This window comes from Burkholderia savannae (assembly GCF_001524445.2).
GTDB lineage: Bacteria > Pseudomonadota > Gammaproteobacteria > Burkholderiales > Burkholderiaceae > Burkholderia > Burkholderia savannae.
The window spans coordinates 2,235,253-2,292,923 of sequence record NZ_CP013417.1 but is presented as its reverse complement, the minus strand read 5'-3'; the positions used below and the strand labels follow the sequence as shown (position 1 = coordinate 2,292,923).

Sequence of the window (57,671 nt, the reverse complement as noted above, 5' to 3'; positions counted from 1 at the left end):
CGGCCTGTCTTCGACGGCGCGACGCGACGCGTCGCGCCCGCGCCGCTGATCGTCCGGATGTCGGAATATTCGAATTGCTCAATATACGAATTTCGGAAATTAATTCGTGATTCGAATTGATGTGCGAAATTTCGGCCTGCGAAAGTCAAGATTTAATATTTCGGTTTCCCTATCGATTGGGCGGGCGAAAATTTTGGTCTCGCCAAAATAGATGGTCTTTCGTGCGCACGGTATCTTTTGGTGATGCGAACCCGAATCGGCGGAATTCGATATTTCCCGTCGCATAAATCCAATTTCTCTTGTTTCGTTTCCGATCGTTCGATGACGCTTGCGTGCCGCGCCTAACGCGGCGCCGGTCGAGCCGATCGCGTTTCAAATGCGAGATTTGGCGCGCCAGAATGAATCTTTAAATATTGTCAAATTTACCTAAACTCGGATTATTCCGATGGTAACAATTACTCTAACCATTCATCATCCATTCAATTATATTTTCGATGGAATCGGGGCGCGGTTCCGAAATAACCGCAATCGAGTAGACCAATCGGATCGGCTTCAACCAATTAAAACCGAGCCGGCCGAATTCCAATCCGATCTTGCCTGCCGCGGCGGCGGCGCGCGATGCGCCGCCGTTGGTCCGCGCTCGTCCGAACGCATGGCGGCGCGAGCCGAGTGCCGGGCGGCGGCGCATGTATCGCGCGCAAGGCGACGGGGCCGCCGCGCGCGGCCGGCGCGCGGCGATTGGGCCATCGAAAAACAACGACGAAATCAACGGGCGATCGTGTGGAGAGCGAAATGCGCAAGCGTGTGGTGCAGACGATGGGCGGGGCGGCATTCATGCTGGCTTTCGCGACCGTCTCGGCCGGGCAACTGACCGGCGCGATGCAGGTGAATTTGCAGGTCAGTCGCGGATGCGAGGTCGCGGGCGTTGCCGGAAGCGCGGATTTGGGCCGGCTGGATTTCGGCGCGCACGGACCGCTCTGGTCCGACTACCTGGCGGCCGACGGCCGCGCGACGTCGAACGGCGCGGTGCGCGTCGTGTGCAGTCCGGACGTCGACGGCTTTCTGGTCTCGATCGACAGCGGCCGCAACGGGGACCAGTCGGCCCGCTATCTGGTGACGCGCGGCGCGCACGGGCGCGTCGTCGGCCGGATTCCGTACCACGTGTACCGCGACGCGGCGCGCAGCGTGCCATACGTGCCGCTCATGCCGCAGTCGTTTCTCGTCGATGGGCGGCAGGACGACGTGACGCTGCCGCTCTTCGGCGTCGTCAACGGCATGACGCGCGCGATGCCGTCCGGGGCCTACGAGGATTTGCTCGGGATCACGCTCGACTGGTGATCCGGAGCGGGTAAGCAGCAACAGTTCTTTTTCACCACACAGAAGGAAACAAGATGAAGGCTCACTGGAAAGTCTGGGCGGCCGTCGCCTGCGTGTCGGTTTGCGCAGGCGTGCAGGCGCAAACCAGCCCGCTCACGGGGACGGTCAACTCGCAGCTCGTGCTGACGACGGGCTGCGCGGTCGATACGGGCGGCGGTTCTGTCGGCGCGACGAACTTCGGCACGCTCGACTTCGGCACGCAGCCGAGCGGCTTCACGGGCCAGCTCTCGAGCGCGGCGAAGGGCGGCGGCTCGACGTCGACGCAAGTCACGTGCTCGCCGGACGTCACGTCGATCCAGGTGACGATCGACGGCGGCCAGAACGCGTCGAAGGGCGCGGCCGTCGGCACGGGCACGCGCGCGCTCGCGAACGGCGCGAGCTTCGTGCCGTACGAAGTCTATGCGGACGCGGGCCACTCGCAGCACTACGTCGCGGGCACGCCGCAATCGGTGTCGGTGCCGACGCCGGGCGCCGCATTCGAGCTGCCGCTTTACGGTGTCGTCAACAAGACGAGCTCGTCGGCGCTCGCCGCGGGCACGTACGTCGATGTGCTGAACGTCACGCTCGGCTGGTGAGCGAGCGCATCGACTCCGTTCAGTCCGGCCTCGCGGCGCGCATACGAGCAAGCCGCGAGGCGATCCCAGATTCCGATCGTCATGTCGACCTTTGAGCGAGTGGTTTTCCTGCTGTGCGCCGCGTTGCTGCCGGTTGTTCCGGCGATTGGCCGGGCCGACACGCTGTTGCCCAGAACCCAGGCCTTCACGGTCAGCGCGCAGATTGTCGCGGGCTGCGGCGTCGCGGGCGGCGGGCCGACGAGCGGCCTGAGCTTCGGCACGCTCGATTTCGGCGCGCATCCGGCCGTCGCGACGGGGCAGGCGAGCGCGGCGGTCGGCGGCGGCGCATTGCAGATCGAATGCTCGCCCGGCTCGACGCTGAAGATGACGATCGACGGCGGCGCGAACGCGAGCGCGGGCAACACGCAGCGCAATCTGGCGAGCGGCGGCGCGCGCGTCGCATATCAGCTGTATTCGGACGCCGGACACACGCAGGCGATCGCGATCGGGCAGGCGGTGTCGCTGCCCGTGTCCGGGACGATCACGCTGCCGATCTACGGCGCGCTGACGCTGCCGGGCGGCGGCGCGCCCGCCGGCACGTACACCGACACCGCGCAGGTCACGCTCAGTTATTAATCAATCAGGAATCCGTGATGAAAGTTTCGAGATCGCCCGGCATGCCGGCGCGAGCCGCACGCATGTTGCGCCGCGCGCTCGTCGGCGCGGCGGCCGCGGCGGCGTTGGTCGCGCCGCACGCGCATGCGGCGACGTCCGTGATGATCTGGCCGATCGATCCCGTGATCGACAGCGATCAGCGCGCGGCGGCGTTATGGCTCGAGAACCGCGATCGCCGGCCGGTGACGCTGCAGGTGCGCGTGCTCGGCTGGCGCGAAGCGAACGGCGAGGATGTCTACGACGAGAGCCAGCAGCGCATCGCGGGCAGCCCGCCGATGGCGACTGTGCCGCCCGGCAAGCGCCAGTTGATCCGGCTGACCCGCCTCGCGGACGCCGCGCCCGGCACCGAGGAGGCGTACCGTGTGCTGATCGACGAGATCCCGCAGCCGGACGACGACGCGCGGAACGCCGCGAACGAGACGGCGCTGGGCGTGAAGTTCCAGATGCATTACTCGGTGCCGCTCTTCGTGTACGGCGACGGCCTGTGGACGAAGGAGAACCCGGACGAGCGTCGCGACCCTGCGACGGCGGGGCGGCCCGCCCTCCGGTGGCGCATCGTGCACGACGGCGGCAAGCGCTGGCTCGTCGTGTCGAACCGCGGCCCCGTGCATGCGCGGATCACGCGCGCGGCGTTCGAATCGAACGGCTCGCGCGCCGATTTGGCGCGCGGCCTGCTCGGCTACGTGCTGCCCGGCGCGCAGATGCGCTGGGCGCTGCCCGAGAGCATGAAGCTCAATTCCAATTCCAAGCTGGTCGCCACCGTCAACGGCGTGGCCGATCTCGCGATCGACGTGGACGGCGCCGCTTCGAACCGGTAATCCGCATCACGACACAAGCGACGACGTCGCGACGGGGAAATGCCTTGAAGCGGTACAACGGGTACAACGAACACAGAACGAGAAGACTGCCGCGACGGCGCGCGGCGGCGTGGGCGGTGGGAATGGCGTTCGCGGCGGCGGGGGACGTGCACGCGAACGAGCCGATGACGCTCGCGGAGAGCTTCGGCCGCGCGCTGCCGCCCGCGGGCGGCGCGGCGACGCGCGGCACGTTGTACCTCGAGCTCGTCGTCAACGAGCTGTCGACCGGGCGGATCGTGCCGATCCGCTATCGGGACGGCGTCTACTACGCGCGCGCGGGCGATCTCGCGCAGGCGTCGGTGCGCACGCACGCCGAACCCGACGCGCTCGTCGATCTGTCGACGCTCGACGGCGTGCAAGTCGAATACGAGAGCGGCGAGCAGCGCCTGAAGCTGAGCGTGCCGCCCGACTGGCTGCCGCAGCAGGCGGTCGGCTCGCGGCGGCTGTACGACCGCACGCCCGCGGCCGTGAGCTTCGGGCTCCTGTTCAATTACGACGTGTACGCGAATTCGCCGACGCTCGGCACGAGCTACACGTCCGCATGGACCGAAGCGCGGCTGTTCGACAAGTGGGGCACCGTGACGAACACGGGTGTCTATCGGCGCGATTACGGCGGCAGCGGCGGCGTCGCGAGCAACCGCTATCTGCGCTACGACACGTCCTGGCGCTACTCGGATCAGGACCGCATGCTCACGTACACGGCGGGCGACGTGATTACGGGCGCGCTGTCGTGGTCGAGCGCGGTGCGTCTGGGCGGCGTGTCGATCGAGCGCGACTTCAAGGTGCGCCCCGACATCGTCACGTATCCGCTGCCGCAGTTCTCGGGCCAGGCCGCGGTGCCGACCGCCGTCGATCTCTTCATCAACGGCAGCAAGACGACGACGGGGCAGGTGAATCCGGGGCCGTTCACGCTGAACAACGTGCCGTTCATCAACGGCGCGGGCGAGGCGACCGTCGTGACGACCGACGCGCTCGGCCGCCGGGTCGCGACGACGATTCCGTTCTACGTCGCGAACACGCTGCTGCAGAAGGGGCTCTCGGACTATTCGCTGTCGGTCGGCGCGATGCGGCGCGACTATGGCATCCGCTCGTTCTCGTACGGCAAGTTCGCGGCGTCGGGCACCGCGCGCTACGGCCTCACCGATTACCTGACGATCGAAGGCCATGCGGAGGGCGGCGAACGCTTCGCGCTCGGCGGCCTCGGGTTCGACGTCGGCGTCGGCATGTTCGGCGTGCTCAACGTCGCGGCGACGCAGAGCCGTCTCGCCGGCGCGTCCGGCCGGCAGTACGCGTTCGGCTACAGCTATTCGTCGCAGCGCTTCAGCGTGGCGCTGCAACGGATTCAGCGCACCGACGGGTTTCGCGATCTGTCGGTCTACGACTTGCCTTCGGACGTCGCGTACCGGCTCGTGCGCAGCAGCACGCAGGCCACGGGCGCGCTCAATCTCGGCGCGATCGGCGGCACGCTCGGCGCCGGCTATTTCGACGTGCGCGGCGCCGACGGCGCGCGCACGCGGATCGCGAACCTGTCGTACACGCGTCCGATCTTGCGGCGCGCGACGCTCTACGCGTCGGTGAACAAGACGATCGGCGACCACGGCTTCGCCGCGCAAGTGCAACTGATCGTGCCGCTCGGCGACAAGGGCGTCGTGACGGGCTCGCTCGCGCGCGATCAGAACAACAGCGTCAGCGAGCGCGTGCAGTACAGCCGCAGCGTGCCGAGCGACGGCGGCTTCGGCTGGAACCTCGCGTACGCGGGGGGCGGTTCGCACTATCAGCAGGCGGACGCGACGTGGCGCAACCGCTACTTCCAGGTGCAGGGCGGCGCGTACGGCTACGGCGCGGGGCGCGGCTATGCGCGCTGGGGCGAGATGCAGGGCTCGGTCGTCGTGATGGACGGCGCGATGCTGCCCGCGAATCGCGTCGACGACGCGTTCGTGCTGATCGACACGCAAGGCCGCAAGGGCGTGCCCGTGCGCTACGAGAACCAGCTCGTCGGCAAGACGGACGGCGGCGGCCATCTGCTCGTGCCGTGGGCGCCGTCGTATTACGCGGGCAAGTACGAAATCGATCCGCTCGAGCTGCCGAGCAACGTGCGCGTGCCGGTCGTCGAGCAGCGCGTGGCCGTGCGCGACCGCGGCGGCGCGCTCGTCACGTTCCCGATCGAGAAGATCGTCTCCGCGCAAATCTCGCTCGTCGACGCCGCGGGCCGGCCGATCGGCATCGGCTCGCGCGTGCTGCACGAGGAGAGCGGCCAGACCGCGCTCGTCGGCTGGCAGGGCGAGACTTATTTCGAAGGCTTGTCCGCGGTCAATCATCTGCGCGTGACGACGCCGGACGGCCGCACGTGCCGAGCGACGTTCGATGCCGACGTCGACGCGGCTAGGATGAACCGCATCGGCCCGCTCGCGTGCGGCGAATAACGACAGGATTCATCGATGAAGCCATTCTGCCAATTCGTCGTGCGCGTCGCGGCGGCGCTCGCGCTCGGTCTTTTCGCGGCGATGCACGCGCACGCGACGTGCTCGGTCGTGAGCGCGGCCCCCGCGTCGTTCGGCACGGTCACGTCGTTCGTCGCCGCGAGCCAGCCGCAGTCGACGTCGACGACGAGCAGCGGCCTGTCGTGCTCGGGCGCGCTGCTCGGCCTGTTCGTGATCGGCGACCAGATCAACGCGACGATCACGTCGGCCAACGGCGGCAAGCTCGTCGGCCCGACGGGGGACGCGGTGCCGTACGCGGCGTTCGCCGACCAGAACTATTCGATCAAGCTCGACTACAGCACGACCTACAACTGGGCGAGCGGGCAGTTGCTGAACCTGCTCGGGATCTTCGGCGGCCCCGCGAAGACGCTGCCGCTGTATTTCCGCACGATCCAGGGCAGCAATGTCGCGGCGGGCACGTACGCCGACACGCTGACGATCGCGTGGAGCTGGGACTACTGCAGCGGGATCGGCATTCTCGGCCTCTGTCTCGGCCGCGACCGGGGCTCGGGCACGGCCGTCGTGCCGGTCACGCTCACCGTGACGAACGATTGCGTGATCGTCGCGCCCGACGTGAACTTCGGTTCCGCGCCGACGGTCGCGAGCTTCGCGCCGGTGACGGGCAGCGTGTCGCTCACCTGCACGAAGGGGATGGTCTACACGGTCGGCCTCACCAGCGGCGCGAATCCGCACGCGAGCGGGCGCCGGCAGATGGCGAACGGCGCGAACCGGCTGCAGTACGACATCTTCGGCTCGGGCGGCGGCGCGGTGTGGGGGCAGTCGACGAACCGCGCGGGCAGCGGCGCGGCGGCCGACGGCCGATCGGCGCAGCAGTTTCCGTACACCGCGCGGATCTACTCGGATCAGCAGACGCCCGCCGTCGGCACGTATACGGACAGTGTGGTGATCGACGTGCGCTATTAGCCGAAAATCGGCGTTTTCTGAAAATCGTTTCGGACATGCGAATCGAGTCGGACGGGGGGATATGGAGGTGAGCGGAAAAGCCGGAACAGTTTTTTTCGTTTTCGAACGAAGCGTAGATTTGACGATGTGCGAAGCCCGAAACGGCCAATTCGGGCGCGAGAATATCGCCCTGCGCATGCGTTGATCGCCGACTTTCGCGTGTCGGCCGTCCCATTTTCGTTCCGGGCCGGCCGCGGGCGGACGCCGCCGCTCTGCGCTGCGCGCCATCGAATCGAGGAATCGGAGAAAGCGCACGTGCGATGGGATAAACGACCCTACCCATAAATGGAACGGCGACAAGAAAAAGGAGGTGCGAGTTTTTTCCGGAAACGGAAGAGATGCGTATTCTGACGAGGTTCCATATGGGATAAAGGTATGAAAAGCGACGGCTTTTGCGGAGGCAAATTCTGTCGACGCATACTGGTGTGCATCTCCGCAGCAGCGCTCGCGTTCTTGACGCTGCCGCAGGCTTCCGCGCGGGTGCAGGACAGCATGCTGATCGCGGCGACGCCCTGCAAGTGGACGCATCTGTACCCGTTGCTTTGGGGAGGCAGCCACGTGCTCGTCGCGCTGCTGAGCTACGGATGGGCGCACCGCGATCTGAAGCGCCTGCAGGCGGCGCTGCGCGCGAGCCGGGGCTCGCTCGCGACCGCGAGCCACGAGCTGCGCGCGCCCGTCAACGGCATGCTCGCGCTCGTCGAGCTGCTGAAGAAGGGGCTGCTCGCGCCGGAGCAGCAACGGCTGCTGAGTCTCGTGCAGGACTCGGGGCAGTCGCTCGCGCGCGTGCTGAACGACATTCTCGATCACGCGAGCATCGAGGCGGGGCAGTTCGCGATCGAGAAGACGCGCGTGGACGTGCGCGAGCTCGTCGACAGCGTGACCGCGATGCTCGCGGTGCAGGCGCAGCGCAAAGGCTTGCGAATCAGGCTATACGTCGACGCTGACGTGCCGGCCGCCGTGCTGACGGACGGCAATCGGCTGCGGCAGATTCTCGTCAACCTGATCGGCAACGGCATCAAGTACACGGAGCGCGGCAGCGTGTCGGTGCGCGTGCGCGCGGCGCACGAGGCCGACGGCTCGGTCGAGATCGTCGCGACGATCGTCGATACGGGAATCGGCATCGCCGCCGACGAGCTGCGGCGGCTCTTCACGCCGTTCGTGCGCGCGGCGCGCGGCGCGCGGCGCACGGAATCGGGAACGGGGCTCGGGCTTGCGATCGCGCGCAAGCTCGCGAGATTGCTGGGAGGAGACGTGACGCTGTCAAGCGAGGAAGGCAGGGGAACGACGGCGACGGCGCGCATCCGCTGCGCGGTCGCGGCGCGCGGCTACGCGCCGGATGCGCTCGCCGGGCGCGTGGTGTCGATCGACGTCGGCGATCCGGCGGCCGCGGCGACGCTCGCCGCCTACGCGCGCGCCGCGGGCGTGCGGCTCGCCGCGCGCGGCGCGACGGACGTCGACGCGGTGGTGTGCGACGAGGCGCGCGTCGACGCGGCGCGGCCGCAGATCGGCTGGGTCGGCGTGACCGACGCGGCGCAGCCCGCCGGCTGGCTCGACGACGGCACGCACGTGCGGCTGAGCAGCAACCCGCTCGGCTGGCGCGCGTTCACCGAGAGCCTGCGCGCCGCGCTCGACGCGCGGGATGCGGCGTGCGCACGCGCGGCGACGGGAAGCGAGCCGCGCGCGTACCGCGTGCTCGTCGTCGACGATCAGGAAATGAACCGCGTCGTGATCGGCTACCAGCTCGACGCGCTCGGCCATCGCGCGCGCCTCTGCGGCGGCGGCGAAGAAGCGTTGCGCGCGCTCGAGGCGGGCGCGTTCGACGTCGTGCTCACCGACTGCCGGATGCCGGGCATGGACGGCGTCGCGCTGACGGCGGCGATCCGCGCGCATCCGGATGCGCGCGTGCGCGCGACGCCCGTCGTCGGCGTGACGGCGCTCGTGTCGGACGCCGAATACGCGCGCTGCGTCGCGGCCGGCATGACGTTGTGCATCGGCAAGCCGACGACGCTCGACGCGCTCGAGCGCGCGCTCGTCGATGCGATCGAGCCCGCGCCCGCGCTGCGCTTCGATCCGTCGCGCATCGACGCGACGCGCCTGCTCGCGGGATTCGGCGCGTCGTCCGCGCACGGCGCGGCGCGCGACGCGATCCTGCTTGCGTGCCGCCGCGCGCTCGAGCGCGACCGGGATGCGCTGACGCGCCATTTGCGCGACGGCCTGTCCGAGCGCGAGCTGCGCGCGTGGTGCCACACGGCGCGCGGCACGTACGGCCTGTTCGGCCAGGCGCACGTCGATGCGCTGCTCGACGAATTCCACCATCTGCTCGCGGCGGGCGACGCCCGCGCGATCCGCGGCGCGGTCCGGGACACGCTCGCGATGGTGAACCATCTGCTGCGCTGCGTTGCGCATCCGGCGCAATCGCGCGATCGCGGCGATCCAAAAGGAGGAAGGTAAATGAGCGTTCAAGTGTTGATCGCGGACGACCATCCGCTCGTGCTGTTGGGCGTGCGTCACATGCTGGCGGACATGGCCGACGTGTCGATCGTCGGCGAGGCGCACGATCCGGCGGGGCTGCTCGCGCGGCTCGCGGCCACGCCGTGCGACATCGTCATCACCGATTTCGCGATGCCCGACCAGCCGGCCGCGGACGGCCTCGCGATGCTGACCGCGATCCGCGACGGCCATCCTTCGGTGCGCGTGATCGTTCTGACGATGCTCGACAACCCGGTGCTGATGCGCACGATGCGCCAGGCGGGCGCGCTCGCGGTGCTGAGCAAGCGGGGCGACCTCGACGAGCTGCCGCGCGCGCTCGCCGCCGTGTGCCAGGGGCGGACATTCGTCGGCACGCACGCGGGCGCGGCGAGCGGGCTCGCGATGCGCGCGACGGACGCGCCGCCGCAGCTGAGCCCGCGCGAGATCGAGGTCGTGCGCCTCTGCGCGACCGGCATGACGATGACCGACATCGCGCACCGCTATGGCCGCAGCATCAAGACGGTCAGCACGCACAAGCACAATGCGATGGGCAAGCTCGGGCTGAAGTCCGACGTCGATCTGTTCATGTACGCGTCGGAGAACGGGCTCGTGTGACGGGCGCGCAGGGACGCAGGCATCGCATCGCGCGATGCCGATGCCGGGGGCGCCGGGCCTGGCGCCGTGCGAAGAGGCGGCTGCCCGATTCGCGAATCAGTCGATCAGATTCGCCATCCGCACGTTCGGGTCGACGTGCGCGTCGTAATCGACGCCGTCGATCTCGAAGCCGAACAGACGCAGGAATTCGGTCTTGTAGCCGGCGAAATCGGCGAGCGTGTACAGATTGTCGTCCGTCACCTGGTCCCACAGCTCGAGCACGCGCGCCTGCACGGCGGGATCGAGCTCGCGCCCGTCGGCGCGCAGCCGGCCTTCGGCGTCGACATGCGGATGCGCGCCGTAGAGACTGTCGCGGAACAGGCCGTCGACCTGCTCGATGCAGCCTTCGTGCGTGCCGCGCGCCTTCATCACCTTGAAGAGCAGCGACAGGTACAGCGGCATCATCGGAATCGCGGAGCTCGCCTGCGTGACGACGGCCTTCAGCACCGACACGCGCGCGTCGCCGCCGCGCGAGGCGAGCTTGTCGCGGATCGCGAGCACGGTGCGGTCGAGGTCCTTCTTCGCCTCGCCGATCGAGCCGTTCCAGTAGATGTCGTGCGTGACCTTCTCGCCGAGATACGTGAACGCGGTCGTCTTCGCGCCGTCGGCGAGCACGCCCGCCGCGTCGAGCGCGTCGATCCACATCCGCCAGTCCTCGCCGCCCATCACGGCGACCGTGCCGGCGATCTCGTCGGGCGTCGCCGGCTGAAGCAGCGTTTCCTTGATCGCCTCGTTGTCCGTATCGATCCCGCGCAGCCGCACCGCGCGGCCGATCGGCTTGAGCGTCGACTGGAACGTCTCGCCCGTCTTCGGATGCGTCCTGCGCGGCGCGGCGACGCTGTAGACGACCAGGTCGACCTGGCCGAGATCGCGCCTGATCGCGTCGATCGTCTTTTGCTTGATCTCGTCGGAGAACGCGTCGCCGTTGATGCTCGCCGCATACAGGCCGCGCGCGGCCGCTTCTTCATGGAAGGCGGCGCTGTTGTACCAGCCTGCGGTGCCGGGCTTCGCGTCGCCCGGCGCGCGCTCGAAGAACACGCCGAGCGTGGCGGCCGCCGATCCGAACGCGGCCGCGATGCGCGCGGCGAGCCCGTAGCCCGTCGACGCGCCGATCACGAGCACCTTCTTCGGCCCGTGCCCGATCGGGCCGCCGCGCTCGACGTAGGCGATCTGCTCGCGCACGCTCGCCGCACAGCCGGCCGGATGGGTGGTGACGCAGATGAAGCCGCGTACGCGCGGTTTGATGATCATGGCGGTCTCGCTTGGATGGCAGGGACGGTCGGAAAGGGAGCGTGCATTCTAAACGAGGCGCGCGGCGGGCCATGCGTTCGCGAGGGCGGACGGCGCGCGCGGCGGCGGCCGGAATGCGCGGCAGGCGGAGCGGATGGTGCGGGATCGGCGCCGGATCGGCGCGGATCGATGCAGATCGGCACCGGAGTGCCGCGGGAGTGCCGCACGCGATGAATCGGGCGGCGGACATCGCGGCGCGCGGCATCGCATGCGAGCGTCCCGTGCGCGCCCGGCCGCACGCGTGCGAATGCTTGCATCCGATCGGATGCGGCGCGCCGAGTGCGCCGCGCGCGGGCCGAAAAAAAGGGCGGCCGAAGCCGCCCAATGAAGCGATGTCGCGTCGTCGTGATCCGGTAGCGCGCTCAGTTGCCCGTCGACAGCGTGAGCGCGTTCGTCAGGTCGCCCATCGGCTTGAGGCCGTTCGCGACGAGCGCGTCGTCGCGCTGTTTGAGGCCCGCGAGCTTCGGCAGCGAGAAGCGGCGCGTGATGAAGCGCAGGATCGACGCGGTGTCGTATTGCGTATGGTCGACGAAGCCTTGCTTCGCGAACGGCGAGATGACGAACGCCGGAATGCGCGTGCCCGGGCCCCAGCGGTCGCCCTTCGGCGGCGCGACGTGATCCCAGAAGCCGCCGTTCTCGTCGTACGTGACGATCACGACCATGTTGTTCCACTGAGGGCTCTTCTGCAGGTGCGAGATCACGTCGGCGATGTGCTGGTCGCCCGACGCGACGTCGGTGTAGCCCGGGTGCTCGTTCAGGTTGCCCTGCGGCTTGTAGAACGTGACCTGCGGCAGCTTGCCCGCGTCGATCGCCTGGATGAGCGTGGTGCCGTTCGAGCCGGCGTCGAGCAGGTGCTGCGCGCGGCTCGCGCTGCCGGGCGCCTGGTTCGCGTAATAGTTGAACGGCTGGTGATGCGGCTGGAAGTTCGGCGAGGTCATGTTCGGCCCGTAGATCACGCCCGACGTGTTGCTTTGCGCGGCCTGCAGCGCCGCGCCCCACGCGCCGCCGTACCAGGCCCACGAGATGCCCGAGTTCGTCAGCAGGTCGCCGATGTTCTGCTGCGTCTGCGGCGGCAGCGTCGACGGGTTCGACGGATCGGCGAGGTTCGGATCGCCGCCCGATGCGGCCGCGTTGCCGCTCGGCTGATACGGCGGCTGCATCGTGTTGACCGCGTAGAAATCCGGCGTGAGGCCGCCCGATTTGACGAACTTCGGCGGGCCCGACAGCGCGGAAGCGGGCGAATTCGCGGCCGTCGTGAGCGTCACGCCGTCCGGGTTGACCACCGAGATCTGGCTCGCGGCCGGGCTCTTGTCGGCGTTCGGGTAATACGGCGCGCACGCGCAGATCAGGTACTGGTGATTCAGGAACGAGCCGCCGAACGCGCCCATGAAGAAGTTGTCGGCGAGCGTGTATTGCTGCGCGAGCTTCCAGAGCGGCAGCTTCGACGGATCGGCCGTGTAGTGGCCCATCACGAGGCCGCCCGCGTCGGACCACGCGGCGTACTTGTCGTTCTTGCCGCCGTCGATCTGCATCTGGTTCTCGTAGAAGCGGTGAACGAGGTCGCGCGTCGTCACGCTCATCGGCGTGTTGAAGCCGTTCGGATCGTCGATGGCGAACGGCGAGTTCGGCAGGTTCGCCGTCATCGCCTCCGTCACCGCGGGCGACACGCCCGCCGCCGTCAGGCCGTTCCAGATCTTCGGCAGCGTCGCGAGCGGCGTGCCGTCGCGGTCGGCCTGCTGCGCGCTCGCGGCCGTCGCGTTCTGCAGGCCGTTCGCGCCGGGGAAGTTGCCGTACAGGTTGTCGAAGCTGCGGTTTTCCGCATAGATCACGACGACGTTCTTCACTGCCGACAGGCCGGGCGACGTGACGTCGTCCCCGCCGCACGCGGTGAGGCCGAAGGCGGCCGCCAGCGCGATCGGCGTCACGCGAATCCAATGCTTGTTCATCCGTTATCTCTCTTGTCGCACGAGGGGTGTGGGTATCGAGGGGCCGGCCGGCGCGCGTCGCGCGAAGCGGCGTGCGGCATGAATGTGCTTTGACAGCCGGCTGCGCGGATTGTGTAAGGAGCGTTTGACAGCAACATGTTGTAATGCTTTCGTTCAGCTGTCGATTTATCGTCATCGATTTGTCATTCTCGTGACATACGCTCGCGCCTTTCCCACTCGACACCGCCGAATCGATGATGCGCCGCCCGCTGCGACACGCCACCCGGAATCGTTCGACCTTCGCCGCGCTGCGCACGCTCGCGGCGGCGACCGCGCTCGCGGCAAGCGTCGCCGCCTGCGATGCGAACGGCCCCGCCGAGACGCGCGCTTCGGCGCCCGCTGCGGTATCCGCTTCGGCGCCCGCCGCGCAGGCGGGTGCGCCCGCCGTCGTCGAGCGCCGGCCGCAGACGCGCGCGCAGGTGTACGAAGCGGTGACGCAGATGACGGCGCTCGGCCGGCAGCTGTTCTTCGATCCGTCGCTGTCGGGCAGCGGCAAGCTCGCGTGCGCGTCGTGTCACAGCCCGCAGCACGCGTTCGGGCCGCCGAACGCGCTGCCCGCGCAATTCGGCGGCGACGATCTGCGCCAGCAGGGCTTTCGCGCGGTGCCGACGCTCAAGTACCTGCAGAAGGTGCCCGCGTTCAGCGAGCACTATCACGAGTCGGACGACGAGGGCGACGAGAGCGTCGACGCCGGTCCGACGGGCGGCCTCACGTGGGACGGCCGCGTCGACAGCGGCGCGGAGCAGGCGCGCGTGCCGCTCACGTCGCCGTTCGAGATGAACGGCACGCCCGCGAAGGTCGCGCGCGCGGTGCGGGCCGCGCCGTACGCGGACGCGTTTCGCCGCGCGTTCGGCTCGCGCGTGCTCGACGACGACCGCGCGACGTTCGACGCGGTGCTGCAGGCGCTCGGCACGTTCGAGCAGACGCCCGACGTGTTCTATCCGTACACGAGCAAGTACGACGCCTATCTGGCGGGCCGCGCGCAGCTCACGAGCGCCGAGCTGCACGGGCTGCAGGTCTTCAACGACGAGAAGAAGGGCAACTGCGCGAGCTGCCACGTGAGCCGGCGCGGACTCGACGGCACGCCGCCGCAGTTCAGCGATTTCGGCCTGATCGCGCTCGGCGTGCCGCGCAATCGCGAGCTCGCCGTGAACCGGAATCCGGCGTTCCGCGATCTCGGCGCATGCGGGCCCGAACGCCGGGACCTGAAGGGGCGCGACGAGTTCTGCGGGCTGTTCCGCACGCCGACGCTGCGCAACGTCGCGCTGAAGAAGACGTTCTTCCACAACGGCATCTATCACTCGCTCGAGGACGTGATGCGCTTCTACGCGCAACGCGACACGCATCCCGAGAAGTTCTATCCGGTGAAGAACGGCGTCGTCCAGAAGTTCGACGACTTGCCCAAGCGCTACTGGAAGAACCTGAACGACGAGCCGCCGTTCGACCGCAAGCGCGGCGATCCGCCCGCGATGACCGACGCGGAGATCAAGGACGTGATCGCGTTCCTCGGCACGCTCACCGACGGCTACGACGCGCAAGCGAAGCCGGCGCTCGGCAATCGCTGAGACGCGCGCAACGGGCGGGCTGCGCGACGCCACCGCCCGGCGTCACTCGCGCAGCGCGTCTTCGACGCACGCGGCGCGCGCCGCCGCATGATTCTCGTGCGTCGTATCCGTAAGGCAATCCGCATACGACGCGACGTAACGCTCGAACATTTCGCGCGCTTCATCGGGCGGCGCGCCGACCATCTGCGCGACGAGCGCGCGCGAGCCCACTTCGAAGTGCTGATAGTCGATCGGGTCGTCCCAATAGCCGCCCCAGCGCAGGAAGCCGTTGTTCGCGAACACGTCGACGGCGCGCTCGGCCATGCCGGGCCTCGGCGGCTTGCCGGGCCGTTCGTCGAGCCGGTTCATCGACGCCTTCGCGGCGGACTCGGGCAGCACGCGCGCGCCGCCGTCGCCGCCGAACGACACGTACGGGTTGCGCAAAGGATTGACGTCGATCGCGACGCCGTACGCGTGCATCGACCACTCGTCGCTGCCCGTTTTGGGCCGCGAGTTGAACGCCGACGTGTTGTCGTCGTTCATCGACGCGACGTCGTCGCCGCGATAGCGCTCGATCGGCACGGCCTTGTTCAGCGGGAAGCGCATCCGGCGGAGCGTGTTGAAGATCGTCTGCACGCGCTCGGCAACCGCATCGAGCACGACGACTTCGCCTTTTTGCGTTTGGCCGTCGAAATTCACGTAATCGAACGACACGTTTCTCAATCGTCCGCATTGAACCGGCGAACGATCGCTCATTGCGCGTTCGGCATGCATATTCGCGCATTGCGCGGCCGTGATTCGGTTGATATCGGCAATCGCATTGGTCGTGCCGAAAACCGAAAGCAGCGTGAAAAGGGCCGTGCTATGCTGCGCGCACTGCCGAATCGGCGCGAATGTTCGCGGCAGAAGTCGCATGTCGATCACTGATTTGACGAATTCGATGCATGCGAATTCAGAGTGAATGGATATGCATGAAGTTCCGGAGTACCGATGAACCGAAAGCCGAAGGGAATTCCGGATCACGAATCAAATGACGTAAATGCCGCGAATGCGCGCGGCAAGGACTCGGTGAAAATGCGCAAGAAAAGCTTGGTTCATTTCCCCGTCGCGCTGGCGGTGACGGCGGCGCTCGGCGCCTGCTCGTCGGGCGACGACGACGCGACGATCGAATCACGCGCGGACGCGATCGTCGAGCGCATGTCGACCCGGCAGAAGGTCGGCCAGAAGATCATGATGGCGTTCCGGTACTGGTGCCCGGACGGGCAGCCGGCCTGCACGAGCGGCATGACCGAATTCCCCGACGCCGCGCGCGACGCGTTGCGTGAGAACGGCATCGGCGGCGTGATCCTGTTCTCGAACAACCTGACGGGCATCGAGCAGACGCGCCGGCTGATCGACGGAATCCGCGCGGCGCCCGCGGCCGACAGCCCGGTCGGCCTGATGGTCGGCATCGACGAGGAGGGCGGCAACGTGTTCCGCCTGCCGCGCGTGGAGGCGACGGCGTTCGCCGGCAACATGGCGCTCGGCGCGGCCTACGAGGCGACGAAGGACGACCGGCTCGCATACGACATGGGCCGCGTGCTCGCGGCGGAGATCGCGGCGGTCGGCTTCAACGTGAACTTCGCGCCGGATGTCGACGTGAACAGCAATCCGCTCAACCCCGTCATCAACGTGCGCTCGTTCGGCGACGATCCGGCGACGATCGGCCTGCTCGGCCGGCGCATGGTGCAGGGAATGAAGAGCGAGCGCGTGATCGGCACGTTCAAGCATTTCCCGGGGCACGGCGACACGGACACCGATTCGCACTACGGGCTGCCCGTCGTGATCAAGTCGCGCGCCGACGCGTACGCGATCGATCTCGCGCCGTACCGGCAGGCGATCGACTCGGGCGAGGCGCCCGACATGATCATGACCGCGCACATCCAGTATCCGTCGCTCGACGACACGCGCGTCGCGACGCGCACGGGCGAGCAGATGATCGCGCCCGCGACGATGTCGCGACGCATCCAGCACGACATCCTGCGCGGCGAATTCGGCTATCAGGGCGTGACGATCACCGACGCGCTCGACATGAAGGGCATCGCCGATTTCTTCGACGAGGACGATGCGGTCGTCAAGGTGTTCCAGGCGGACGTCGACATCGCGCTGATGCCCGTCGAGTTTCGCACCGCGGCCGACGCCGGCCGGCTGACGGCGCTGGTCGATCGCGTCGCGGCAGCCGTCGATGCGGGCCGGATCGACCGCGCCGAATTCGATCGCTCGGTGCGCCGGATCGTGCTGACCAAGCTGCGCAACGGCATCGTCGCGGCGGACCGCGGCAGGCCGATCGACGAACTGGCGTCGATCGGCGGGCCCGCGCATCGCGCGGTCGAGCGCGACATCGCGCGCAAGTCGATCACGCTGCTGCGCAACGAGAACGGCACGCTGCCGCTGCAGGCGCAAGGCCGGCGCATCTTCATCCTGACGCCGTGGGGCGAGCAGGCGGAGGCGATGCGGCGCCGTTTCGCCGAGCTCGGCCATCCGCTCGTGACGGGCGCGAAGCTGAGCGCGATCACGTGGCCCGAGCAGCAGCAGGCGATCGACGCGGCGGATGTCGTGATCGTCGGCACGCTGTCGACGGGCGTCACGCCCGTCGAGCACAACGGCGATCCGAGCGCGCGCATCGTGCCGCCCGCGCCCGCGCTGATGCGGCAGACGGCGCCCGCGAACGGCGAGGAGGCGGGCTCGGTGATCTTCGATCACGTCGACGCGGGCGCGGGGGCGGGCGCGGATGTCCGCGCGCGCCGCAGCGTGCTCGCCGTCGCGGTGCCGAACGAGGCGCAGCAGATGCGCGACGCGATGGATTACGCGAAGGCGCGGCGCAAGACCGTGATTCACGTGACGATGCGTGCGCCGTACGACGTGATCAGCTACGACGACGTCGCGGACGCGGCGCTCGCGACGTACGCGTACTACGGCTACGAAGGCGGGCTGCGCGGCCCGTCGCTGTTCGCCGCCGTCGACGCGATGCTGGGCGTCGAGCGGCCGGTCGGCAAGCTGCCGGTCGCGGTGCATGCGCTGAACGCGGACGGATCGACGGGGCCGCTGCGCTATTCGCGCGGCTTCGGCTTGCAGTACTGAGGAGCCGAGCGCCGGCCGCGACGCGGCGCTGCGGCGATGCGCGCGGCTGGCGGCGCGGCCGATCGCCGCGCGCCGCCCGAAGCGGTTTCGCCGTCGATTTTCTGCGGCGCGGCCCACGCGAGGCCGCGTCGCGCCGCCGGATCGGTTTCAAATACCGTTCGTTGCAGTTATCCTTGAGCGCTCTTGCGGCGCGCGGCCGAAGCCGCGCGCCGGACGTTCGATCGCTTCCAAAGGAGAACAACATGACGATGCGAGCCCGTGTCTCGATCCTGTCGCGCGCGCTGGCGGGCGCCGCGTGCGCGGCGGCCGCGCTTGCCGCGCACGCGCAGAACAACCTGAACTTCCTGAACGACACGCCGATCAGCTATTTCAGCAAGGCGGACACCGCGTCGCTCGCGAAGGCCGTGCAGAAGGTTCGCGACGAAGGCAAGGACGGCGAAACCGTCGACTGGATGAACGAAGGCCGCGGCACGAAGCTCGCGGCGAAGCTGACGCCGAGCACGACCGAGCAGGAAGGCCGCACGTGCCGCGAGATCAAGACGGAAATCGAGGCGAAGGGGCAGTCGATGACGCTGCGGCCGCTCTATTGCAAGACCGAGGCCGGCAAGTGGCAGTTGCAGAGGCGCTGACGCGGGCCTGACGCGCGGATGAGCGCGATGAAGCCGCGCGGCCGGCCGCGCACGGTGTCCTGCGGGATCGTGCTGCTCGATTCCGCCGGCCGCGTGCTGCTCGCGCACGCGACCGACACGGCGCACTGGGACATCCCGAAGGGCCAGGACGAGCCGGGCGAGACCGCGCAGCAGGCGGCGCTGCGCGAGCTGGTCGAGGAGACGGGCATCGTGCTCGATCCCGCGCGCCTGACCGATCTCGGCTTGTTCGCTTACCGGCACGACAAGGATCTGCACCTGTTCGCCGCGCGAGCCGCCGCGCACGAGACGGACCTGTCGCGTTGCACGTGCACGTCGATGTTCCCGAGCCGCCGCGACGGGACGATGATTCCGGAGATGGACGCGTTTCGCTGGACCGAGCCGGGCGAAGTGGAGGCGTACGCGAGCCGCAGCCTCGCGCGGCTTTTCGCGACGACGCTGTCGCTCGCGCAATTGCATCGGACGCTGCCGGGGTAAGCGCCGCGCGTGCGCGACAGCCAGCGTGCGCGACAGCCTTGCCGCCCGTCGCCGATGACGAACGTCGCATGACACGCCTCGGCGCGCGATCCCCCGCGTGCGACGCCCGGCGTGCGACGCCCGGCCGATTCGTCCGCGCGAGGTTCGGTGTCACGCGCGCCTGCGCGCCGGACGCCGCACGCGCCGCGGCAATCCGGACCGGTCGGCGGGCCGAAAGCCGACTCGGCTGCCATCCCGGCTCGGACATCAAACGAAAATGCCCGGCCTGAGCCGGGCATTTCATTTTTTGCGCGGCGCGAGTAACGGAGCGCGCCGAAGCGGCCGTCAGGCCGGCTTGCCCCAGCTGTCGCGCAGGCCGACGATCCGGTTGAACACCGGCTGGCCGGGTTTCGAATCGACACGGTCCGCGACGAAGTAGCCGTGGCGCTCGAACTGATAGCGCGCCTCCGGCGTCGCGTCGCGCGCGCCGGGCTCGAGGTAGGCCTGGACGACCTTCTTCGAATCCGGATTCAGCGCCTCGAGGAAGTTGCGGCCGCCCGCGTCCGGGTGCGGCTCCTTGAACAGGCGATCGTAGATCCGCACTTCGGCCGGGCACGCGTGCGGCGCGCTCACCCAGTGGATGTTGCCCTTCACCTTGTAGTTGTTCGCGCCTTCGGTGCCCGACTTGCTGTCCGGATAGTAGTTGCAGTGCACGGCGATCACGTTGCCGTTTTCGTCCTTGTCGGCGCCCGTGCATTCGATCACGTAGCCGTAGCGCAGCCGCACCTTGTTGCCCGGGAACAGTCGGAAATAGCCCTTCGGCGGGCTCTCGTTGAAGTCCTCGCGCTCGATCCACAGCTCGCGCGAGATCGGGAACGTGCGCTGCCCGCGCTCCGGATGGTGCGGGTGCACGGGCGCCGTGCATTCCTCAGTCTGGCCTTCCGGATAGTTGTCGATGACGAGCTTGAGCGGATCAAGCACGGCGACCGTGCGCGGCGCCTTGTCGTCGAGGTCGTCGCGCAGCGCGCCTTCGAACACGCTCATGTCGATCCACGAATCGACCTTCGTCACGCCGATCCGCTCGCAGAAGAGCTGGATGCTCTGCGGCGTGAAGCCGCGGCGGCGCACGCCGACGATGGTCGGCATCCGCGGGTCGTCCCAGCCGTCGACGTGGCCTTCCGTCACGAGCTGCAGCAGCTTGCGCTTGCTCGTGATCGCGTACGTGAGATTCAGGCGCGAGAACTCGATTTGCTGCGGCAGCGGCCGCGCGAACACGCCGGCGTCGGCGAGCTCGTTGAGCACCCAGTCGTAGAGCGGGCGGTGATCCTCGAATTCGAGCGTGCAGAGCGAGTGCGTGATGTTCTCGATCGCGTCCGAGATGCAGTGCGTGTAGTCGTACATCGGGTACACGCACCACGCGTCGCCCGTGCGGTAGTGGTGCGCGTAGCGGATGCGATAGATCACCGGGTCGCGCATGTTCATGTTCGGCGAACCCATGTCGATCTTCGCGCGCAGCACGTGCTCGCCTTCCTTGAACTCGCCCGCCTTCATCCGGCGGAACAGGTCGAGGTTCTCCTCGGGCGAGCGGTCGCGGAACGGCGACGGCGTGCCCGGCTCGGTCAGCGAGCCGCGGTTCGTGCGCATCTCGTCGGCGCTCTGGCTGTCGACGTACGCCTTGCCGCGCTGGATCAGCAGCTCGGCGAATTCGTAGAGCTTGTCGTAATAATCGCTCGCGAAGTACTGGTGGTCGACGCCGTCTTTCTGCCAGTCGAAGCCGAGCCAGCGCACCGCGTCGATGATCGAATTCACGTATTCGACGCTTTCCTTTTCCGGATTCGTGTCGTCGAAGCGCAGGTGGCACACGCCGCCGTAGTCGCGGGCGACGCCGAAGTTCAGGCAGATGCTCTTTGCATGGCCGATGTGCAGATACCCGTTCGGCTCGGGCGGGAAGCGCGTTTCGACGCGGCCGCTCCATTTGCTCGCGCGGTTGTCGTCGTCGATGATGTTGCGGATGAAATTGGAAGGCGCGGTGGCGTCGTTGCGTTCGGTGCTCATGCGGAACAGGGAAGAAAAAGGGGGAGGGCGCGTGCCGCGCCGCTCGAATTCGTCAATTCTACCTGACGGACGACCGTCCTGAGGAGCGGCGCACCTTGCGGCGGGCGGCGCGGCGCGTTTTTCCGGCATTTGTGCGGCATGTGTTGCCGCTGTAACGGGAGGTAAATCGCCTTGCCGGCCGGATCGCGCTTTTTTAAGATGCGCTCACCCAGGTTTCATGCCGCCGCGCCGTGCCTTGCGCGGCAACGTTTCGAAGGCAGCATCATGATGAAGAAGACCAGCTTTCTCGTTCGCGCCACCGTCATCGCCGTGGCGCTCGCCAGCTTGAGCGCGTGCGCGATGAACCGCACGCAGCGCAACGCCGGCATCGGCGCGGCCGCGGGCGGCGCGCTCGGCTACCTGATCACGGGCGGCCCGATCGGCACCGTCGCGGGCGCGGCGGCGGGCGGCCTCGTCGGCGCGGGCGTGCGCTAAAGGGCGCAGAAGGGCATTAAAGGGCATTCGACGCGGCGGCCGAGCGGTGGACGGGGCCGCCACGGCGCTCCTGTCGAGCAGGTGGCGCGGGCGAATGCCGGGGGCGGTGCCGGATCGTAGATCCGGGGCGTCGAATTCGCCGGTTTCGCGCCCTTCGTCAGCTTCGTTGCACGAATGCATGTGTCAGCCCGTCGCAAGCCGGGCAGCAGGGCGCGCCATAGGCGCGCCCGTTTTGTTGGCGGGCACGATTTCGTCGGGTTTTGGGGCCCTTCGACGAGGGCTCGCGATCGGCATCTTCGCCGGCTGGTTTGTTCGGGGGCACCGTTTCGGGTGTCGGCGGCCGAAGCGACGCGCTCGTGTTCGCGGTTTTTCGGTCGACGTCGGGCGTTGATCATTCCTGTCGCTATCCCGCTTTCCCGCTAGAGGAGAAACTTGCGACGCGACGACATGCGGGACCTCCGCAGGGAAAACGTGGAAGCCCGCTTTGTACCGTTCGGTCGTGACGAGGCGATGTCCGGGTGCGCTTGCCGGGTGCCGCGTGCGGTGAACGGGGCGGGCCGCGCGTCGAGATCCCGGGTTGCGGCGCGCGGACATTTCGGGCTTTCGAGGGGGGCAAGTTCCGGCGCGCGAAATGCGGAGTTCGAAGCTCGGGCTCGGGCTCGGGCTCGGGCTCGGGCTCGGGCTCGGGCTCGGGCTCGGGCTCGGGCTCGGGCTCGGGCTCGGGCTCGGGCTCGGGCTCGAAGCTCGACGCTCGACGCAAAAGTTCAACCGTCGATGCTCAACGTCCGAAGCCTTGAAGCTATAGAAGTTCGCGAGTTTGAATCGGCAAACCGGCAAACCGGCAAACCGGCGAAACGGCGAAACGGCGAAACGGCGAAACGGCGAAACGGCGAGCGGGCGAGCGGGCGACGGGGCGAAGAACCAACACTCGAGAGAAAGAACGCGGGCGCACAATCGAAGCCGCGCGCCCGCCATCGCACCCATGCGCCGCGCTCACACGACGCGCTTGTCCCTGAGCGCCGCGATCGCCGCGTCGCCGTAGCCGAGCATGTCGCGCAACACCGCGTCCGTGTGCTCGCCGAGGAGAGGCGGCGCGCTGCGCGCGTCGGGCGGCGTCTCGCTCATCCGGATCGGGTTGCGCACGAGCTTCACGGTCGCGCCGCTCGGATGAGGCAGCTCGACCTGCATGCCGCGCGCGCGCACTTGCTCGTCGTCGAACACTTCGTCGAGATCGTTGATCGGCCCGCACGGCACGCCGAGTGCCTCGAGCGCGTCGAGCCATTCGCGTTTCGTGCGCGTCTTCGTCATCTCCGCGATGATTGGCACGAGCGTGTCGCGATGGCGCACGCGCGCCGGGTTCGTCGCGAAGCGCTCGTCGTCGGCGAGCGCCGCGCGGCCGCCCGCCTCGACGAACTTGCGGAACTGCCCGTCGTTGCCGACCGCGACGATGATCCAGCCGTCGCTCGTCTCGAACGTCTGGTAAGGCACGATGTTCGGATGCGCGTTGCCCCAGCGCACGGGCGGCTTGCCGCTCGCGAGGAAGTTCGTGTTCATGTTCGCGAGGAGCGCGACCTGCACGTCGAGGAGCGCCATGTCGATGTGCTGGCCGCAGCCCGTGCGGTCGCGGTGCGCGAGCGCGGCGAGGATCGCGATCGCCGAGTAGAGGCCCGTCGCGAGATCGGCGATCGCGACGCCCGCCTTCTGCGGGCCGCCGCCCGGCAGGCCGTCGCGCTCGCCCGTGATGCTCATGAAGCCGCCCATTCCCTGGATGATGAAGTCGTAGCCCGCGCGGTGCGCATACGGGCCCGTCTGGCCGAAGCCCGTCACCGAGCAGTAGACGAGATCGGGCTTCACGGCTTTCAGCGATTCGAAGTCGAGCCCGTATTTCGCGAGCTGGCCGACCTTGTAGTTCTCGAGCACGACGTCGCATTGCGCGGCGAGCTCGCGGACGATCCGCTGGCCCTCCGGCGTCGCGATGTCGACCGTCACCGAGCGCTTGTTGCGGTTCGCGGCGAGGTAGTACGCGGCTTCGCGGGTGTCGGCGCCGTCGGGCGTTTTCAGGTACGGCGGGCCCCAGTGCCGGGTGTCGTCGCCGCTCTCCGGGCGCTCGACCTTGATCACGTCGGCGCCGAGATCGGCAAGCGTCTGCGCGCACCACGGGCCCGCGAGCACGCGGCTCAGGTCCAGGACGCGGATATGGCTGAGGGCTCCCATCTTCGTTCAGTCTCCTCTGTTGGTGGTGCCATCGATCGGCGCGCGGCCCAAGGGCGTCGCGCCGATCGGGGCGCGGCCGCGCGGGCGCGTGTCCGGTTGGTCGTCTCCCGCCGCATCTTAAAGCGATTCGGGTGCGGCTGTCGCGAAGGCGGGCGGCGCGAGGGCGGCGGCGGGGCCGGATGCAGGCGCGCGCCGCCGCCGCGAGCGCCCGCGGCGCGGTTGTGACCGCTCGCCGCGTGGCGCTGCTTCGGCGGAGCGGATTGGGGGCGAGGTTCCGGCGCGGCTTGGGTGCGGTCTCGATGCGGCCCCGATGCGGCTTCGATGCGGCTTCGATGCGCTCGGTCGAAAGCCGACGAGATGCCGATGTGAACGTGTTGCGACGTCGAGCGAGAGCCGGCGGGGCGCTCGAGCACGGCGCTCGAGCGCTCGGCAACGGCTTCGAACGGTGCAATGGCCTGCTCATGGCCGGGAAGCCGGCAACGGCCTCGAAAAATGGCTCCGAATGGCTCCGAACGGTCGGTAATGGCGCGGCGGCCGGGCGTCTTTCGGGGGTGGCCGCGGCATGATTGTCGGCGTGTCGGGCGTATCGTCCACATTGGGTTCGACGCGTCGCCATGCGGCCGTCGCGGCGCGCTCGTATCGCGCGCGATCGTTCGGCTCGACCGGACTCGCCGGTTCTGGTCCCGGTCACGGCCGAGTTCAGCTCGCCGCGGCTCGACTCGGCCTGGCCGGTTGGCCCAACCCGTCGCCCCAAACCCGTCGCCCCAAACCCGTCGTTCGAGCCCGGCCGCGTGTTTCCGGCGTGGATTTCGCGTGCTTTGCCGGCCGTCCTCGACTAGCGCGTCGGACGTTTCCGGACCGCGACGATCTTACGCCGAGTCGGCCGCGTCGCCCGCTGCCGGCCCTCGACGCCGTCCACGGAACGTTCGCCCAACGCCCGCCCCAACGCCCACCCCAACGCCCACCCCAACGCCCACCCCAACGCCCACCCCAACGCCCACCGGCCGCGAGCGGGGATCTATCCCGTATAATTGATCGTTTCAGAATCCAGCCGCCGTCCGCCGAGTCGAAGCGGCCGGCGCTCAACCCAGTTTTGGCCTGACCCCGTCCCCGCACGCTATGAAAGCCGCCGAAATCCGCGAGAAATTCCTCAAGTTCTTCGAATCGAAGGGCCACACGATCGTCCGCTCGTCGAGCCTCGTCCCGGGCAACGACCCCACGCTGCTCTTCACCAATTCGGGGATGGTGCAATTCAAGGACGTGTTCCTCGGCGCCGAGACGCGCCCGTACTCCCGCGCGACCACCTCGCAGCGCAGCGTGCGCGCGGGCGGCAAGCACAACGACCTCGAGAACGTCGGCTACACCGCGCGCCACCACACGTTCTTCGAGATGCTCGGCAACTTCTCGTTCGGCGACTACTTCAAGCGCGATGCGATCCATTACGCGTGGGAACTGCTGACGACCGTCTACGCGCTGCCCGCCGACAAGCTCTGGGTCACCGTCTACCACGACGACGATGAGGCGTACGACATCTGGGCGAAGGAAGTCGGCGTGCCGGCCGAGCGGATCATCCGCATCGGCGACAACAAGGGCGCGCGCTACGCGTCGGACAATTTCTGGCAGATGGGCGACACGGGCCCGTGCGGCCCGTGCTCGGAAATCTTCTACGACCACGGCCCGGACGTGTGGGGCGGCCCGCCGGGGTCCCCCGAGGAAGACGGCGACCGCTACATCGAGATCTGGAACCTCGTGTTCATGCAGTTCAACCGCGACGCGCAGGGCAACATGACGCGCCTGCCGAAGCCGTGCGTCGACACCGGCATGGGCCTCGAGCGGATCGCGGCCGTGCTGCAGCACGTGCACAGCAACTACGAGATCGACCTGTTCCAGAACCTGATCAAGGCGTCGGCGCGCGAAACGGGCGTGGCCGACCTCGCGAACAATTCGCTGAAGGTGATCGCCGATCACATCCGCGCGTGCTCGTTCCTGATCGTCGACGGCGTGATCCCCGGCAACGAAGGCCGCGGCTACGTGCTGCGCCGGATCGTGCGCCGCGCGATTCGCCACGGCTACAAGCTCGGCCGCAAGGGGGCGTTCTTCCACAAGCTCGTGGCGGATCTCGTCGCCGAGATGGGCGTGGCCTATCCGGAGCTGAAGGAAGCCGAGCAGCGCGTGACCGACGTGCTGCGCCAGGAGGAAGAGCGCTTCTTCGAGACGATCGAGCACGGGATGTCGATTCTCGACGCCGCGCTCGGCGAGCTCGACGCCGCGGGTGGCAAGACGCTCGACGGCGAACTCGCGTTCAAGCTGCACGACACGTACGGCTTCCCGCTCGATCTGACGGCCGACGTGTGCCGCGAGCGCGGCGTGACGGTCGACGAGCCTGCGTTCGACGACGCGATGGCGCGCCAGCGCGAGCAGGCGCGCGCGGCGGGCAAGTTCAAGGCGGCGCAGGGCCTCGACTACTCGGGCGCGAAGACGGCCTTCCACGGCTACGAGGAAATCGCGTTCGACGACGCGAAAGTCGTCGCGCTGTACGTCGACGGCGCGTCGGTCGACGCCGTGAAGGCGGGCGAGAGCGCGGTCGTCGTGCTCGACCACACGCCGTTCTACGCGGAATCGGGCGGCCAGGTCGGCGATCAGGGCGTGCTCGCGAACGCGGCCACGCGCTTCGCGGTCGCCGACACGCTGAAGGTCCAGGCCGACGTGATCGGCCACCACGGCACGCTCGAGCAGGGCACGCTGAAGATCGGCGACGTCGTTCGCGCGGAGATCGACGCCGAGCGCCGTGCGCGCACCGCGCGCAATCACTCGGCGACCCACCTGATGCACAAGGCGCTGCGCGACGTGCTCGGCTCGCACGTGCAGCAGAAGGGCTCGCTCGTCGACGCGGACAAGACCCGCTTCGACTTCGCGCACAACGCGCCGCTGACCGACGACGAAATCCGCCGCGTCGAGGCCATCGTCAACGAGCAGGTGCTCGCGAACGCGCCCGGCATCGTGCGCGTGATGCCGTACGACGACGCGGTGAAGGGCGGCGCGATGGCGCTCTTCGGCGAGAAGTACGGCGACGAAGTGCGCGTGCTCGATCTCGGTTTCTCGCGCGAGCTCTGCGGCGGCACGCACGTGCATCGCACGGGCGACATCGGCCTCTTCAAGATCGTCGCGGAAGGCGGCGTCGCGGCGGGCATTCGGCGCGTCGAGGCGATCACGGGCGACAACGCGGTGCGCTACGTGCAGGCGCTCGACGCGCGCGTGAACGCGGCGGCGGCGGCGCTGAAGGCGCAGCCGTCCGAGCTGATCCAGCGGATCGGCCAGGTGCAGGATCAGGTGAAATCGCTCGAGAGGGAACTCGCCGCGCTGAAGTCGAAGCTCGCGTCGAGCCAGGGCGACGAGCTCGCGCAGCAGGCGGTCGAAATCGGCGGCGTGCACGTGCTCGCCGCGACGCTCGACGGCGCCGACGCGAAGACGCTGCGCGAGACCGTCGACAAGCTGAAGGACAAGCTGAAGAGCGCGGCGATCGTGCTCGCGGCCGTCGACGGCGGCAAGGTGAGCCTGATCGCGGGCGTCACGGCGGACGCGAGCAAGAAGGTGAAGGCGGGCGAGCTCGTCAACTTCGTCGCGCAGCAAGTGGGCGGCAAGGGCGGCGGCCGGCCGGACATGGCGCAGGCGGGCGGCACCGAGCCGGCGAATCTGCCGGCGGCGCTCGCGGGCGTCAAGGGCTGGGTCGAAGCGCGGCTGTGACGCGGCCGGGCGGCGCGACGAGATTCGGCTCGCCGTTCTCGTCGCGACGGCGGCCGCACGGCGGCGGCGGGTGACGCGATTTCGGGGGCGTATCGGCGCGGTGCGCGGTGCGCCCGCGCGGCGGAACGCGGGCTTGGACGATGAGCTTGCGGCGATGCCGGCGCGCTTCGCTTCTTCGACTTCCGCGAGCGTCGCGGCAAAAATCGGATGATCGAACGACCGAAACGGTCCAATCGGCTTGCGCCGGCTGGGCCGTTTTGCTTTCGGGTTCGATGACGGGCGCGGCGGTGCGCGATGCGCGCATGGCGTCGGCGCGCGTCATGTCGCGTTGCCTCGCCTCGCGTTGCGTGATGCAGCGCCGCCGCACGGCGAGCCGGCTATGCACGCGCGCATCGCGCACGTCAGACGGCCAGCGTTTCGTCCGCCGTGCCGCGCCGCGTGCGCCCGCGCGTGGCCTTCGCCGTTTCGTTCGTCGCGATGTCGGTTGCGTTCGCCGCCGCGGCCGCATCGCGCAACGCGTCGCGCAACGCGGCGAGCGCCGCCGAGAAATGCCCCTGACGCCAGACCAGCATCGTGTCGATCGGCGCGATGTCGTCGATCGGATGCACGCCGAGGCTGTCGGGCTCGCGCTGGACGGCGAGCACCGAGCGCGGCGCGACCGCGACGCCCGCGCCCGCCGCGACGCACGCGACGATCGCGTGATACGAACCGAGCTCGAGCACGCGCCCGGGCTTGAGCCCGTATGCGGCATACCAGCGCTCGACGCAACCGCGGTACGCGCAGCCGCGCTCGAACGCGACGAGCGTCGGCAGCAGCACGTCCCGCGGCGTGCGCACGCGCGGATGGCCGCGCGGCGTCAGCAGCACGAGTTCCTCGGTGAAGGCGGGCGCGGTCTCGAACGGCTCGCCGAGCGCCTCGGAGCCGGCCGGTGTCGCAACGAGCGCGGCGTCGAGCTCGAATTCGCGCACCAGGCTGATCAGCTCGCCGGTCGTGCCGGTGACGAGCTCGAGCGTGACGTCGGGCCACGCCTGATGGTAGCGCGCGAGAAAAGCGGGCAGACGGCTCGCCGCGGTGCTTTCCATCGCGCCGAGCCGCAGCCGGCCGCGAGGGCGGTTCTCGCGGACCGCGTGGCGCGCCCTCGTCGGCGAGCGCGAGCAAGCGCTCCGCGTACGGCAGCAGCGTTTCGCCCGCGGGCGTCAGCACGAGCCGGCGGCCGTCGCGCACGAAAAGCGGTGCGCCGAGCTGTTCCTCCAGCTGCTTGATGCGGGTCGTGACGTTCGACTGCACGCGATTGAGCTTCGCGGCCGCGCGCGTCACGCCGTTCTCGCGCACGACCGCGCGAAAGATCGCCAGCGCCGCCAGATCCATGATTCTCTCCATGGGATGGATCGAATCTCAATTATTCATTTTTCGAGAACGGTTGGTCAAGCTAGCATCGATTCGATTTTGGCTAATCCGCGACGCTTCCGACCCCTCGAATCGGCCGCGTCGCCCTCGAAACGATGCGCTCCCTTTCTCCTTCACGCGGCGCGGCCGGCGCGCCCGACTATCCATTCTCCGGCGAGCGCGCGGCGCGCGACGCGGCGCTCGCCTGTGCGGCGGCGCTCGCGGTCGCGCTCGGCGTCGGGCGCTTCGCGTTCACGCCGCTGTTGCCGCTGATGCTCGCGGGCGGCGAGCTCGACATCCGGCACGGCGGCTGGCTCGCGTCCGCGAACTACGCGGGCTATTTCGTCGGCGCGATGACCTGCGCGCGCATCGCCGTCGATCCGGCGCGGATGGTGCGCGCCGGGCTCGCGGCGACGGTCGCGCTGACGCTCGCGATGGGAGTCGCGAGCCCGTTCTGGGTGTGGGCGCTCGTGCGCTTCGCGAGCGGCGCGGTCAGCGCGTGGACGTTCGTGTTCGCGTCGCAGTGGGGCCTGAGGCGCGTGGCCGAGCGCGGCGCGCCTGCGTGGGGCGGCGTGATCTATACCGGGCCGGGGATCGGGATCGTCGTGACGGGGCTGATCGGCTCCGCGTTGGCGGGGCAGCGTGCGGCGTTCGGCTGGATCGGGTTCGCGGCGGCGTCGGCGGTGCTGTCGGCGATCGTGTGGCGCGCGTTCGGGGCGACGGGGCGCGACCCGATGCGCGATGCGGACGGCGGGCGTCTTCGTCGCGGGGCGGAAATCGCGGGCGATGGGGGCGGCTTGGCAGAGGCGGGCGGTCGGGCCGAGACGAGGTGCGCGGTCGAGCCGGCCGGATCGGCCGACGCCATTCGAGTGGGTTCGGCGTACGGCGTGCCCGATGCGCGTGACGTATCCAACGCGCCCGATACGCCCGATGCGTCCAACGCGTCCAACGCGTCCAACGCGTCCAACGCGTCCAACGCGTCCAACGCGTCCAACGCGTCCAACGCGTCCAACGCGTCCAACGCGTCCAACGCGTCCAACGCGTCCAACGCGTCCAACGCGTCCAACGCGTCCAACGCGTCCAACGCGTCCAACGCGTCGACAGCGGCGGCCGCAAAGAATTTCGCGTCCGCGCAAATTCCCGGCAAGCGCGGCGCGCTCGCCGCATCGGCCGCAAGCGCGCCGCACGCGTGCACCGCCGCCCGGCGCGATGCGTTCTGGCTCGTCTTGCTCTACGGCCTGCCCGGCTTCGGCTACATCATCACCGCGACCTTCCTGCCGGTGATCGCCCGCGCCGCGTTGCCCGCGCACTCGCCGTGGCCCGATCTGTTCTGGCCGACGTTCGGCGCGGCGCTGATCGTCGGCGCGCTGGTCGGCGCGCGGCTGCCGAGCCGCTGGGACAATCGCCTGCTGCTCGCGGTTTGCTGCGCGGTGCAGGCGGCCGGCGTCGCGCTCGGCATCGTCTGGCCGACGGCGCCCGGATTCGCGTTCGGCAGCGCGCTCGTCGGCTTGCCGTTCACCGCGATCACGCTGTTCGCGATGCGCGAAGCGCGCCGCTTGCGCGGCGAGCGCGCGGCGGGCCTGATGGGGTATGCGACCGCGTCGTATGGCGTCGGACAGATTGCCGGGCCGCTGGCGGCCGCGCCGCTCGCCGCGCGCGCGGGAACCTTTTCGCCGGCGCTCTGGCTCGCGTCGGCGGTGCTGCTCGTCGGGGCGGCGGGGTTTGCAGCGGTAGCGGCGAGTTCGCGCGCGACGACGCACGGCCGCGACGTCGCATGAGCGCGCGACTGGCGATGGCGCGATGAAGCGGTTGCGGGCGTTCGAGCACGCCTGCTGCATCGACGCGCTCGACGTGCTCGACGTGCATCGTGCGTTGCGTCGTTGGGAGCGCGCGCCGCGTGCATTGCCGAGCGTCGCCTTTCCCGCGTCGAATGCGCGGCCTCCGCCTCTGCCGCCTCTGCCGCCTCCGCCGCCTCCGCCGCCTTCGCCGCCTCCGCCGCCGCGTCGCCGCGCCGCGGTGCTGCACGATTTTTTGTCGAGCCGCGTCGCGACGGTCCGTGTTGAGGCATCGTCGCTTGCCGCTTGCCGCTTGCCGCTTGCCGCGCATGGCGCGCGCATCCTGCGCATCGACCGGAGCGCGCCGCGCGCGCCGAATGACCGCCGCAATCGATCGTCATCGAGCTTGCGCGCCCACGCGGCGCGTTCCGCCGCTTCCACTTTTCTCGATGCGCTCGCCGCGCATCCAACGAGCATCCGACGCGCATCCGACGAACGTGCGTCGCAGGCCGCGGCGAATTGCGAATATCGTGAAAGCACGGACTGCCGGCCGTCGGCCGCTATGCAATAATCAATTCACCAGTGCGTGCTAGTCCTTTGCGCGCCGCGCAACGGGCCCCTGGCATAACGACTGCCTTGGAGGTGCACTGTGTCTCGTCAAACGCTTGGCCGCGCCCTGATTCACGCTGCAGCGATCGGGGCGGTGCTTGCGGGCTTTGCCTGCCTGCAGCCGACGGAGATCGCAGCGGGCACGTTGCCGCAAACCCTGAAGGCGAAGCGGATCGCGCAGACGGGCCCTGCGGGGCCGATCGATTTCCCCACGCTCGTCGAGCGTTACGGGCCCGCCGTCGTGAACGTGAGCGTGCCGGCGCAGGAGCCGCAGATGTCGGCGTCCGGCCTCGAGGCGCTCGACCCCGACGATCCGTTCTTCGCGTACTTCAAGCTCTCCGCGATGCAACCGCCGACGTCCCAGGACAACGCGCCGCGCGCGATGGCGGGCGCGGGGTCCGGTTTCATCGTCAGCCCGGACGGCATCATCCTCACGACCGCCTACGTGGTCGGGCAGGCGACCGAGGTGACGGTCCGCCTCGTCGATCGGCGCGAGTTCAAGGCGCGCGTGGTGGCGCTCGACGACCAGAGCGACGTGGCCGTGCTGCAGATCGATGCGACGAAGCTGCCGACGGTGCGGCTCGGCGACTCGTCGCGGGTGCGCGTCGGCGAGCCGGTGCTGACGATCGGCGCGCCGGACGGCGCCGCGAACACGGTGACGACGGGCATCGTCAGCGCGACGTCGCGCACGCTGCCGGACGGCGGCAGCTTCCCGTTCTTTCAGACCGACGTGACCGGCAATCTCGACAATTCGGGCGGCCCGGTGTTCAACCGCGCCGGCGAGGTGATCGGCATCGATGTGCAGATCTACGGGAGCGGCGACCGCAATCCGGGCGTGACGTTTGCGATTCCGATCAATCTGGCGGTGAAGGTGCGCACGCAGGCGATGCAGGCGCAACAACAGGCTCAGCTGCAGGCGCGGCAACAGGCCCAGCAGCAAGCCCAGCAGCAAGCCCAACAGCAAGCCCAACAGCAGGCCCAGCAGCCGCAGTACGCGGCGCAGCAGAACGGGCTCGGCGTCGACGTGCAGGACGTCGGCCCGGGGCTCGCGGCGGCGTTCGGTTTGCCGCGGTCGGCGGGCGCGCTCGTCAACGCGGTCGAGCCGGGGTCGCCCGGGGCGGCGATCGGTTTGAAGCCGGGCGACGTGATCGTGCAGGTTGGCGACAGGCCGGTCGGCCGTTCGTCCGAGTTCGCCGGCGACGTGGCGGCGCTGCCGCCCGGCGCAAGCACGCCGATCAGGCTGGTGCGCAACCGCGCGCCGATGACGCTGAGGCTCGGATCGGGCCCGGCGGCGGGCGCGGCGGCCGCCGGTTCGTCGGGCAGCGCGAGCGCCGGCCGAAGCGAAGCGGGCGGAGCGGATCGCCTCGGCCTGACGATGCATCCGCTGACGGACGACGAGCGCCGCTCGACGGGGTTGCCGGTCGGGATGGTGGTCGACGCGGTGCGCGGACCGGCGGCGAACGCGGGCATCCAGCCGGGCGACGTCGTGCTGGAGTTCAACGACACGCTGATCGAGACGCCGGACATGGTGCCTGCGTTGGAGGCGAAGGCGGGAAAGGTGGTCGCGGTGCTGATACAGCGCGGCGGCGAGCGCAAATTCGTGTCGGTCAAGGCGAGGTAGCGCCGATGCGGGGAGTGCGTGCCGCGCCGGGCGCGTCTCGATCGTCCAAACTCGCTAGAATTGGGCCTTCCCGACCCAAAAAAACGGCAGGACTCGCGCGCCGCGCCCGACGTATCCGAGCGAGCGGGCAAAGCCGCCGGCCGATCCCCGACAAATGACCACCGCAGACTACCGATTCTGTCCTCGCTGCGCGCGAGCGCTCACCGAGCGCGTCGATTCCATCGAGGAGGGCGGCCGCGTGCGCCGCGCGTGTCCCGACGAAACCTGCGGCTATGTCCATTGGAACAATCCGGTGCCCGTCGTCGCGGCGATCGTCGAATACGAAGGCAAGATCCTGCTCGCGCGCAACGCCGCGTGGCCCGAAGGCGTGTTCGCGCTCATCACCGGCTTCCTCGAGCGCGGCGAAACGCCCGAGGCGGGCATCGCCCGCGAAGTGCGCGAGGAGACGTCGCTCGACGCGGAATCGGTGAAGCTCGTCGGCGTTTATGAGTTCATTCGCAAGAACGAATTGATCATCGCGTATCACGTGCGCGCGAACGGGACGATTCGCCTGTCGCCGGAGTTGCTCGAATACCGGCTCGTCGATCCGCCGATGCTGCGGCCGTGGCGCGCCGGCACCGGCCAGGCGCTCGCCGACTGGATGCGCGCGCGCGGCCTCGACTTCGAAATCGTCGAGTTCCCCGGCCAGTAACGAAGCACGGAAACGGATTGGGCGCCGCGGCGGGCAAGCGGGGGCAGGCGACGAACAAGCCACGGACAAGCGGCGAACAAGCCACGAACAAGCGGGCCGCGCCGGCGCGGCCCGCCGCCCCGGGCGGTCGGCGTCAGCCGGCGCGCGCCGCCTGCACCGCCGTGCCGTAGCACAGCACCTCGGTCACGCCCGACGCGATCTCGGTCGCGTCGTAGCGCATCCCGATGATCGCGTTGCCGCCCATCTGCCGCGCTTCTTCGACCATCCGCTCGTAGGCCTCCCGCCGCGCGCGCTCGCACAGCGACGTGTAGAGCGAGATGTTGCCGCCGAACAGCGTTTGAATCGACGCGCCGAACGTGCCGACGATCGAGCGCGAGCGCACGACGATGCCGCGCGCGACGCCGAGCGAGCGTTCGATCCGGTAGCCCGGAATGTCGAAAGCGGTCGTGATGAGCTGCGGATCTGCCATGATGTTTCCTCTTCGATGTGAAAATAACCTTGCGCCGCGCCTCTTGGAATTTGCCGCAATCTATGCTTTTCTGTGCGGCACGCCCCGCGTGCGCCGCGCCCGGCGTCGCATGTTCGCCCGGACGAAGGCCGCTTGTCCAGCGCCGGGCGGCGCATCGGCCGCGCGCGAACGTGCCGCCCGGCGATTTGAACGAGCGCGACCGAAGGAGACTTCCCGTGGCCTACATCTATTACCTGACGCACATTCATCTCGGCGACGACGCGCTCGCGATGCTCAAGGCCGAATGCGCGCGAAGCGGCATCGCGCGCCCGCTCGTCGTGACGGACAAGGGCGTCGCGGCGGCGGGGCTCGTCGATCGCGCGCTGGACGCGCTCGGGGCGGGCGCGCTGCCCGTGTTCGACGATACTCCGTCGAATCCGACCGAAGCCGCCGTGCTCGCCGCCGCGGCGCGCTACCGCGACGAAGGCTGCGACGGGCTCGTCGCGGTCGGCGGCGGCTCGGCGATCGATCTCGCGAAAGGCGTCGCGATCGCGGCGACGCATCCGCTGCCGCTCGCGCGATACGCGACGATCGAAGGCGGCAGCGAGCGGATCACCGCGGCCGTCGCGCCCCTCGTCGCGGTGCCGACGACCTCGGGCACGGGCAGCGAGGTCGCGCGCGGCGCGATCCTGATCCTCACCGACGGCCGCAAGCTCGGTTTCCATTCGTGGCACCTGCTGCCGAAGGCGGCGATCTGCGATCCGTCGCTGACGCTCGGCCTGCCGCCCGGCCTCACGGCCGCGACCGGCATGGACGCGATCGCGCACTGCATCGAAACGTTCCTCGCGCCGGCGTTCAACCCGCCCGCCGACGGCATCGCGCTCGACGGCCTCGAGCGCGCGTGGGCGCACATCGAGCGCGCGACGCACGACGGCGGCGACCGCGCCGCGCGTCTTGCGATGATGAGCGCGTCGATGCAGGGCGCGATGGCGTTCCAGAAGGGGCTCGGCTGCGTGCATTCGCTGTCGCATCCGTTGGGCGGCGTGAAGGTGAACGGCAAGACGTCGCTGCATCACGGCACGCTGAACGCGGTCGTGCTGCCCGCGGTGCTGCGTTTCAACGAAAGCGCGGCGAGCGTGGTCGCCGAGCGCCGCTATGCGCGGATGCGCCGCGTGATGAATCTGCCCGAGCGCGCGGATCTGCCGCAGGCGCTGCACGACATGACCGCGCGCCTCGGCCTGCCGACGGGACTCCGGCAAATGGGCGTCGACGAGCGCGTGTTCGAGCACGTGATCGAAGGCGCGCTCGTCGATCATTGCCACAAGACGAATCCGCGCGTCGCGACGGCGGACGACTACCGGCGCATGCTCGTCGAATCGCTGTGACGGCGCCGCGCGCGGTTTCGCCGGCATCTTCTGCGGCGTGTCCGCGGTTGCGTTCGTCAGCGCGTTCACCGGCGATTCCGGGCGACGCGGCGACGCCGCCCGATCGCGCAGCCGCCGCCTCGCCGTCGCGCCGCCTCGCCGTCGCGCCGCCGTGCGGCCATCCTCAACCCATCGTCAAGCAACCGTCCTTTCGCATCGCGCCGACATGTCCTCAGCCAAACCCGTTCCGCTGCCGCGCAGCGCCTACCGCCATTTCCTGCCGATCACGACGCGCTGGATGGACAACGACGTCTACGGGCACGTGAACAACGTCGTCTACTACAGCTACTTCGACACGGTCGTCAACGAATACCTGATCCGCCGCGGCGTGCTTGACGTCGAGCACGGCGAGACGATCGGCCTCGTGGTCGAGACGCAGTGCAACTACTTCGCGCCGCTCGTGTTTCCGCAGCGCGTCGAAGCGGGGCTGCGGGTCGCGCGGCTCGGCTCGTCGAGCGTGCTCTACGAGGTCGGCCTGTTCGCCGACGGCGACGCGTCGGCCGCCGCGCAAGGGCATTTCGTGCACGTGTACGTCGATCGCGCGACGCGCCGTCCGGTGCCGCTGCCCGAGCCGTTGCGCGCCGCGCTCGCGCCGCTTGCCGCGCCGCAGGCGGCCTGACGCGGTGCAGTCGATCGTCGTCAATCTGCTGAACGGCCTGAGCTACGGGCTGTTGCTGTTCATGCTGTGCGCGGGGCTCACGCTGATCTTCAGCATGCTGGGCGTGCTGAACTTCGCGCATGCGAGCTTCTACATGCTCGGCGCGTATGCCGGCTACGCGATTGCCGCGCGCACGAGTTTCTGGGTCGCGCTCGTCGCCGCGCCGCTCGTCGTCGGCGCGCTCGGCGCGTTGTGCGAACGCGCGCTGCTGCGGCGGGTGAGGGCGAGCGGCCATCTCGACGAATTGCTGCTCACGTTCGGGCTCGCGTATCTGATCGCCGAGGGCGTGAAGCTCGTCTGGGGGCTCGCGCCGCTCGCCGCGCCCGTGCCCGCCGCGCTCGACGGCGCCGCGTTCACCGTCGACGGCGCGGTGTTTCCGCGCTATCGCGTGTTCATGATGATCGTGTCGGTCGCGATGCTCGGCGCGTCGTGGGCGATGCTGCGCGTGTCGCAGACGGGGCTCGTCGTGCGCGCGGCGCTCACGCATCGTGCGGCGGTCGAGGCGCTCGGCCACGACGTGCCGCGCGTGATGACGCTCGTGTTCGGCGCGGGCACGGCGCTTGCCGCGCTCGCGGGCGTGATCGGCGCGCCGCTCGCGGTGATCGAGCCCGCGATGGCGCAGACGCTCGGCTCGGTCGTGTTCGCGGTGATCGTGATCGGCGGGCTCGGCTCGCTCGCGGGCGCGCTCGTCGCGTCGCTCGCGGTCGGTTGCGCGCAGACGTTCGCGACGGCGAGCCGAGCGTCGCTCGGCGACGCGGGCGAATGGGCGGGCATCGCGTTGCCCGACGCGTGGCGCGCGCTGACGCTCGCGCAGCTCGCGCCGCTGATTCCGTATCTGCTGCTCGTCGCGGTGCTCGCGTGCCGCGCGCGCGGCCTGCTCGGCGAGCGCGACGATGTCTAGCGTGGCCGTGCGAAGCCGTCTGGCCGTCGCGCTGCCGTGGCTCGCGCTCGTCGCGCTGCTCGCCGCGCCCGCGCTCGCGTGGCCGCGCGGCTGGGTGCTCGGCTATCTCGCGCAGACGGCCGCGATGATCGTGCTCGCGCTGTCTTACAACCTGCTGCTCGGCACGACGGGACTGCTGTCGTTCGGGCATGCGGCGTTCGCCGGGCTCGGCGCGTTCGCCGCCGCGCACGGGTTCAATCGCTACGGCCTGCCGCTGCCGCTCGTGCCGCTCGCCGGCGGCGTCGCGGGCGCGGGCTTCGGCGCGCTGTTCGGCTTCATCGCGACGCGGCGCGCGGGCACCGCGTTCGCGATGATCACGCTCGGGCTCGGCGAGCTCGTCGCGGCCGCCGCGTGGAGCGTGCCCGACTGGTTCGGCGGCGCGGGCGGCGTGTCGATCGACCGGGCGAGCGGCCCCGCGCTCGGCGCGTGGGATTTCGGCAAGCCGGCGCAGGCGTATGCGCTGATCGCGATCTGGTGCGTCGTCGCGGCGGCCGCGATGCGCGCGCTCGTGCGCACGCCGCTCGCGCGGCTCGCGAACGCGGTGCGCGACAACCCGGCGCGCGTCGCCGCGCTCGGCACCGATCCGCGCCGCGTACGCTACGCGATGGCGATCGCGGCGGCGTTTTTCGCGGGCGTGTCGGGCGCGCTGACGCTGATCGACGTCGAGGTCGCCACGTCGGAGAGCGTCGGCATGCTGCGCTCGGGCGCGGTGCTGTTCGCGGCCGTGATCGGCGGTGCGACGAGCTTCTTCGGGCCCGCCGTCGGCGCGGTGCTGCTGACGTTCTTCAGCGTGTTCGTCGCGAGCGTGTCGCGCGCGTGGCTGCTGTATCTGGGGCTGCTGTTCGTCGCGGTCGTGCTGGCGGCGCCGGGCGGCGCGAGCGGCTGGCCGCGCGCGCGGCGCGAGGCGCGGCGGCGCGGCGGCGCGCGCTTCGACTGGCGGCGCGAGCTGCTCGGCGCGCTCGCGGCGCTCGCGGGCGGCGTCGCGATCGTGTTCGTCGTCGAGCTCGCGTATGCGCTGCGGTTCGCGCAAGACGACGCACGGCGCGCCGTCATCGGGCTCTGGCGGTTCGATGCAGGCGCGCCGCTAGGCTGGGCGGTCGCGGCGGCCGCGGCGGCGATCGGCGCGGGGTTCGCGCAGGCGGCGCGGCGGCGCGGCGCGAATCGTGCTCGTGCGGATCTCGCGGATCGCTTCGATCGCGTGATTCGCGCGAATGCCTCGGATGATTCGAATGCTCGGGACATCGATGCGGCCGGCGCGCCCGGCATGCCGTACGCGAGCGGCGCAGCCGGCGCAGGCGGCAAGGCGAGCGCGCTTGCGCCCCGTGCGGCGGTTGCCTCCGACGACGCAGCCGCGCTCGCAGCCCGCGCCTCGGCCGCCGCGGCCGATCCCGAGCGCGCGAGCGCCCACGCGGCGACCGCGCCTGCCGCGTTGCGCCTGACGAACGTCGGCAAGTCGTTCGGCGCGACGCCGGTTCTCGTCGGCGTCGATCTGACGATCCGCGCCGGCGAGCGCCATGCGTTGATCGGCCCGAACGGCGCCGGCAAGTCGACGCTCTTCAACCTGATCGCGGGCGCGCTCGCGCCGACGCATGGCCGCATCGAGCTGAACGGCACCGATCTCGGGCGGCGCGGCCCGCATGCGGTCGCGCGCCTCGGGCTCGCGCGCAGCTTCCAGCAGACGAGCGTGTTCGCGCGGATGAGCGTCTACGACAACCTGCGCTGCGCGGCGCTCCATGCGCCGCGGCAGCGCCGCCGCTGGCGCAACCGGCTCGCGGGCGCCGCCGAGATCGATCGCGCCGCCGACGCCGCGCTCGCGTCGATCGGCCTCGCCGCGCATCGCGACGCGCTCGCGGGCAGCCTGAGCTACGCGGAGCAGCGCGCGCTCGACGTGGGCCTCGCGCTCGCGAGCGGCGCGTCGGTGTTCCTGTTCGACGAGCCGACGGCCGGCATGAGCCGCGAGCAGGCGCGGCGCACGATCGCGCTGATCCGGCGCGCGACGGCGGGCAGGACGGTGCTGATGATCGAGCACGACATGGACGCGGTGTTCGGCTTCGCCGATCGCGTATCGGTGCTCGTGCGCGGCGAGCTCGTCGCGACCGGCGCGCCCGCGGCGATTCGCGCGAACGCGGCCGTGCGCGCCGCGTATCTCGGCGAGGCGTTCGAGCGATGAGCGCGTTGCTCGAACTGCGCGGCGTGCGTGCCGGATACGGCGCGCTGCCGGTGCTCGACGGCGTCGACCTGCGGATCGCGGCGGGCGAGGCCGTCGCGCTCGTCGGCCGCAACGGCTCGGGCCGCTCGACGCTCGCGAAGGCGGTCATCGGAATCGTGCGGGCGGCGGGGACGGTGCGCGTCGACGGCGTCGACGTCGCGGGCGCGCCGCCGTTCGAGATCGCGCGGCGCGGCGTCGGCTACGTCGCCGAGAGCCGCGACGTGTTTGCGTTGCTGAGCGTCGAGGACAATCTGCGGCTCGGCTTGCGCGGCATGTCCGGCGCGGCTGCGCGCGCGGCGCTCGCCGACGCGCGCCGGCGCTATCCGATGCTCGCCGAGCGCTGGCGGACGAAGGCGGGCGTGCTGTCGGGCGGCGAGCAGCAGATGCTCGCGCTCGCGCGCGCGCTGATCGGCGCGCCGCGCGTGCTGATCGTCGACGAGCCGGCCGAAGGGCTCGCGCCGCTCGCGGTCGAGCAGGTGCGCGCGTGTCTTGCCGACGCGAAGGCGCAAGGCGTCGCGCTGCTCCTGATCGAGCAGCGGATGCAGCTCGCGCCCGCGCTCGCGTCGCGCGTCGCGGTGATGGGGCGGGGGAGAATCGTCTACGACGGCGCGGCGAATGCGCTCGATGCGGGAATCGTCGAGCGTTGGCTGAGCGTTGGCTGAGCGTCGGCTGACGGGCGGTGGGGCGGACGGCCGCGTCGAACTCGCGCGAGCGGTTCGCCGATCTTGCGGCGTGAGCGGCGATCGCGCGCCGGCCGGCCGCCAAATGGCCGCCAAATGGCCGCCAAATGGCCGCCAAATGGCCGCCGATTGGTCTCCGGCCGGCCACCGAATGTCCACCGAATGTCCACCGAATGGCCGCCCGGCAGCCGCCGCGGTTTCGCCGTTACCGCCCGCCGCTCAGCAGCCACTCGTGCGCCGGATCGTTCTTGAAGTGCCACACGCGGCTCGGCCCGGCCATCACGTTCAGGTAGTACGACTCGTACCCGTATGGCACGACGACCGGGTGATAGCCGCGCGGCACCAGCACGACGTCGTGATCGCAGACGGCCATCGATTCGTCGATGTCGCGCGAATCGGTGTACACGCGCTGGAACACGAAGCCCTGCGGCGGATGCACGCGGTGGTAGTACGTCTCTTCGAGCGCGCTTTCGGCGGGCACGTTGTCGGTGTCGTGCTTGTGCGGCGGATAGCTCGACGAATGCCCGGACGGCGTGCGCACCTCGACGACGAGGAGCGACTCGGCGGGCTCGGTCTGCGGCAGGATATCGCAGACGTAGCGCGTGTTCGCGCCGCTGCCGCGCACCGAGCGCCGCATCTGCGACGGCTTGATGAGCCGCGCCGGATAGCGTCCGGCCGCGGGCGCGCTCGCGACGCCGAGCTCCGCGTCGCGCGACGCGCGCACGGCGACGGGTCGCATCGGCGGCAGGTACAGCGCGTACGGCGCGACGCCGTCGAACACGCTGTCGCGCGAGCCGAGCCCGGTCCAGCGGGTGCCGTCGTCCGCCTCGACGTCGACGGTGCCCGTCAGCACGACGATGCACATCTCGCGCGCGGCCTCGGCGAGCGCGAGCGCCTCGCCCGCCTTCAGCCGATACGCGGCGAAGCCGACGTGCTTCCAGTGCGCCGATTCCGGCGTGACGCGCGCGATCGACGCGCCGTCGGCCGCGCCCTTCACGAGCAGACTCATTTAAGCGGCCTCCTGGTCGACGGGATCGACGGGATCGACGGGATCGACGGGATCGACGGGCGGGAGCGGCGCGTCCACGAGCGCGCGCAGCGTCCGATAGCCCTTTTGCGCGTACGCGTAGCTCGGCGCGACGGCCGGGTCCTGCTCGGCCTCGACGACGAGCCAGCCGCGATAGCCGTGGCGCTTCAGCATGCCGACGATCGTCGGGAAATCGATCGCGCCGTCGCCCGGCACCGTGAACGCGCCGGCGATCACCGCGTCGAGGAAGCTCCAGTCGCGGTTGCGCGCGAGCCTGATCACGGCCGGGCGCACGTCCTTGCAATGGACGTGGCACACGCGGCCGATGTGCTTCGCGAGCTCGGCGACCGGATCGCCGCCGCCGAACGTCATGTGCCCGGCGTCGAACAGGAGGCCCACCGCGTCGCTCGTGCTCGCCATCAGCCGGTCGACGTCGGCCGGGGATTCGACGTATGCGCCCATGTGATGGTGATAGCCGAGCCGCACGCCCTGCGAGCGCGTGTAGCGCGCGAACGCGTCGACGCGCTCGGCGTACGCGTCCCAGCGCGCGTCGTCGACGAAGCGCGGGCGCTGGTAGAGCGGCGCGGGCGAGCCCTGGATCGTGCCCGCCACTTCGCCGTAGACCATCACGCTCGCGCCGTTTTTCGCGAGCAGCTCCAGGTGCGGGCCGACCGCGTCGATCTCTTCCTGCACGCCGCGCTCGGCGAGCCGGCCCGAATGCCAGCCGGACACGAGCGACAGATCGTATTGCGCGAGCAGCGCCTTCAGCGCCTGCGGCTCGCGCGGAAACTTGTTGCCGAGCTCGAAGCCTTCATAGCCGATCTCGCGGCCCTCGGTCAGCGCGACGGACAACGGCGTCTCGCCGCCGAGCGACGGCAAGTCGTCGTTCATCCACGACAGCGGATTGATGCCGATACGGATCTCGGGTGTGCTCATGTCGATGATTCCGGGGTAGAGGTCGAAGGCGAAGCGGGGGCCACGCCGGCGCGCGCGGCGAGCCGCCGCTCGTAGTTCGCGCGCGCGTCGCGCACCGCGTCGCGCGGCGACACTTCGGGCACCGCGACTTCCCACCACCATCCGCCGTCGGGCGTCGTGCGGGCGGGGTCGGTGTCGATGCAGATCACGTATGTGCGATCGGACGCGCGGGCGCGCGCCATCGCCGCTTCGAGCGCGGCGACGTCCGCGACGTGCTCCGCGTGCGCGCCCAACGCGCGCGCGTGCGCGGCGAAATCGATGCGCGGCGCGCCGAGCGGGCCCTGCACGCAGTCGTCGAACAGGTTGTTGAACGGCGCGCCGCCGCACGCCTGCTGCAGCCGGTTGATGCAGCCGTAGCCGCGGTTGTCGAGCACGACGACGACGAGCTTCGCGCCGAGCATCACCGACGTCGCGATCTCGCTGTTCATCATCAGATAGCTGCCGTCGCCGACCATCACGATCACTTCGCGCGCGGGTCTGGCGAGCTTCGCGCCGAGGCCGCCTGCGATCTCGTAACCCATGCACGAATAGCCGTATTCGACGTGATAGCCGCCCGGCGCCGCCGCGCGCCAGAGCTTGTGCAGCTCGGCGGGCAGCGTGCCCGCGGCGCACACGGCGATGTCGCGCACGGCCGAGTCGGGCGCCGAGCGCTGCACCGCGCCGATCACGTCGGCGTCGTACGGCAGCGCGCCCGCGCGCTGCGGCGCGTGCGTGAGCGCGTTCACCGCGTCGCGCCATTCGCTCGCGAGCGTGCGCGCGCGGGCCGTCCACGCGGCGTCGGCGCGCCAGCCTTCGAGGCGCGCGCCGAGCGCGTCGAGCGCGAGCCGCGCGTCGGCCTGCACGATCGACGCGCGGTGTTTCAGCGCATCGAATGCGTTCGCGTTGATGCCGACGACGCGCGCCTGCGCGAACAGCGTGTTCGAGCCCGTCGTGAAATCCTGCAGCCGCGTGCCGAGCGCGATCACGCAGTCGGCGTCGTTCGCGAGCGCGTTCGCGGCGGGCGAGCCCGTCACGCCGACGGCGCCCGCGTTCAGCGGATGATCCCACGGCAGCGCGCTCTTGCCGGCCTGCGTCTCGCCCACCGGAATGCCGTGCCGCTCGGCGAACGCGGCGAGCGCGGCCGCGCCGCCCTCGCTGTACAGCGCGCCGCCGCCCGCGACGATGAACGGGCGCTTCGCCGCGCGCAATTGCGCGAGCGCCGCGTCGAGCTCCGCTTCGACGGGCGCGGGCGCATGGAACGTGACGACGCGCGGCGCGAAGAACTCGGCCGGATAGTCGTACGCCATCGCCTGCACGTCCTGCGGCAACGCGAGCGTGACCGGGCCGCAGAGCGCCGCGTCGGTCAGCACGCGCAGCGCGCGCGGCAGCGCGCTCAGCAACTGGGCCGGGTGCACGATCCGGTCGAAATAGCGCGACACGGCCTTGAACGCGTCGTTCGCCGAAAGCCCGCCGTCGTGGAAATCCTCGATCTGCTGCAGCACCGGGTCCGGCGCGCGCGACACGAACACGTCGCCCGGCAGCAGCAGCACCGGCAGACGGTTCACGTGCGCGAGCGCCGCCGCCGTGACGAGGTTCGTCGCGCCGGGGCCGATCGACGTCGTCACGGCCATCATCCGGCGGCGCAAGTGCGCCTTCGCGTAGGCGATCGCGCTGTGCGCCATCGCCTGCTCGTTGTGCGCGCGGTAGGTCGGCAACGCGTCGCGGTGCTGATGGAGCGCCTCGCCGAGGCCGGCGACGTTGCCGTGCCCGAAGATCGCGAACACGCCGCCGAAGAGGGGCGCGCCGCCGTCGGCCCGGCCGCCGCCGCCGTCGCCGTCGTCGTTCGCCGCGATGCGCTGCGCGGCCAGATACCGCACGAGCGCCTGCGCGGCGGTCAGCCGGATCGTGCCGCGCGCGTTCGCGGCCGGATCGTCGATGATGTCGTTCACGCTGGAATCCCGTCGGGTTTCGTCATCCGTTGCTCTGCGATTCATGCGCAGGCTCCTAGGCGGCCGCGCGCCGCGCGCCGCGCGGCCGCGTGCCCGTCGCGCGCGCCGCTTTGCGCGCGCGCCGCGCGCCACGCGCCGATCAGCGTCTCGAACGTCCGCCGCACGCGCGCGATCAGCTCGGCGTCGCCGATCTCGCCGGCGAGCCACGCGCGGCTCGGCTCGTGGAAGATCGTGCGGCCGACCGTGAAGCCGCGGCACGTGGCGGACGCGGCCGCCGCCTTGAAGCCGTCGACGAGCTCGTCGACGGGCGCGGACAGGCCGAGCAGCACGACGCCGCGGCAGTGCGGATCGCGCTCGGCGATCAGCGCGTCGATCGCCTGCCATTGCGCGGCGTCGAGCGGCGCGAGCTTCCACCATTCCGGCTGGATGCCGAGGTTGTACAGGCGCTTGAGCGCGCGGTGCACGGTGTCGGCCGCCTGCGGCAGATCCGCGCGGCGCGGCGGGATCACTTCGAGCAGCAGCTCGTGGCCGCTCGCCTGCACCGCGTCGTACAGCGCGCGCAGCTGCGTTTCCTGCTCGATCCGCTGCTCGGCGGTTTCGTCCGGATGGTATTGAACGAGGCACTTCGCGACGTGCTCCTGCGGCCACGACACGAGCGTCGTGCCGATCGAGCGGCCGTGATCGAATTCGAGCGGCAGCGATCCGGGCAGCTCGACCGGGCGGCCGATCCACCAGCCGCGGCCCGTCGCGTCGTTGAGCGCGTCCTGGCCGTAGCGGTCGTCGATCAGCACGCCGATCCGGCCGGCGAGCCCGAGCTGCGCCTGCGTCTGCGCGACCGCCTCGACGAACAGGCGCTTGAGCGCTTCGATGCGCGCGACGCTCGCGCCCGTTTGCCGCGCGAGCTCGAAGAACTGATTGCGATGATCGAACGCGAAGCCGAGCACCTCGTCGCGCGGCGTGCGCGCGGGCGTCACGCGGTGCAGCCGCGCGAGCGTCGGATCGAGGTCGGGGCGGCGCATCCGCGCCGGATCGCGCTTCGCCTCGCCGAGGAAACGCGCGAGCTCGGCGGGCGTCGGCATCGCGGGCGAGCAGCCGTGCCGGGACACGACGAGCGCGCCGCACGCGTTCGCCGCGCGCGCCGCCTCGGCGAACGGCCGCCCGCGCAGCCATTGCGACAGGAAGCCCGACGCGAACGCGTCGCCCGCGCCGAGCACGTTCATCACCTCGACTTCGACGCCGCGGATGATCGGCAGCGCGTCGAGCGTCGCGGGCACGTCGCCGTCGACGATCGAGCAGCCGAGCGGCCCGCGCTTGACGACGAGCGCAGCGCTCGTCACCGCGCGCACCATCGCGAGCGCGTCGAGCAGCGCGTCCTTGCCGCCCGCGATGCGGAATTCCTCCTCGGTGCCGATCACGACGTCGAACAGCGGCAAGATCCGCTGCAGGTGCGCGGTCACGCCTTCGTTCGCGACGAAGCGCGTCTCGCCGTCGGCCTTGTCCGTCAGGCCCCACAGCACGGGGCGATAGTCGATGTCGAGCACCGTGCGCACCTGGTTGCGGCGTGCGTAGTCGAGCGCGCGGCGGCTCGCGCGCATCACCCGCTCGGTCGAGAAGTGCGTGCCGGTGATGAGAAGCGCCTTCGACGACGCGATGAACGCCTCGTCGAAGTCGCTTTCGTCGAGCGCCATGTCCGCGCAGTTCTCGCGATGGAAAATGAGCGGAAACGTGTCGCGATCTTTCAGGCCGAGCAGCACGAGCGCGGTGAGGCGCTCGGGATCGGTGCGCAGGCGGCTCGTGTCGCAGCCTTCGCGCGCGAGCGTCTCGAGCACGAAACGGCCCATGTGATCGTGGCCCACGCGCGAGAGCATCGCCGATTTGAGGCCGAGCCGCGCGCAGCCGAACGCGATGTTGCCCGACGAGCCGCCGAGATATTTCGCGAAGCTCGACGCATCCTCGAGCCGCGCGCCGATCTGCTGCGCGTAGAGATCGACGGCGACGCGGCCGATGCAGATCACGTCGAGCGGGCGATTCTGCGAAAGGGGGAGAGTAGGGAAAGTCATCGCGAGTCCTGGATCAAATGGTCGCGCCGTCGAGTTCGGCGATCATCTTCTGCATCTCGGCGCCGCCCGCCATCATGTCGAGCACCTCGTTCTTGCTGATCGTGTCCTTCGTGAACGTGCCGAGCGAGCGGCCGCGGTTGAGCAGCGTGAACGAATCGCCGATCGGGTACGCGTGATGCACGTTGTGCGTGATGAAGATCACCGAGATCCCTTTCGCGCGCGCGGTGTGGATCAGCTTCAGCACGTTGAAGCTCTGCTTGACGCCGAGCGCGGCGGTCGGCTCGTCGAGGATCAGCACGCGCGCGCCGAAGTGGATCGCGCGCGCGATCGCGAGACACTGCCGCTCGCCGCCCGACATCGTGCCGATCGGCTGATGCGCGTCGCGCACGTTGATGCCCATTTCGGCGAGCTTCGCGCGGGCGATCTGCGCGCTCGCATCGAGATCCATCACGTTGACGAAGCCGAACAGCTTCTTCCGCGGCTCGCGGCCCATGAAGAAGTTGCGCGCGACCGACAGCAGCGGCACGAGCGCGAGATCCTGATAGACGGTCGCGATGCCGAGATCGAGCGCGTCCTTCGGCGATGCGAAGCGCACCGGCTCGCCGTCGACGAGGTACTGCCCGTCGGACGGCTGGTGCACGCCCGCGAGCGTCTTGATGAGCGTCGACTTGCCGGCGCCGTTGTCGCCGAGCAGGCAATGCACCTCGCCGCGCTTCAAGCGCAGCGTGACGCCCGACAGCGCGATCACCTTGCCGAAATACTTGCTGACGTTCTCGAGCGAGAGAATCGTATCGTTGGATGCTGAGGTGGACATGCTTGAACTCCGTTACGATTGCGACACGCGGCGGCGCACGTAGTGGTTGAACAGCACGGCGACGAGCAGCATCACGCCGAGGAACACGCGGAACCAGTCCGAGCTGATGTTCGTGTAGGTGATGCCGATCTGCACGACGCCGAAGATGAGCGCGCCGAACGCCGCGCCGATCACTGATCCGTAGCCGCCCGTGAGCAGCGTGCCGCCGATCACCGCGGCGATGATCGCCTCGAACTCCTTCTGCAGCCCGCGGTCGGCCGCGGCCGAGCCGATGTCGGCCACCTGCAGCACCGCGAACAGGCACGCGCAGAACGCGGTGAGCACGAACAGCGAGATCTTCACGCGGCGCACCGGCACGCCGACGTTCTTCGCCGCGTGCGCGTCGCCGCCCGACGCGAGTATCCAGTTGCCGTAGCGCGTCTTCGCGAGCACGAACGCGCCGATCGCGGTGACGGCGAGCCACCACAGCAGCACCTTCGGCACGCCGGGCACGAGCGGCTCGCCGTTGTCGAGCACCTGGCCGACGCCTGCGTGCGCGAGCCAGCGGAACAGGTCGTGGAACGCGACGCCCTGGAACAGCAGGTGCACGACGGGGTCCGCATGCGCGTAGTCGCCGAGGCCCGAGACGATCGTGCGGTCGGCGAACATGATCGAGAGCGCGAGCGTCAAGCCGCGCAGGATGAACAGGAACGCGAGCGTGACGATGAACGAAGGCAGCTTCGTGCGCATCACGAGATAGCCGTTCAGCGCGCCGAGCGCCATCGAGCCCGCGAACGCGAACAGCACCGCGAGCCAGATCGGCCACTGGAAGTAGACGGTCGGAATCGCGACCATCATCCCGGCGAAGCCGATCATCGAGCCGATCGACAGGTCGAACTCGCCCGCGACCATCAGCAGGCACGCGCCGACGGCGAGAATGCCGAGGTAGGCCGCGACCTGCGACCAGTTCATGATGCCGTCGAGATTGAACATCCCGGAGCCGCCCGCGCCGAACGCGAACACCGCGAACACGAGCGCGGCGCCGGAAATCGCGGCGAACTCGGGGCGATTGAGAAAGCGCTGGAACCACGCCTCGCCGCGCAGCCGCTCGTCGGACGCGGCGCCCGGCTGCGGCTTCTCGTGTGCATGCGCTGACATGTGCTTGCCGACTACACCCATGATGTCTCCTTGATGCCCGGCGCTCGGCGCGTTCGGCCCCGCTTCGCCGGTAAAGCGCGCGGGCGAGCGCCGCGCGTCGTACGAATCGATGCGATGGACGTTAGCGGTACTGGCCCGCGTACTTGAGCACCTTGTCGATGTTTTCCTTCGTGATGAAGCCCGGGCCCGAGCGGATGTTCTTCGGCCCGTACGACGGCTGCAGCCCGTAAGTCGAAAGCCGCGCCTGGAACTTCGGGTTCGCCTCGAGGATCTGGCGGATCTTCGCGGGATCGGCCGTCTTGTTCTGCTTGGCGATCGCGAGCACGGCGACCGGGATGTAGCCCTGCAGGTACGGCTGCTGGTCGATCGCGAACTTGATCGCGCCGCTCTGGATCGCCTTCGCGATGTCGTCGGAGAAATCGAACGTCGCGAAGAACAGCTTGTTCGCGAGGCCCATCTGCTGGACCGCCTTCAGCGTCGCCGCGGCGGGCACCGGGCCGAGCGTGAGGATCGCCTGCGTGTCCGGATGGTTGCGCAGATAGGCGCTCACCTTCGACTGGATTTCGGTCGGGTCCTGGCCGGAGTCGATCGTCGAGCTCTTGTAGTCGGCGCCGATCGCGTCCGCGAAGCCGCGGCAGCGGTCGAACGACACGCTGTTGGTCGCGATGTGGTTCACGCAGACGAAGCGCTTCACGCCCGCGGCCTTCGCCTTTTCGCCCGCCGCGAGGCCCGCGACGTACTCGGGCTGGCCGACGTGCATGATCGCGCCCAGTTGCGCGCTCTGCTCCTCGGTGCCGGAGTTGATCGTCACGAGCGGGATCTTCTTCGCGGCGACCTTCTTGATCGAGTTCTTCAGCACGTCGTAGTCGGCGATCGTCGTGATCACGCCGTCGTAGTCGCGCGCGGCCGATTGTTCGACCAGGCGCGCCATGTCGGCGATGTCGCCGTTCGGCGGATTGCGGTAGTCGGTCGTGACGTTGAAGTCCTCGTCCGCCTGCTTGATCGCGTTCTTGATCGTGTTCCACCACGAATCGGAATCCGGCGCGTGGCTGATCAGCACGAACCGGGCGTCCGCCGCGTGGGCCGCCGGGGCCGCGGCGAGCGCGCCCGCCGCGACGGCGATCGCGGCGACGCACGCGCGCAGGACGGCCTTGCCGGTGCAAAGTCTCATGTCTCCACCTTTCTCTGTGTGTCGTTATCGGGCGAACGCCGCTCGGGCCGCGTTCACGAGCAAGGTTAGGTCAACTCGCGGCCGATTGCAAAGAAAAGTTTATTAATTTTCTTGATGGAAAATTTGTTCCATTTTGCATCCGAAGTGCCTATACTCGGTTCACGACAAGACAAGGCGCCGGCTGCCTGTCGCGCCGCGTGCGACGCGCGGCGCGGAGCAGCGCCCGCCGGCCGGAACGGACATGGACGACACGACACAACCGGAGACGCCCGCCGTCGACGAGCTCCTGCAGCGGATCGCCGACGCGTACGACGCGCTGCCGCGCCAGCTGAAGAGCATCGCCTCGTATATCGACGAGCACCGCTCGAGCGTGATGATGGATCGCACGGGCGACATCGCCGAGCGCTGCGGCGTGCATCCGTCCGCCGTCGTGCGCTTCGCGCAGCGCTTCGGCTTCTCCGGCTTCTCCGATCTGCAGGCCGTGTTCAAGGACGCGTACACGGGCCAGAACCCGAGCGTGCAGAGCTACCAGCAGCGAATCCGCAACCTGATCGACGGCAAGGCGGGCCCGATGACGGGCGGCGCGGTCGCGCGGCAGTTCATCGACGCGTCGCGCGCGGGGCTCGACGAGCTCGCGGCGGGCCTCGACGACGACCAGTTCGACGCGGCCGTCACGATGCTCGAGCGCGCCGAGAACATTTACGTGGTCGGCGTGCGCCGGTCGTTCCCGGTCGCGAGCTACATCGTGTATGCGCTGCAGCACACGGCCAAGCGCGTGCACCTCGTGTCCGGCCTCGGCGGCATGTACCGCGAGCAGATCCGCAGCGTGAAGAAGGGCGACGTCGTGATCGCGATCAGCTTCGCGCCGTACGGCAAGGAAACGCAGTACTGCCTGCGCGCCGCGCGCCACAACCATGCGCAGACGCTCGTCATCACCGACAGCCGCCTGTCGCCGCTCGCGCGCGACGCGAACGCCCATTTGCTCGTGAAGGAGGGCAGCGCGTTCGCGTTCCGCTCGCTGACAAGCACGATCTGCCTGTGCCAGGCGCTTTTCATCGCGCTCGCGTACCGGCTGGAATTGAACGTCGAGGAAGTCAAGGACACTGGAGGATACGATGACTAATGCAGCACGGACGATCGCAGCGCCGACGATCGACGTCGCCGTGTTCGGCGCGGGGCGGATCGGCCGCATCCACGCGGGCAATCTCGCGCGCCGGCCCGGCGTGCGCCTGAAGTACGTGGTCGACGTGAACCGCGACGCGGCGGCCGCGCTCGCCGCGCAGCACGGCGCGCGGGTTGCCGACGTCGACGGCGCGCTTGGCGACGCGTCGGTCGGCGCAACGGTGATCTGCTCGAGCACCGACACGCACGCCGACCTGATCGCGGGCTCCGCGCGCGCGGGCAAGCACGTGTTCTGCGAGAAGCCCGTGGACCTGACGCTCGCGCGGGCGCGCGCGTGCGAGGCGGCCGTCGCGCACGCGAACGTCGTCTGCATGATCGGCTTCCAGCGCCGCTTCGATCCGACCTTCGAGGCGGCGAAGCGCCGCATCGACGCGGGCGAGATCGGCACGCCGGAGATGCTCGTCGTGACGAGCCGCGATCCGGGCGCGCCGGGCGTCGATTACATCAGGCGCTCGGGCGGGATCTTCAAGGACATGCTGATCCACGATTTCGACATCTTCCGCTGGATCTTGGGCGACGACGCCGACACGCTGCACGCGACGGGCAGCTGCCTGACCGATCCGGCGATCGCCGACGCGGGCGACATCGATTCGACCGCGGTCACGATCCGCACGAAGCGCGGCCGGCTTTGCCAGATCAACACGTCGCGCCGCGCCGCGTACGGCTACGACCAGCGCTTCGAGGTGCTCGGCAGCGACGGGATGCTGCAGGCGGGCAACCTGCGGCCGACCGAGGTGACGGGTTATTCGGCGAAGGCGGTGTCGACCGATCTGCCCGAGGCGTTCTTCCTCGAACGCTATCGCGCCGCGTACGCGCGCGAGATCGAGCATTTCTTCGCGGCGGTGACGAACGGCGAGCCCGTGCGCACGACGGTCGCCGACGGCGTGAAGGCGCTCGAGCTCGCCGAGGCGGCGACGCTGTCGTGGCGCGAAGGGCGCGCCGTGAAGCTCGGCGAAACGGCGGCCTGAAGGAGCGGCGCGATGACAGTCAGCCACAGCGCCGCGCGCGTGCGCATCGGCATCGCGGGGCTCGGCCGGCTCGGCCGGCGCCATGCGGAGAACCTCGCGCGCCGCGTCGCGGGCGCCGAGCTCGCGGCCGCGTGCAGCCCTATCGCCGACGAATGCGCGTGGGCGCGCGACGCGCTCGGCGTGCCGCGCGTCTACGAGGATTTCGACGCGCTCGCGGCCGATCCGGGGCTCGATGCGCTGTGGCTCGTCACGCCGTCGGCGTTGCACGCGGACCAGATCGTCGCGGCGCTCGCCGCGGGCAAGCACGTGTTCTGCGAGAAGCCGCTGTCGCTCGATCTCGCCGAGTGCGAACGGGTGCTCGCCGAGGCGCGCGCGCGGCCGCATCTCGTCGCGACGATCGGCTTCATGCGCCGCTTCGATCCGAGCTATCGCGACGCGTACGCGCGCGTCGCGGCGGGCGCGATCGGCCGGCCGTTCCTCGTGCGCTCGCAGACCTGCGACCGGAACGATCCGGAAGGCTTCTTCGTGCGCTTCGCGCCGACCTCGGGCGGCATCTTCCTCGACTGCACGGTGCACGACATCGACGTCGCGCGGTGGCTGCTCGGCGCGCCGCGCGCGACGCGCGCGTACGCGGCGGGCGCGGTGGCGCTGCACGAGGGGCTGCGCGCGTGCGGCGACGTCGACAACGGCGTGGCGATCTGCGAGTTCGAAGGCGGCCGGCTCGCGATGTTCTACGCGTCGCGCACGATGGCGCACGGCAACGACACGCATTCGGAGGTGATCGGCACGGCGGGCGCGCTCGCGATCGGCCGCAACCCGCGCGCGAACCGCGTCGAGATCTACGACGCGGCGGGCATCCGCAACACCTGCACGCCGACATTCTTCGACCGTTTCGAAGAAGCGTTCCTGATCGAGGCGCAGGCGTTCGTCGCCGCGGTGCGGGGCGAGGGCGGCTCGGGCGGCGCGACGCTCGCGGATGCGCTCGAGGCGACGCGAATCGGCCATGCGTTGCGCGAGTCGCTGCAGACCGGGCGGGCGATCGAGCTGTAGCCCGGCGCGCGCGCCGCCGCCGTGCGCCGCGCGCATAGTCGTTCGCTCGTTCGCTCGCGCGCGGATGCGGACGGGGGCGCATGCGGTAGAATCTGTCGTTCCGACAGCGCCGCGACGGCGCGCCATTCGAAGGTCGAAAGCCGATGCTCATTCACAAGGAAGTGGACGCGCGCGGGCTCAATTGCCCGCTGCCGATCCTGCGCGCGAAGAAAGCGCTCGCCGATATGGAAAGCGGCCAGATTCTGAAGGTGCTCGCCACCGATCCCGGCTCGCAGCGCGACTTCGCCGCGTTCGCGAAACAGACGGGCAACGAGATCGTCGAATCGTCGACGACGCAGGACAAGACGTTCGTTTTCCTGATGCGCCGCCGCTGACGCGCGCGGCCGCGACGCCATGTCGTTCCGATGCCGCGCGGGCGTGCCCGGCGCGGCATTTTTCTTCGCGCTTCGTCGCACGTCGTCGCACGTCGTCGCATGTCGTCGCATGTCGTCGCGCGCCGGCCGAGCGAGCGCGGCTGGCGGCCGCCGGCGGGCCTCGGGCGGCGCATCCGTCTAACAATCCTTAAACCAAGTTTCGCCGCGCGGTGCCTATACTGCGCTGTCGAGTCTCGTCTGCGGAATCGTGCCGTGCGTACGGCGGCCGCGGCCGGGACGCATCGCGAAGGACATGCCCCGTGCGTGTCGTTGCGGCAAACAGGGGGAGGTCATGCTGTTCAGATCGGGAACGATTCGGATACCGTTCGAGCCGAACGGCAGGGCACGCGAGCGGGGGCGGCCGATCCAGCGCGTCGAGCTCGATCCCGAGCATGACCGCCACGCGCGCGCGGCGCTGGAAGCGTACGCGGATTCGAGCGCGGCCGAGATGCCGTGGCTCGCCGAATGGATGCGCGAAGCGCTCGGCGGTCCGCAGCCAGACCTGACGCGCTGCGCGGCGACCGTCGAGCGCGTGTTTGACCTCGCGCAAGCGTGGGCAGCCGGTCAGCCGGACTACGCGGGCGCCGCCTGGGAGCACGTGCGGGCGAGTCTGCATGACGCATTGCAACACGTGCCGCGCGCGGTCGCACGTGACGCTCTCGAGACCGATCCGGTCTGACGGGCGTTTTCACCACCGCGCCCGCCGGGCACAAAGCCGGCGGCGCGGCGTGCGATCCGGTCGCCGTTGACATAATTACGCGGCGATACGCACATTTCTCCGGCCGTTTTCATACTACCATCATGAAAACGCCGATCAGGCGTGCCCCGTTTTTGAGATATGGGGCCATCGATCACATAGAATACCGGTACGCGCAGGCGCGCCGGACAACCTTCACCATTCGGCCGATAATGGCGAGTGATGCGAATCGGGGGCTCGTGCAGGCCTGCCCATCGCCGCCCGGCAGGCGTGGGTGCCCGAATGGATTTCGTTTTGCGGGGTGCTATGAGAATTGCTGTACTGGATGACGATCAGGCCCAGACGGATTTTGTCAGTCAGACGCTGACGGCCGCAGGCCATACGTGCTATGCGTTCAAGGAAGGCAAGGCGCTGAAGAAGCGGCTGCAGCGCGAGACGTTCGATTTGCTGGTGCTCGACTGGAACGTGCCGGACATGTCCGGCGAGGAAGTATTGAAGTGGGTGCGGGCGAACCAGGTCGAGCATCGCCTGCCGATCATCTTCATGACGAGCCGCGACGACGAGGCGGGCATCACGCAGATCCTGAACGCGGGCGCCGACGACTACGTCGTGAAGCCCGTGTCCGGCCCGATCCTGCGCGCGCGGATCGGTTCGCTGCTGCGCCGCGCGTATCCCGTCAACGCCGAGTCGTCGATCCGCGAGTTCGACAACTACAAGTTCGACGCGAACCTGAAGCAGGCATACGTCGGCGACAAGCCGGTGAGCCTCACGCAGAAGGAGTTCGAGCTCGCGCTGCTGTTGTTCCAGCACCTCGACCGGCCGCTGTCGCGCGCGCACATTCTCGATCTCGTATGGAAGCAGGCCACCGACATTCCGTCGCGCACGATGGACACGCACATCTCGATGCTGCGCACGAAGCTCGGTCTGCGCCCGGAGAACGGCTATCGCCTCGCGCCGATCTACGGCTACGGCTATCGCCTCGAGCGCGTGATGCAGGGGGATGCCGAGTGAGTGCCAGCGGGATCGTGACGAAGTACGTGCTGACGGCGTGCTGCGCCGCGGCAGCGGCTCTCGCGGCGCAGCACGCCGCCGCGCAGCCGTCGAAGACGAAGAATCCGTCCGGGCAGACCGTCGACTACACGACGCGCAACGGCGACACGCTGTACGACGTCGCGGCCCGCTATCTGCAGGGCTCGGACGACTGGCCGCTCGTCGCGCAACTGAACGACGTGCCGGTGCCGAAGCACCTGCAACCGGGCATCGCGTTGAAGCTGCCCGCAGCGCGGCTGCGCAAGGAGCGGCTGTCGGCGCGCGTGATCGCCGCGCACGGGCCGGTCGAGAGCGCGGGGCGCGGCTCGACGCAGTTCTCGCCCGTCGCCGTCGACACGACGCTGACGGAAGGCGATCGCCTGCGCACGGGCGCGAACGCATTCGTCACGCTCGAGCTCACGGACGGCACCCACCTGAGCCTGCCGCCCGACAGCCAGATCGACCTCGCGACGCTGCGCCGCACGGTGCTGACGGGCACGCTCGAGCGCGTGATCGATCTGCGGCGCGGCTCGGTCGACAGCGAAGTCACCCATCTGAAGAAGAAGGACGACCGCTTCCAGATCCGCTCGCCGTCGGTCGTCGCCGGCGTGCGCGGCACCCGCTTTCGCGTGAATTACGACAAGGACGGCCGCGCGTCGACGACGGTCGAAGTGCTCGACGGCACGGTCGGCGTCGCGCCGAGCGCGAAGCGCGCGACCGACACGCTCGTCCACGCGAACTTCGGCAACGTGACGAGCGCGAGCGGCGTCGTCGGCAGCCCGATCGAGCTGCTCGGCGCGCCGCAGCTCGTCAATCCGGCGAAGGTCCAGGACGACCCGCAGGTGGCGTTCGATCTCGTGCCGCTCGACGGCGCGCAGAACTACCATGTGCAGATCGCGCGCGACGCGGGCCTGTACGATCTCTTCAAGGAAGTGCGCGCGAACACGCCGCACGCCGCTTTCGCGGACGTGCCGGACGGCACCTATTTCGTCCGGATCTCGGCGATCGATTCGCACGGCCTCGAAGGCCAGCCGCGCATCTACGCGTTCGAGCGGCGGCGCTTCGGCGTCGATGTGTCGGCGGCGCCCGCCGACGGCGGCTACGCGTTCCGCTGGTCGACGACGGAAGGCGGCCCGGCCGCCGGCCCGACGCGCTTTCGCTTCGTGCTGTCGGGATCGAAGGACCTGAGCAACCCGATCGTCGACCAGGTCGACGCGCAGGGCGGGCGCATCGTCGTATCGAACCTGAAGCCGGGCGACTACTACTGGACCGTGATCGCGGAGCGCTACGAAGGCGGCCGTTTCTACGAGAAGGCCAGCGCGGTCAACGCGTTCACGATCGCGCGTTGATGGGCGGCGGATGAGATTCGACCGCACGCAACGGCGGCGGCTGCTCGGCCGCCGCTTTCTCGTCGAGTGGATCGCGATCGGCTGCCTCGGGGTCGCGGTGATCCTCGGGGGCGTCGCGGGCCGGATGACGGCGAGCGTCGACCGGATCATCTACGACCGCTTGCTGACGCTGCGCAAGGTGCCGATCGAGTCGAACATCGCGATCGTCGAGATCGACAATCGCAGCCTCGACACGCTCGGCCGCTGGCCGTGGCAGCGCAGCGTGCATGCGGAGTTCCTCGGCGCGCTCGCGAAGATGCATCCCGCGGCCGTCGTCTACGACGTGCTGTTTACCGAGCCTTCCGCCGACGACAAGGCGCTCGCGAAGTCGCTCGACCTCGCGCCGACGTTCCTGCCGGTGCTGCTGAGTTCCGAGGAGAGCGACGGCACGCGCACCGTCAATCTGCCCGTGCCGGTGCTCGCGGAGCACGTCGCGGGCGCGGGCCACATCAATCTCGAAGTCGACCCGGACGGCATCGTGCGCAGCGTCGCGCTGTTCGAGAGCGACGGCCGGCACCGCTGGCCGCAGCTGATGGTGCCCGTGTTCCACGCGCTCGAGAGCGGCCAGCTGAAGCTCGCGCAGCCCGTGTCCGTCGCGCGGCGCGCGCACGACATCGCGCAGGACGACAACGGCGAGGCGCGCTATTTCATTCCGTTCAGCCGCGCGTCGCAGAACTATCCGGCGATCTCGTTCGTCGACGTGCTCGCGGGCCGCGTGAATCCCGAGCAGTTGCGCGGCAAGATCGTGATCGTCGGCGCGACCGCGTCGGGGCTCTACGACCGCTTCGCGACGCCGATCTCGGGCGAGTTCGGTCCGCTGCCCGGCGTCTACATCCATGCGAACGTGCTCGACACGCTGATGACGGGGCGCGCGATCTCGCCCGTTTCCGGCTGGCTCGTGTTCAGCGCGTCGCTGCTGCCGCTCGTCGTGCTGCTGGCCGGCTTCCTGATGCTGTCGCCGTGGCGCTCGCTGCTGCTCACGCTGAGCCTTGCCGCGCTCGCGGTCGCGTCGAGCGCGGCGCTCCTCTACGAGGCGCGGCTGTGGCTGTCGCCCGCGCCGGCGATCTTCGGGCTGATCGCGGCCTACCCGATCTGGAACTGGCGGCGCCTCGAGATGACGATGTCGTACCTGCGCTACGAACTGCAGCGGCTCGCCGACGAGCCGCACCTGCTGCCCGAGGCGCCGCGCGAGGGCAGCGAATTCGGCGGCGACGTGCTCGAGCGGCAGATGGCGCTGATGGCGCAGGCCGCGCAGCGCGTGCAGGACATGAAGCGCTTCGTCTGGGACAGCCTCGACAGCATGCCGGAGCCCGTCGTCGTCACCGATCTCGCGGGCACGGTGCTGATCGCGAACCACGCGGCGAAGCGCTACTGCGCGCGCCTGAACGCGCCGGCGCCGGAAGGGCGGCCGCTGCGCGCCGCGTTCGGCGAGCTGTCGTTCACGAAGACGGTCGACGGCAACGCCGAGCAGGACGTCGAGCTTCGCGCGCACTGGCCCGCCGCGCTCGATCCGACGCGCGACTACGCGAACGACGTGATGGAGCGCGGCATCGAAGTTCGCGACCTGAGCGGCCTCGATCATCTGTTACGCTACGCGCCGTGCACGAACGCGCAGGGCAGCGTGACGGGCTGGATCGCGAGCCTCGTCGACGTGACCGCGCTGCACGCGGCCGAGCGGCAGCGCGAGGAGGCGCTGCATCTGCTGTCGCACGACATGCGCTCGCCGCAGTCGTCGATCCTCGCGCTCGTCGAGATCGAGCGGCAGCGGGCCGAATCCGAGCACACGCGCGGGCTGCTCGGACGGATCGAGCGCTACGCGCAGCGCGCGCTGAT

At 69.7% G+C, this 57,671-nt stretch carries 46 protein-coding genes and 1 pseudogene (1 of these 47 running past the window's edge); 31 read left to right on the top strand and 16 right to left on the bottom strand.

Annotated features, from left to right (window positions below):
• Positions 1-460 precede the first annotated feature (460 nt).
• Complete coding sequence (locus WS78_RS11155) at positions 461-769, bottom strand: hypothetical protein (RefSeq protein ID WP_226377123.1); 309 nt, start codon at positions 767-769, stop codon at positions 461-463.
• A 23-nt stretch (positions 770-792) separates the two neighbouring features.
• On the opposite strand from WS78_RS11155, the gene WS78_RS11145 reads away from it, so the two are divergent.
• The 8 genes from WS78_RS11145 to WS78_RS11105 all read left to right on the top strand — a co-directional run bounded on the left by WS78_RS11145 (position 793) and on the right by WS78_RS11105 (position 9,990).
• Positions 793-1,338: a Csu type fimbrial protein gene (locus tag WS78_RS11145; protein ID WP_059583186.1), complete on the top strand. Its 546-nt coding sequence runs from the start codon at positions 793-795 to the stop codon at positions 1,336-1,338.
• Positions 1,339-1,391: 53 nt separating this feature from the next.
• Positions 1,392-1,952, top strand: a complete 561-nt coding sequence (locus WS78_RS11140) for a Csu type fimbrial protein (RefSeq protein WP_038751350.1) — start codon at positions 1,392-1,394, stop codon at positions 1,950-1,952.
• Between the two features lie 81 nt (positions 1,953-2,033).
• On the top strand, positions 2,034-2,567 hold the full coding sequence (locus WS78_RS11135; RefSeq protein WP_059583007.1) for a Csu type fimbrial protein: 534 nt from the start codon (positions 2,034-2,036) through the stop codon (positions 2,565-2,567).
• 17 nt (positions 2,568-2,584) lie between these two features.
• Positions 2,585-3,424 carry a fimbrial biogenesis chaperone gene (locus WS78_RS11130; RefSeq protein WP_059583010.1) on the top strand — a complete coding sequence of 280 codons (840 nt, stop codon included), beginning with the start codon at positions 2,585-2,587 and terminating at the stop codon, positions 3,422-3,424.
• Positions 3,425-3,546: 122 nt separating this feature from the next.
• Positions 3,547-5,886, top strand: a complete 2,340-nt coding sequence (locus tag WS78_RS11125; protein ID WP_394335880.1) for a fimbria/pilus outer membrane usher protein — start codon at positions 3,547-3,549, stop codon at positions 5,884-5,886.
• A 15-nt stretch (positions 5,887-5,901) separates the two neighbouring features.
• Positions 5,902-6,867 (top strand): Csu type fimbrial protein, encoded by a 966-nt coding sequence (locus WS78_RS11120; RefSeq protein WP_059583019.1) that lies wholly within the window; start codon positions 5,902-5,904, stop codon positions 6,865-6,867.
• 414 nt (positions 6,868-7,281) lie between these two features.
• Positions 7,282-9,357, top strand: a complete 2,076-nt coding sequence (locus WS78_RS11110) for an ATP-binding protein (RefSeq protein WP_038751345.1) — start codon at positions 7,282-7,284, stop codon at positions 9,355-9,357.
• Positions 9,358-9,990, top strand: coding sequence for a response regulator transcription factor (locus WS78_RS11105; RefSeq protein ID WP_038751344.1), 633 nt, complete (start codon positions 9,358-9,360; stop codon positions 9,988-9,990).
• A gap of 96 nt (positions 9,991-10,086) precedes the next feature.
• Here the strand turns inward: WS78_RS11105 and fabV are convergent, their stop codons facing one another.
• Together fabV and WS78_RS11095 are read right to left on the bottom strand one after the other, a co-directional pair.
• Positions 10,087-11,280, bottom strand: a complete 1,194-nt coding sequence (fabV, locus tag WS78_RS11100) for an enoyl-ACP reductase FabV (protein ID WP_038751343.1) — start codon at positions 11,278-11,280, stop codon at positions 10,087-10,089.
• Between the two features lie 401 nt (positions 11,281-11,681).
• The gene (locus tag WS78_RS11095) at positions 11,682-13,265 is read right to left on the bottom strand and encodes an acid phosphatase (RefSeq protein WP_038751342.1); all 1,584 of its coding nucleotides are present in this window, start codon (positions 13,263-13,265) and stop codon (positions 11,682-11,684) included.
• Positions 13,266-13,498: 233 nt separating this feature from the next.
• On the opposite strand from WS78_RS11095, the gene WS78_RS11090 reads away from it, so the two are divergent.
• Positions 13,499-14,869: a cytochrome-c peroxidase gene (locus WS78_RS11090; protein ID WP_059583022.1), complete on the top strand. Its 1,371-nt coding sequence runs from the start codon at positions 13,499-13,501 to the stop codon at positions 14,867-14,869.
• 42 nt (positions 14,870-14,911) lie between these two features.
• Here WS78_RS11090 and WS78_RS11085 read toward each other — a convergent pair whose 3' ends face one another.
• The gene (locus WS78_RS11085) at positions 14,912-15,772 is read right to left on the bottom strand and encodes a M15 family metallopeptidase (protein ID WP_059583026.1); all 861 of its coding nucleotides are present in this window, start codon (positions 15,770-15,772) and stop codon (positions 14,912-14,914) included.
• Between the two features lie 150 nt (positions 15,773-15,922).
• On the opposite strand from WS78_RS11085, the gene WS78_RS11080 reads away from it, so the two are divergent.
• The 3 genes from WS78_RS11080 to WS78_RS11070 all read left to right on the top strand — a co-directional run bounded on the left by WS78_RS11080 (position 15,923) and on the right by WS78_RS11070 (position 19,092).
• Positions 15,923-17,968 (top strand): glycoside hydrolase family 3 protein, encoded by a 2,046-nt coding sequence (locus tag WS78_RS11080; protein WP_059583189.1) that lies wholly within the window; start codon positions 15,923-15,925, stop codon positions 17,966-17,968.
• Between the two features lie 242 nt (positions 17,969-18,210).
• On the top strand, positions 18,211-18,597 hold the full coding sequence (locus WS78_RS11075) for an RT0821/Lpp0805 family surface protein (protein ID WP_038751339.1): 387 nt from the start codon (positions 18,211-18,213) through the stop codon (positions 18,595-18,597).
• Between the two features lie 18 nt (positions 18,598-18,615).
• Complete coding sequence (locus WS78_RS11070; RefSeq protein ID WP_038751338.1) at positions 18,616-19,092, top strand: NUDIX hydrolase; 477 nt, start codon at positions 18,616-18,618, stop codon at positions 19,090-19,092.
• A gap of 324 nt (positions 19,093-19,416) precedes the next feature.
• Here WS78_RS11070 and WS78_RS11065 read toward each other — a convergent pair whose 3' ends face one another.
• Complete coding sequence (locus WS78_RS11065) at positions 19,417-21,126, bottom strand: glutamine--tRNA ligase/YqeY domain fusion protein (protein ID WP_059583030.1); 1,710 nt, start codon at positions 21,124-21,126, stop codon at positions 19,417-19,419.
• Positions 21,127-21,390: 264 nt separating this feature from the next.
• Between WS78_RS11065 and WS78_RS37040 the strand changes: the two genes are divergently transcribed.
• Both WS78_RS37040 and WS78_RS37035 read left to right on the top strand, forming a co-directional pair.
• Positions 21,391-21,600, top strand: a complete 210-nt coding sequence (locus WS78_RS37040; RefSeq protein WP_038751336.1) for an ornithine acetyltransferase — start codon at positions 21,391-21,393, stop codon at positions 21,598-21,600.
• Positions 21,601-22,231: 631 nt separating this feature from the next.
• Positions 22,232-22,405, top strand: a complete 174-nt coding sequence (locus tag WS78_RS37035) for a hypothetical protein (RefSeq protein WP_197419473.1) — start codon at positions 22,232-22,234, stop codon at positions 22,403-22,405.
• A 188-nt stretch (positions 22,406-22,593) separates the two neighbouring features.
• Here the strand turns inward: WS78_RS37035 and WS78_RS11050 are convergent, their stop codons facing one another.
• Positions 22,594-23,814 carry a CaiB/BaiF CoA transferase family protein gene (locus tag WS78_RS11050; RefSeq protein ID WP_059583034.1) on the bottom strand — a complete coding sequence of 407 codons (1,221 nt, stop codon included), beginning with the start codon at positions 23,812-23,814 and terminating at the stop codon, positions 22,594-22,596.
• A 1,119-nt stretch (positions 23,815-24,933) separates the two neighbouring features.
• Between WS78_RS11050 and alaS the strand changes: the two genes are divergently transcribed.
• Positions 24,934-27,558, top strand: coding sequence for an alanine--tRNA ligase (gene alaS, locus WS78_RS11040; protein WP_038751334.1), 2,625 nt, complete (start codon positions 24,934-24,936; stop codon positions 27,556-27,558).
• On the opposite strand, the gene WS78_RS11035 is transcribed toward alaS, so the two are convergent.
• Positions 27,530-27,880: a hypothetical protein gene (locus WS78_RS11035; RefSeq protein WP_156437581.1), complete on the bottom strand. Its 351-nt coding sequence runs from the start codon at positions 27,878-27,880 to the stop codon at positions 27,530-27,532. The genes alaS and WS78_RS11035 overlap by 29 nt on opposite strands.
• A 79-nt stretch (positions 27,881-27,959) precedes the next feature.
• Positions 27,960-28,926, bottom strand: a pseudogene (locus WS78_RS11030) (LysR substrate-binding domain-containing protein).
• Positions 28,927-29,060: 134 nt separating this feature from the next.
• On the opposite strand from WS78_RS11030, the gene WS78_RS11025 reads away from it, so the two are divergent.
• The 3 genes from WS78_RS11025 to WS78_RS11010 all read left to right on the top strand — a co-directional run bounded on the left by WS78_RS11025 (position 29,061) and on the right by WS78_RS11010 (position 33,640).
• Positions 29,061-30,722 carry a YbfB/YjiJ family MFS transporter gene (locus WS78_RS11025; RefSeq protein WP_059627728.1) on the top strand — a complete coding sequence of 554 codons (1,662 nt, stop codon included), beginning with the start codon at positions 29,061-29,063 and terminating at the stop codon, positions 30,720-30,722.
• Between the two features lie 646 nt (positions 30,723-31,368).
• Complete coding sequence (locus tag WS78_RS11015; protein ID WP_059583051.1) at positions 31,369-32,949, top strand: trypsin-like peptidase domain-containing protein; 1,581 nt, start codon at positions 31,369-31,371, stop codon at positions 32,947-32,949.
• A 154-nt stretch (positions 32,950-33,103) separates the two neighbouring features.
• Positions 33,104-33,640 (top strand): NUDIX domain-containing protein, encoded by a 537-nt coding sequence (locus WS78_RS11010; protein ID WP_038751328.1) that lies wholly within the window; start codon positions 33,104-33,106, stop codon positions 33,638-33,640.
• 133 nt (positions 33,641-33,773) lie between these two features.
• Here the strand turns inward: WS78_RS11010 and WS78_RS11005 are convergent, their stop codons facing one another.
• The gene (locus WS78_RS11005; protein WP_038751326.1) at positions 33,774-34,109 is read right to left on the bottom strand and encodes a YbjQ family protein; all 336 of its coding nucleotides are present in this window, start codon (positions 34,107-34,109) and stop codon (positions 33,774-33,776) included.
• A 215-nt stretch (positions 34,110-34,324) separates the two neighbouring features.
• Here WS78_RS11005 and WS78_RS11000 point away from each other — a divergent pair, with 215 nt between their 5' ends.
• The 5 genes from WS78_RS11000 to WS78_RS10975 all read left to right on the top strand — a co-directional run bounded on the left by WS78_RS11000 (position 34,325) and on the right by WS78_RS10975 (position 39,981).
• The gene (locus WS78_RS11000; RefSeq protein WP_038751325.1) at positions 34,325-35,473 is read left to right on the top strand and encodes an iron-containing alcohol dehydrogenase; all 1,149 of its coding nucleotides are present in this window, start codon (positions 34,325-34,327) and stop codon (positions 35,471-35,473) included.
• Between the two features lie 205 nt (positions 35,474-35,678).
• Positions 35,679-36,131 (top strand): acyl-CoA thioesterase, encoded by a 453-nt coding sequence (locus WS78_RS10990; protein WP_059583054.1) that lies wholly within the window; start codon positions 35,679-35,681, stop codon positions 36,129-36,131.
• A gap of 4 nt (positions 36,132-36,135) precedes the next feature.
• Positions 36,136-37,071, top strand: a complete 936-nt coding sequence (locus tag WS78_RS10985) for a branched-chain amino acid ABC transporter permease (protein ID WP_038751321.1) — start codon at positions 36,136-36,138, stop codon at positions 37,069-37,071.
• Entirely contained in the window at positions 37,064-39,280 is a 2,217-nt protein-coding gene (locus tag WS78_RS10980) for a branched-chain amino acid ABC transporter ATP-binding protein/permease (protein WP_059583060.1), read from the top strand. The genes WS78_RS10985 and WS78_RS10980 overlap by 8 nt, the downstream gene beginning before the upstream one ends.
• A complete protein-coding gene (locus WS78_RS10975) occupies positions 39,277-39,981 on the top strand; it encodes an ABC transporter ATP-binding protein (protein WP_059583064.1) in 705 nt (234 codons plus the stop codon). Before WS78_RS10980 ends, WS78_RS10975 begins: the two co-directional genes overlap by 4 nt.
• Positions 39,982-40,204: 223 nt before the next feature.
• On the opposite strand, the gene iolB is transcribed toward WS78_RS10975, so the two are convergent.
• The 7 genes from iolB to WS78_RS10940 form a co-directional block, all read right to left on the bottom strand.
• Positions 40,205-41,008: a 5-deoxy-glucuronate isomerase gene (gene iolB / locus WS78_RS10970; RefSeq protein WP_059583069.1), complete on the bottom strand. Its 804-nt coding sequence runs from the start codon at positions 41,006-41,008 to the stop codon at positions 40,205-40,207.
• The gene (gene iolE / locus WS78_RS10965; RefSeq protein WP_052145134.1) at positions 41,009-41,962 is read right to left on the bottom strand and encodes a myo-inosose-2 dehydratase; all 954 of its coding nucleotides are present in this window, start codon (positions 41,960-41,962) and stop codon (positions 41,009-41,011) included.
• Positions 41,959-43,974 carry a 3D-(3,5/4)-trihydroxycyclohexane-1,2-dione acylhydrolase (decyclizing) gene (iolD, locus tag WS78_RS10960; RefSeq protein WP_059583192.1) on the bottom strand — a complete coding sequence of 672 codons (2,016 nt, stop codon included), beginning with the start codon at positions 43,972-43,974 and terminating at the stop codon, positions 41,959-41,961. Before iolD ends, iolE begins: the two co-directional genes overlap by 4 nt.
• Positions 43,971-45,989, bottom strand: coding sequence for a bifunctional 5-dehydro-2-deoxygluconokinase/5-dehydro-2-deoxyphosphogluconate aldolase (locus tag WS78_RS10955; RefSeq protein ID WP_059583072.1), 2,019 nt, complete (start codon positions 45,987-45,989; stop codon positions 43,971-43,973). The genes iolD and WS78_RS10955 overlap by 4 nt, the downstream gene beginning before the upstream one ends.
• Positions 45,990-46,002: 13 nt before the next feature.
• Positions 46,003-46,803, bottom strand: a complete 801-nt coding sequence (locus tag WS78_RS10950) for an ATP-binding cassette domain-containing protein (protein WP_059583075.1) — start codon at positions 46,801-46,803, stop codon at positions 46,003-46,005.
• Positions 46,804-46,815: 12 nt separating this feature from the next.
• Positions 46,816-47,961 (bottom strand): ABC transporter permease, encoded by a 1,146-nt coding sequence (locus WS78_RS10945; protein ID WP_059583078.1) that lies wholly within the window; start codon positions 47,959-47,961, stop codon positions 46,816-46,818.
• 100 nt (positions 47,962-48,061) lie between these two features.
• Positions 48,062-49,111, bottom strand: coding sequence for a sugar ABC transporter substrate-binding protein (locus tag WS78_RS10940; RefSeq protein WP_059583081.1), 1,050 nt, complete (start codon positions 49,109-49,111; stop codon positions 48,062-48,064).
• A gap of 241 nt (positions 49,112-49,352) precedes the next feature.
• Here WS78_RS10940 and WS78_RS10935 point away from each other — a divergent pair, with 241 nt between their 5' ends.
• The 8 genes from WS78_RS10935 to WS78_RS10900 form a co-directional block, all read left to right on the top strand.
• Complete coding sequence (locus tag WS78_RS10935; protein WP_059583195.1) at positions 49,353-50,234, top strand: MurR/RpiR family transcriptional regulator; 882 nt, start codon at positions 49,353-49,355, stop codon at positions 50,232-50,234.
• Positions 50,227-51,261: an inositol 2-dehydrogenase gene (gene iolG / locus WS78_RS10930; protein ID WP_038751304.1), complete on the top strand. Its 1,035-nt coding sequence runs from the start codon at positions 50,227-50,229 to the stop codon at positions 51,259-51,261. The genes WS78_RS10935 and iolG overlap by 8 nt, the downstream gene beginning before the upstream one ends.
• Positions 51,262-51,273: 12 nt before the next feature.
• On the top strand, positions 51,274-52,311 hold the full coding sequence (locus WS78_RS10925; protein ID WP_059583083.1) for a Gfo/Idh/MocA family oxidoreductase: 1,038 nt from the start codon (positions 51,274-51,276) through the stop codon (positions 52,309-52,311).
• Between the two features lie 143 nt (positions 52,312-52,454).
• Positions 52,455-52,685 carry a sulfurtransferase TusA family protein gene (locus WS78_RS10920; RefSeq protein WP_004193727.1) on the top strand — a complete coding sequence of 77 codons (231 nt, stop codon included), beginning with the start codon at positions 52,455-52,457 and terminating at the stop codon, positions 52,683-52,685.
• A 331-nt stretch (positions 52,686-53,016) separates the two neighbouring features.
• A complete protein-coding gene (locus WS78_RS10915; RefSeq protein ID WP_038751300.1) occupies positions 53,017-53,403 on the top strand; it encodes a hypothetical protein in 387 nt (128 codons plus the stop codon).
• A gap of 324 nt (positions 53,404-53,727) precedes the next feature.
• Positions 53,728-54,432, top strand: a complete 705-nt coding sequence (locus WS78_RS10910; protein ID WP_004193573.1) for a response regulator transcription factor — start codon at positions 53,728-53,730, stop codon at positions 54,430-54,432.
• Entirely contained in the window at positions 54,429-55,799 is a 1,371-nt protein-coding gene (locus tag WS78_RS10905) for a FecR domain-containing protein (RefSeq protein ID WP_059583086.1), read from the top strand. The genes WS78_RS10910 and WS78_RS10905 overlap by 4 nt, the downstream gene beginning before the upstream one ends.
• Positions 55,800-55,809: 10 nt before the next feature.
• A protein-coding gene (locus tag WS78_RS10900) for a CHASE2 domain-containing protein (RefSeq protein ID WP_059583089.1) crosses the window boundary here: on the top strand, positions 55,810-57,671 show its 5' portion. It continues 532 nt past the right edge of the window; only the first 1,862 of its 2,394 coding nucleotides appear in the window; its start codon is at positions 55,810-55,812; its stop codon lies off the right edge, out of view.

Coding starts and splice junctions, on each gene's coding strand:
- WS78_RS11145 (WP_059583186.1), top strand. CDS start 793: ATGCGCAAGCGTGTGGTGCAGACGATGGGCGGGGCGGCATTCATGCTG.
- WS78_RS11140 (WP_038751350.1), top strand. CDS start 1,392: ATGAAGGCTCACTGGAAAGTCTGGGCGGCCGTCGCCTGCGTGTCGGTT.
- WS78_RS11135 (WP_059583007.1), top strand. CDS start 2,034: ATGTCGACCTTTGAGCGAGTGGTTTTCCTGCTGTGCGCCGCGTTGCTG.
- WS78_RS11130 (WP_059583010.1), top strand. CDS start 2,585: ATGAAAGTTTCGAGATCGCCCGGCATGCCGGCGCGAGCCGCACGCATG.
- WS78_RS11125 (WP_394335880.1), top strand. CDS start 3,547: ATGGCGTTCGCGGCGGCGGGGGACGTGCACGCGAACGAGCCGATGACG.
- WS78_RS11120 (WP_059583019.1), top strand. CDS start 5,902: ATGAAGCCATTCTGCCAATTCGTCGTGCGCGTCGCGGCGGCGCTCGCG.
- WS78_RS11110 (WP_038751345.1), top strand. CDS start 7,282: ATGAAAAGCGACGGCTTTTGCGGAGGCAAATTCTGTCGACGCATACTG.
- WS78_RS11105 (WP_038751344.1), top strand. CDS start 9,358: ATGAGCGTTCAAGTGTTGATCGCGGACGACCATCCGCTCGTGCTGTTG.
- fabV (WP_038751343.1), bottom strand. CDS start 11,280: ATGATCATCAAACCGCGCGTACGCGGCTTCATCTGCGTCACCACCCAT.
- WS78_RS11095 (WP_038751342.1), bottom strand. CDS start 13,265: ATGAACAAGCATTGGATTCGCGTGACGCCGATCGCGCTGGCGGCCGCC.
- WS78_RS11090 (WP_059583022.1), top strand. CDS start 13,499: ATGATGCGCCGCCCGCTGCGACACGCCACCCGGAATCGTTCGACCTTC.
- WS78_RS11080 (WP_059583189.1), top strand. CDS start 15,923: ATGCGCAAGAAAAGCTTGGTTCATTTCCCCGTCGCGCTGGCGGTGACG.
- WS78_RS11075 (WP_038751339.1), top strand. CDS start 18,211: ATGACGATGCGAGCCCGTGTCTCGATCCTGTCGCGCGCGCTGGCGGGC.
- WS78_RS11070 (WP_038751338.1), top strand. CDS start 18,616: ATGAGCGCGATGAAGCCGCGCGGCCGGCCGCGCACGGTGTCCTGCGGG.
- WS78_RS11065 (WP_059583030.1), bottom strand. CDS start 21,126: ATGAGCACCGAACGCAACGACGCCACCGCGCCTTCCAATTTCATCCGC.
- WS78_RS37040 (WP_038751336.1), top strand. CDS start 21,391: ATGATGAAGAAGACCAGCTTTCTCGTTCGCGCCACCGTCATCGCCGTG.
- WS78_RS37035 (WP_197419473.1), top strand. CDS start 22,232: ATGCGGAGTTCGAAGCTCGGGCTCGGGCTCGGGCTCGGGCTCGGGCTC.
- WS78_RS11050 (WP_059583034.1), bottom strand. CDS start 23,814: ATGGGAGCCCTCAGCCATATCCGCGTCCTGGACCTGAGCCGCGTGCTC.
- alaS (WP_038751334.1), top strand. CDS start 24,934: ATGAAAGCCGCCGAAATCCGCGAGAAATTCCTCAAGTTCTTCGAATCG.
- WS78_RS11035 (WP_156437581.1), bottom strand. CDS start 27,880: ATGACGCGCGCCGACGCCATGCGCGCATCGCGCACCGCCGCGCCCGTC.
- WS78_RS11025 (WP_059627728.1), top strand. CDS start 29,061: ATGCGCTCCCTTTCTCCTTCACGCGGCGCGGCCGGCGCGCCCGACTAT.
- WS78_RS11010 (WP_038751328.1), top strand. CDS start 33,104: ATGACCACCGCAGACTACCGATTCTGTCCTCGCTGCGCGCGAGCGCTC.
- WS78_RS11005 (WP_038751326.1), bottom strand. CDS start 34,109: ATGGCAGATCCGCAGCTCATCACGACCGCTTTCGACATTCCGGGCTAC.
- WS78_RS10990 (WP_059583054.1), top strand. CDS start 35,679: ATGTCCTCAGCCAAACCCGTTCCGCTGCCGCGCAGCGCCTACCGCCAT.
- WS78_RS10980 (WP_059583060.1), top strand. CDS start 37,064: ATGTCTAGCGTGGCCGTGCGAAGCCGTCTGGCCGTCGCGCTGCCGTGG.
- WS78_RS10975 (WP_059583064.1), top strand. CDS start 39,277: ATGAGCGCGTTGCTCGAACTGCGCGGCGTGCGTGCCGGATACGGCGCG.
- iolB (WP_059583069.1), bottom strand. CDS start 41,008: ATGAGTCTGCTCGTGAAGGGCGCGGCCGACGGCGCGTCGATCGCGCGC.
- iolE (WP_052145134.1), bottom strand. CDS start 41,962: ATGAGCACACCCGAGATCCGTATCGGCATCAATCCGCTGTCGTGGATG.
- iolD (WP_059583192.1), bottom strand. CDS start 43,974: ATGAATCGCAGAGCAACGGATGACGAAACCCGACGGGATTCCAGCGTG.
- WS78_RS10955 (WP_059583072.1), bottom strand. CDS start 45,989: ATGACTTTCCCTACTCTCCCCCTTTCGCAGAATCGCCCGCTCGACGTG.
- WS78_RS10950 (WP_059583075.1), bottom strand. CDS start 46,803: ATGTCCACCTCAGCATCCAACGATACGATTCTCTCGCTCGAGAACGTC.
- WS78_RS10945 (WP_059583078.1), bottom strand. CDS start 47,961: ATGGGTGTAGTCGGCAAGCACATGTCAGCGCATGCACACGAGAAGCCG.
- WS78_RS10940 (WP_059583081.1), bottom strand. CDS start 49,111: ATGAGACTTTGCACCGGCAAGGCCGTCCTGCGCGCGTGCGTCGCCGCG.
- WS78_RS10935 (WP_059583195.1), top strand. CDS start 49,353: ATGGACGACACGACACAACCGGAGACGCCCGCCGTCGACGAGCTCCTG.
- iolG (WP_038751304.1), top strand. CDS start 50,227: ATGACTAATGCAGCACGGACGATCGCAGCGCCGACGATCGACGTCGCC.
- WS78_RS10925 (WP_059583083.1), top strand. CDS start 51,274: ATGACAGTCAGCCACAGCGCCGCGCGCGTGCGCATCGGCATCGCGGGG.
- WS78_RS10920 (WP_004193727.1), top strand. CDS start 52,455: ATGCTCATTCACAAGGAAGTGGACGCGCGCGGGCTCAATTGCCCGCTG.
- WS78_RS10915 (WP_038751300.1), top strand. CDS start 53,017: ATGCTGTTCAGATCGGGAACGATTCGGATACCGTTCGAGCCGAACGGC.
- WS78_RS10910 (WP_004193573.1), top strand. CDS start 53,728: ATGAGAATTGCTGTACTGGATGACGATCAGGCCCAGACGGATTTTGTC.